Origin of the sequence: Arthrobacter sp. ZBG10, assembly GCF_001238605.1 — a bacterium.
Classification (GTDB): Bacteria; Actinomycetota; Actinomycetes; order Actinomycetales; family Micrococcaceae; genus Arthrobacter.
This window is the reverse complement of record NZ_LFQH01000056.1, coordinates 1-56,423: the sequence shown is the minus strand read 5'-3', so window position 1 is coordinate 56,423 and position 56,423 is coordinate 1. Positions and strand designations below refer to the sequence as shown.

Below are 56,423 nucleotides of genomic sequence, written 5' to 3'. Positions count from 1 at the left end.
GTGCCTATCACTCTGAGCAAGGATGGAGTAGTCACCGCTGGGATCACTCTTCCTTTTGCCGATAGCACGACGGACGCAACTATCCTCGAGGGCGGACGTCAGGTCTTCGACCACAACAACGACGCCTCCTCTGTGCCGGTTGTCAAGGAGGACGGATCGGTACAGATCACGACGCTCATTTCCACGAATGAGGCTCCATCTCGTTATTCCTACGAAACTTCCGTCCCAGGCGCGGCGTCGATCGAGTCGATTGACAGTGGCGCACTCATCTTCCGCAACGCCGACGGCAACTACCTCGCCGGGATTGCCCCCGCGTGGGCTAAAGATTCTTCCGGGACCCCAGTACCCACTCACTATGAGGTCGACGGGCTAACCATTACACAGGTCATCGATCACTCCCTCCTGGCTCCATCCGCCTACCCGGTGGTGGCAGATCCCTGGATGGGTAAAGATCTGTTCTCGAATACCTGGAACGGCTCAATGAATAGCCAGCTGACCGTCAATGCGACCAAGTCGACTTACGGGCATAGCATCCACACGCCCGGTGTCGGGATAACGATCTTCCTCAATGAAGGATGGTGGGAGCTTCAGGCAAAGAAACCTGGCGTCAATCTCAAGGCTTCATTTCGTCAGCAGTACGAGTGCCACGTTGCAGGCGGCTACTACACCTTTGCCGGCGCCTGGAACCTAGAGCAGTTCCGGCCAGACAGGATCCTCTATTGGGGCAACGGCGTTCATATCCACCGATGCAACTCGGCCCCCGGCGATGGCCCGGGGAGCTTACCGCGGCCGCCGCAAAAAGGTTTCGACTGAAAGGCGAACGGGTTACGCCACAGGACCGCTCTCCGGCGAGTAGAAGGCGGGTTAGGCTCACACTATGAAGCTCCGGAGCGTACTTCTGCTTGCGGCAGGCGCCGTTGTCGCCGCGTTGGCATGTGCTGTCCTGCTCGGCCGTATGCCCTGGGCAAGTCGGGAGTGTCCAGCGGTCGGTGACGCCTATATGGGTGACGTGGAGCTGGCCTTTTCCACCCCGCCGGAGTCAGTAGCGGCTTGTCTTGGGGAGAGTTGCGCTCCTGAGCCGGTAGCGAGAAACGCTGAGGGAAAATGGCTGGTACCGCAGTCACCGCCATACCTAAATTCACTTGTCAGCGTCACCTCGATTTCCGTGGAAGCAATGTCCACTTCAGGGGACCGCGTAGCCCGTGTTTTGCCAATAGAGACGGAATCAACCGGGGAGCATCCCTTCGGACCCGGATGCGGCGGCCCCTTCAGGTTCAAGACGGTGCAAGTAGCTCCTAGCTGAAGCGGATGAAACATCACGCGCGGACGGTGGCGGCGGTGGCCTCGGATGTGGAACGAGGGGCGACTGATTGAGCGCAGGGCCGTCCGAATGGAGGTGAACAGCGTCCGCTTTGTCCGAGCGCAGACTCAGCGCATTCATGACGAATAACGCGTTGGAGACCTACTCGAACCCACAGGATTCAGTTCTTTGTAAATTTCCGGAGGAAAAGTCTGGAACAGTCCTCTCATAGAGAATAGATCCGGCTAATAAATCCTTCCTGTATCCGGTGACAAAGCCCTGGGTGCGGTATATGCTCCGTTCAGTTCACTTTCTAGGGGAGCACAATGAAACGCAATTGGTTGTGGCAGAGCATTGTCCCGTCTTTGTTTCTTGCGCTACTCCTCGCGTCGTGCGGAGACCCCAAAACGGGCGGACCAGGTACTGAAGTACCCGCTCGGAACACGACCAGCTCCCCGCTTTCAGCAACATCCACCACCAGCGCTACAACGCCTACCAGCTCAATGGCTGGCTCAACCAGCACAACCCCGCCCACGGAAATATGCGCTGCCTTCCTGCCCACGGCACCTTGCACTACGTACAGCAGCGTTTCCGGCACATCAGGTAGCGCAGAACTCCCTTGGGTGACGGCGGGCAGCGTCACAACGGCATTGGCTTCCGTCAACGGAGAACTCCAGCTAAGCGTGACCACGCCATGCGGACCCTTGAGCGCCAAAGCAACAATCACGGGAGACACCCTTGCTGCGAAGGACATAGCAACAGGCGCGTCCGGCTGCACGGCTGATAGCGGCGAGCAACAGCTATGGGTGACGGATTTCCTGAAGCGGCCCATCCACATGGCATTAAGCCAGGGCATACTCACCTGGACCAGCGGAACAGACACGCTCAAATTCAAGAGTGACTTACACCCTACTTTTTGATCACCACCCTCAGGGGTGCAAATCAACCATGACTTAATCCACGACTGATCTACCTAACCGAAAACTGGGTGAATAGTGACGTTAGCCACTCACGCCGTCCGCACCGCAACAATTGTCATTGTCATGCTGGCTTTGACAGGAATTGGAGGGGGCGCAGCGGTTGCCAGCCCGGATCCTTCACCAAGCCCAACCGGTCTGAGCGAAATTGACAACTATGCGCAGGCGAAAGGCTCCACGTTCATCGCCAACCAGCAACAACTCTCAGACTTCAAGGGGTGGGTCATTACACTCCCAGGGACCGAAGAAGCCGGATACGTCGAACAGGTGAACGACGCATCCAACCTGGCCACTAAAGTCCTCTGGAAAGGGCCGTCGCCGCTGCGGGACACAGTGGCTGCCGAGGCCAAAGCCCGCGGGATTGCCGTTACCTTCGCGGAAAGACCATATTCGATCCCGCAAATCTATGCCGCAGTCAAGAAGATCGAAGCCAAGACACAGTCCTTCGCTGCGCTAGGGTTCCAGATCGACGGAATAATCGGTGTTCGTGATGATGATGGAGCCATCGCTATCGAAGGCAACGCCATCGGTAAAGCCACACCGGATCTGCCAAACGTGGCAGCAATCGCAAAACAGGCTGCAGGCGTAGAAGTGCGCGTGAAGGACAAACAGAAAACTACTCCCGCAGCGACACGATCCAATGACTACGCTCCGTTCAACGCCGGCGGCTACATGGCCCGCATCGGCGGAGGCACCTGCAGTACCGGGTTTGCCCTACGGGACGCCAACCGCACCTACACGATCACGGCACGGCACTGCCAACAAGGCTCTTGGTACGCCCGGCTCGGTGGGGCCTATTACGGAACAGAGATCCGCGATTCGCCGGACGGCCAAGCATCCCTGATGAGCGGCACCGGCAGCTGGTACATGTTCGACGGCGCCTGGAACAACAGCGCAGGCTATTCAAAAACCGTCTCAGGGTTCCAAGACGTCTCCCTAGGCGACTCCGTTTGCACGAGCGGAGGAAACTCCGGTGTCCATTGCAACATCAAAGTCATCAGCATGCGTCGCTGGCATAACGACGGTTACGGTGGCGCCTGGCAAATCGAAGGCTACCAGCAGACAGCTGGGCAAATTGCGGCAATCCAAGGCGACAGCGGCGGGCCCGTCCTCATGCCCCGCGCCAACGGAACAGTAGGGGCAGTGGGCATGATTCAAGCCGTAATCAACGCTGACACCAACGGCTGCGCACCCGCTCAAGACCTCGGCGCAAACGTGTGCTCCCCCGACGTGCTCTTCACCTCTACTCGCACCATAGCCAATTCCCTCGGCATGAGCCTCGTTATCGGATAGCCAAAATGTTGACTGCATCCGGCAAAGACAACCACGGAAGGCTTCGCCTGTAGCCTGCACGATTCGAATCCATATGAAAGCAAAAGGAGCGCCCTGGCATGGACCAGGGCGCTCCTTTTCTACTGTGTTGTTGGATAGCGGCCAACAAGGCAAGCATGCCATGCGGCGCACAATCTAATCTTTGGTGATGGCATTTCCCCTAAGCCAGGTATCGGTTACGTCGTTTAGAGGGCACCGTTTAGTCTCAGGGAATGGATATTGCCGCGGAGACTGTTCAAGTACAGCTGGTCAACTCGTGGTGGGAACAGATCATCCCGGTTGCAGCACTCTTGATCTCGCTCTTCGCCGTCGGATTGACCCTCTTTTTCCGCTATGCGGACCGCCTAAGACTCAAAGTCAACACCTCCTGGTCAACAATGATCGGCCATGACGGGGACATCCTGGAGGGGGAAGATCGGGTCACAGTCGAAGTGACAAACAAGAGCCCCAACATAACCACGCAAATAACTGCTCTGACCCTGCAGTTGGCCGGAGGGAACAACTTCGCATACATGGACCCCGGTCCTTGGGATGATCAGCTACCAAAAACCATTGGACCTGGGGAAAGCATGTCTCTCAGCTACCCAGCCCGCGGGTTAGGAATTGCCTTGCAAGGGCAAGCGAACGGGGCCGGATGGGTTCGTGGCCGCGCGGTAAGCGGCCACAAGACAGTAGTCGCCAAGAAACGTCGCGATCTGGTTCGGGAGCTTCGTTCCTACGCGCTCAGGCATCCCCACCGACCCCGCTAACAAAAGAGCTGCCCCTCCACACGAAGAGGAATCCTAGTCCGATCTACAAGCGTTCCGGGCTGCTCGTGGAGCTACGACGCCAGTCATGTCCGTCAATGAGATAGGTCATTTCGACAGTAAACCGATTCATCGCCCTGCCGCTGAGTTCCTCCGAGCGCGCAGGTACATCTTGAATCTCAACCATCTGGCGGAAGTCATCTCCCGACGCTACGTGTACGTCAGCAGGCAGCGGACGCATGGGTTTTAGCCTCTCATCAAGTGTCATGGCGCGTACGGATACCCCGTATTTCGAGCGGTTCTTAATCCTGACGTGAAAGCTCGTCATCATCTGATCCGGTCCTGAACCGTAGGCGGCACCACCCTCCAAGGAAATGGACACACTTTTGGCCTGATTCATCTCGGCCTGTTCGCGCGCGAGCTGCTCATCTCTGGTCTTTTCGTAGTCAGCTTGACGGGCTTTCTCACGCTCGACCTGGTCCGAGCGGAAACTTCGAACGGCCCACAAAAGTGTGAGAACCGTTGCAACGGCACCAAACCACGTGCCTGTCGCTTCAATCCAATTGGGCGTCCAATTGTTCACGACTAACAACGCTAGACACGCGCCCAGAGTGAGCCCGGCTATTCCCCACATGAGGTGAACGATCATTCGTGACGTCATGGCACCACAGTAGCTACAAGTCCCCTCAACCAAGTCTATTCAGGACCCCTAAGCCTCCGCGTAGGACGTTCCATTTCCAAGGAACTGAGACGATCGGCCAGCTACGACTCTCGTACCAGGTGATGTCAGGAAAACCATAGAATTTCGCGTCACATGGCCGTCTCAAAATTTATTCCAAAACACCCGACTCAAAATGCTCTGACACAAAGTGCCTCGGCCCGTTCAGGTGAGAGCTCTTCGCCTGCCTTGCCAGTAGGCTGCTGCACCAGAGACCCCTGGATTTGAGCGCCATAGTGTTGGTTAGCCGTGGGCGAGTACGGTGTCGATGAGTTGGGCCAGCTCGGGTGCGTCGTTCGGGGTGACCGCGGGTCCGACTTTCACTGCTGTGGCCGCCAGGGTGCCTTTGATGCCCGTCATGGTCAACGTTGTCTGGGTTTCCCCCGTGGCAAGGGTTTGTTTGCCGAGGGCGCCGAATGATTGGTCTCCTGTGGTTTTCACGTCTGTTTGTTGGATCTCGGTGGTGATCTTCTGCCCGCCAAGTTCGATCGTGAAGTTGCTGCACGTGGCCACGGCGTTCTTGGACGCTTCGAGCTGATCGGCCATTTCCTGGGCGTTTTTGAGGGCAATGACGGTCACCACGATTGATGTTTTTGCTTCCGCTGACACGGTGGTCCCGGCAGCGTAGGTACTGTCCTCGGGGACCTGGGCGTTGCTGTCGGAAAGGGCCTTGCACTCGGGCGGGGTAAACACGGCGGTCTTCAGCAGTTCCTTGGCTTTGATGATGCCCTGGTCGATCTGCGCCGCGGGAACCACGGTCAGGGGGCGGCCCTGGGCGTCCTTCAGGGTGGCCAGCACAGAGCTGAGGTCTGCATCCGTGTAGGTCTTCGCGGGGCTGGGTTCCGGACTGGATGATGGTTCCGGTGCAGCGGAGGTTGCCGGCGTTGTTCCGGTGCCTGTTCCACACCCTGCAAGGGCAAGGAACGCGGTCAGAGCGAGGGTTGTGACTGTGGTGCGTCTTTGCATGGACTGATCCCCTTCAGTTCGCCGGCCGCCCCGAGATTCGGCGCGCGTCCCGGAACCGTAACCCTGGGGGTTCCTGCCCCAGGCTGATACGGCCGTGCTGCTCACATACGGAAGCGGACGGGCGGGTTTTACCCCTACTACCAACGCTGCCGGACGCGATAGGACCAAACTATGCGGCCACATCTCGAACCGGGCACAGTAATCAGTACCTGCTTGCCGTTCCACTCACTACTCCCCCGACTCTGGGATGGCGACAGATTCGCGGCGTGGAGAGCATCCTGGACACTGTGACAGAAGTTGTCAGCATCCTTACTGTTTTTTGTCGCGGGGGTTTATCTATTCAACGCAGGTTTCGCCCCGTACCGTGAGCGTCATCACACTTTCCGAGTCGGAAGCAAAAATGCTTATTGGGGGCCGGCGCAAAGCGCCACGGAACCATTCACGTCAGCAAGCCGGTGGCCATGTGCCGCCGGCTTCGTTGTACCGTGGCGCAGTCGCCGGGGCCTCGGGGATGGCGTTGCTGCTCGCCACGGCCGGCCCGGGCCTGGCCGCTATCCCGGCAGCAAGTACCGGGGCGCAATCCACCATTGGGAAGCTCGGCAGCAGGCCCGGGGCGACCCGGTTGCCGTTGCCGATCAATGACCAGGTCAGCGGCTCGGTTGATGTCGGCACAGGAAACCTGATGCTTTCCATCACCGGGCTCTCCCTCCCCGGCATCAACAGCGAAATTCCGGTGGGTGTCGTGTTCAACTCCCAATCCACTGACACAACCAACAGCGCCGGGCCGCGGTGGACCCTCGCCGCAGGCGCTGCAGGAACACTCTCGTCCACCTCGTCCGGGGTCCTCTACACCGCCGGGGACGGATACTCCGCCCTCTTTACCCCCGTATCCGGATCCACGACCGCGTTCACACCCCCCGCCGGGGTGAAAGCCGACCTGCTGAAGACCGCCACTGGCTACACGCTGACTTCACGGACCTCCGCTTTGGTAATCACGTTTGACAGTAACGGGCAAACCGATCTGGCGGAGGAGGGGCTAGACGGGCCGGAGCGGACACGTACAATCCGAAGGACAGCAGCCAAAACGTCGTAGACAGAACAGGGCCAGGGGGTCCGGAGCTCTGCGACGGCACGCCCTGGCCCAACAGCCGGCCGCGCCAGCGGACGCCCTTTTCCTGGTGAGCCGTGCGAAACCTCCATCAGCACCCGGGTCTGCTTTCGGGGTCCCTGACTTCGTCGGCCGCGCGCCCCCGGTAGTCGGCACTGAGTGTGTGAATGGCGGTCCGCCGCTCAGAACCACAGCGCAAGCCGGCCACGATGGCGGACCGCCCGAGTGACCGCCCGGGTAACGGGACGGCCACCTGAAAGGACTACCCTGCGAGGAGCTCGGCCAGTTCGGCCGCCTCGGACACCAGCACCGCCCGGCTTAGGTGTACTCAGTCAGTAGGTTGGTTGCACCTGCTGACTGAGTACACCTAGGGCGCAGGCTGATCGAGGGCACAGGAGCGGCGGCCGAAAGCTTCTCCCTAACGGGTGGGCAGGGCCTCGAGCAGGAACCGGGCGGCGTCATCCAGGGCCTTTCGTCCTTCGGGGAGCTGGTCCTGGTGCATGTGCCAGACATGGAACATCTCTGGCCAGACGTCGAGGCTGACTCGTACGCGGTTCTCGGCCAGGTGCGCGGCGAGGCGGACTGCGTCGCTGAGCATGAGTTCGTTCTCGCCTATTGTCACCAGGATTGGTGGCAGGCCCCGTACGTCGGCGAAGACCGGGGATGCGTCCGGGTCGTTGGGCAGTGCCCCGCCCAGGAACGAGCGGGCCAACAGGTCAAGGACCGCTTTGCTGTTCAGGGGGTCAAGGCCTTCCCGGTTGGTCATCGACGCGCCTGTGTGTTCCAGGTTCGCCCATGGTGACAGGGCAACCCCGGCCGCCGGAAGCGGCAACCCCTGGTTCCGGGCCTTGATCATGACTGTGACTGTCATTGCTCCGCCGGCGGAATCGCCGGCGACCATGAGGCGCTCGGGGTCTTGTCCCTGATCCAGCAGCCAGCGGTAGGCGTCGACGACATCGTTGATGGGCGTAGGGAAGGGGTGTTCCGGAGCGAGCCGGTAATGGGGCAGGAATACCCGGGCCTTCAGGCGCAGCGCGAAGTTTCCGGCGAGCCCGTGGTAGCCCGCGGGGCTGCCGACGATGTAAGCACCTCCGTGGATGTAGAAGAGTGCGCGGTCCTCATCCACGGTCTCGGGCGTTACCACGATCCCTGGCACCCCTCCCATGTCCACCTCCTTGATGGAGACCCCTTCCGGGGTGGGATGGGCGGCCAGCATCTCGTCGTATGAGGTGCGCAATTCATCGAGGGTTGTGTCCGACGGTTCCCCCCGCAGCAGGGGAGGAAGTGCGGCCAGGCTGGAGCTCCAGTTCTGGACGGCGGCGGAAACTTCTGTGGTGATGGGCATGATCGTTCCTTTCAAAGGGGAGGGTTTAATTTTTAGCATGCATATCGGTAAATTGCGATATAACGATATTGCGGTAATCTTATGGAGTGACTACTCATGAGGAATCCGGGATCCAACTCCAGCAGGATGAGCTGCTTGCGGCCCTGCGCGCACTCTCCAATCCGCACCGCCTGGCGATCCTGCAGTGGCTTAGGGACCCCGTGGCGAACTTTGAAGAACAAAAAGTCGATGCCACTCGTTACGGTGTGTGCGTCTCGAGCATCCGGAAGCGTTGCGAGGTGTCACAGTCCACTGCCTCGCAGTTCATGGCCACCCTCTCAGACGCCGGCCTCGTGCAGACCACGCGCATCGGACAGTGGACCTACTTCGCCCGTGATGAGGACGCCATCGCCCGTTTTCGGTCCTCTGTGGCCACCGACCTTTAAGCCTCCCTACACCTTTCGCCACAACTCCTTAGGAGCACCATGCCGGCGCCCATCCAGACAGCAGACCTCTCGCCCCTCTTCACGCCATTCGACCTCGGCCCGCTGAAACTCCGCAACCGCTTCGTCATGGCCCCCATGACCCGTGAATTCTCACTCAACGGAGTTCCGGGACCCGACGTCGCGGCCTACTATTCCCGCCGGGCCGCTGCCGGAGTGGGACTGATCATCACCGAGGGCACCTACATCGACCATCCTGCCGCGGGCGACTCCATTGACGTACCGCAGATCTTCGGCGATACGGCCCTTGATGGCTGGCGAGCGGTCGTGGACGGCGTCCACGCTGCAGGCGGGGCAATCATCCCGCAGCTCTGGCACCGGGGCGGACGGCGCGCACCTGGAACCGGGCCAAAGCCGGAGGTGCCCAGCATTTCGCCGTCCGGCGTCTCCTACGACAAGATCCCCGCCGCCCGCGCGGCATCCCTGGCCGACATCGAGGAGATCGTTGCCTCCTACGCCCGCGCCGCCGGGACTGCCCAAAATCTGGATTTTGACGGAATCGAGCTGCACGGCGCGCACGGCTACCTCATCGACCAGTTCCTCTGGGAACGCACCAATCAGCGCACCGACGCCTACGGCGGGGACCCCGCCGGTCGTGCACGTTTTGCCGTGGAAGTCATTACGGCCTGCCGGGAAGCCACCAGTCCGGACTTCCCCATTAGCTTCCGCCTCTCCAACTGGAAAGCCGGCGACTACAACGCCGCACTCGCCCCGACCGCCGAACAACTCGCAGCCCTCCTGCACCCCATCGCAGAGGCGGGCGTAGACATCTTCCACGTCTCCACCCGCCGATTCTTCGAACCAGCCTTTGAGGGTTCGCCGCTGACACTCGCCGGGTGGGTCCGAAAGCTGACAGGGCTCCCGACCATAGCTGTCGGCTCCGTCGGACTGGACGGTGACCTCTGGACGGCATACACAGACGGTGGTCGGGCGAAAACTACAAGCATGGACGGAATCATCGACCGGTTCCGCGGCAATGAGTTCGACCTCGTCGCAGTCGGACGCGCCCTGCTGTCCGATCCACAGTGGGTAGCCAAAATCGAACGCGGCGCCTTCGACGAACTCCACTCCTTCGCCGCCGAAGACCGCCACATCCTGCATTGAGCTGACTGTGATCTCGCAGCCCGGCATGCTCAAGCGCTGCTCCTATTCCGGTAAGGGCCTACCCCGGCAACGTAGGATCGGGCCGCGCAGTGGCGCAGAGGACATTCAATTGGCGGTAAAGCGTTCGGGCGATGTAGCGCTTGAGGGACCTGCGGATTTCGCGGTAGCTGCGGCCTTCTTGGGTGCGTTTGGTGACGTAGTCCCTTGTTCCGGGGTCATGGGTCATCCGGGTCATCCGGGTCATGATGATGGTGTGCAGGGCCCGGTTGAGACGCCTGTCACCGCCCCGGTTGAGCCTGTGCCGGACAGTGTTGCCGCTTGAGGCGGGCAAGGGATTCACTCCTGCCAGTGAGGCAAGGCGGCTTCGCAGCGAACCCTTCCTGGATGCGACCACGCTGTCAGGACGGTGGCGACTGTGACAGCCCCGGCGCCCACCATCTCCAACAGCGGCGCCGCGGGGCTTTGCTGGATCAGTTCTGTCACGCGCTTCTGGTTCACAGTCAGCTGAGTGGTCACTTCGAGAATGCGGCGCGCCAACCGAGCCCCCGCAAGCCTGCCCGGGTGAGTACATGAGTCGCGCTGCGGCGGGGCTGGAGAGCGGAATGGCCGGCACCCTGTGGGTGCCGGCCATTCCTGTTTTCCCTCAGCAAAAGGAAATCCATGGGGCAGCGTCATCGCTGCGGGGTTTTAGTATTGCTGGTCTTGGTGGTCCCAGGTGAAGTCCGTGGGGCCTGTTGTTTCGTCGTTCCCCAAGATAGCCAGCTCGATGGCTTCTTCGGCCGCGGTAATGCCTTCAGGGGCTTTGTCCTGGTCCGTGAGGATATATCCGTGGCTCATGGGGTTTCCTGCCTGGTTGTCGTATTTCCACTCTAACCCGGCGGGTGTTTGCGTGTTTGCCCGGTGGTGCTGCGCCCGCGCGAGCGTGACAGGCGGCCGGCGGAGCCTGCGGGGGAGGCCGCCCGCCCCCGCTTGAAGGGGACGGACCGTGATGGCCCGCCCCCTCCGTTGGTGTTAGTGCTTGGGTTTGTAGGCGGTGGCGGGGTTCTTCGCGATTTCCGCGACGGTGCCGAGGTTCATCACGCCGGTCAGCAGTTCCGCGAGCCGGAAGCCTGGGCTGTCATTGCTGGCTTGGGTGAAGTGGTTCGATGCTGAGGATGCCCGGCCTTTGAGGAAGTCGGTCCAGCCGATCAAAGTCAGCAACGGGGCGCGGTAGCCGGTGGGTCCTGCATTGATGAGTTCCCGTGCCCGTTCCTGGGCTTTGTCCACGCGGTTCCAGTCCGGGGCGACTTTGCCGATGAGCAGGTCCTCTGCCCCGTCAGCGGTTTTCAGGTCCGGGTCGATGATGGTACACAGCACCATGTCCCGGGCGGTGGGGATCTGCAGTGTTGCCAGCAGCTCGATCCGGTCCTGTTCGGGAATCGGTCCGTTGCTTGTAAGCGCCTTGGCCCACAGGGCTTCGGCGTGTTCGGTCCCGGTGATCATCTGGGTTGCGATGGCCGCGATGATGTTTTCCTCGGTCTCTGCCGGGCCGGTGTAGGGGGTGTAGGTCGCGCCCGGGTCCTGGTTGTAGGTGCTGCCGCGGTAAACCATTTCAGCGTTCAGGGCGCTGTCGGTGATGCTCTCCAGCGGGTAGGCCGGGCAGCAGTCGTCCTGCCCGTCGCACAGGAGGTTCTGCCAGTGGCTGGAGGTCACCAGCCAGCCGTCTTTAAGCGGTGTCCCGGCCTCGTCCAGGACCTCAATGAGGGCTTCGATGTGCTCGTGGAACGGGCGGGCCAGCTCCGGCGCGCCGGTCTGGTCGGTGTAGACCGCCAGCAGCACCGAGGTGGCGGCGGGGTCCGCTGCGAGGTGCCCGGCGACGATCCGGGCGTACATGGCCGGGGTTGCCGCCGCTACAGGAACATCAAGGCGCAGGGTCGCGCCCAGCCGCCCGTTGTTGACGGTGATGAAAACGAAGGATTCCCGGGGAACGGAACCCAGGGCGTGCGGGATGAAGCTGAGAACGTCGGCGGGGCCGGTGGCGCGTACTGAATCAGTCATGGTTTTGGTCCTTTGCTGAGGATGGGGGTGGTGAGGGGACGGCGTCACCGGGCCAGCTGCCCCTCTTTCTCCCCCGTTGTTTTTTGGTTGCTGGCAAGCTTGCTTGCTCGGTGGCCGACGGAGCCCTGTCTACCCGTCAGGGCAAGGGCCGCGGGATCTGCGAAGGAAATAAGCGACGCAGGAGCGCCGCAGCCGATCCTGCGGGCCGCAGGCCCCTGGAGGAACGACAGGGGCTAGACGGGGTGGAGCGGACGCCTAGAATCCGGAGGACAGCAACCAAAAAACGGTAATACTGGAAAAGTCCTTGAGCCGGCGTGACCCAACCAAAAACTGACGTGCCTGGCGGCACTGTCTTTCCGACGATCTGTCCGCCGGCTCAAGGTCCGTTAAAAGGGGTGTCGAGCCAGGCGGACATGACCTCATAGGAGCCTGATACGACCAGTCCCATTACCGTTTTGTCTGCCCACCTGGCCCGCGCCCGATTCAATCAGCATTCGACGCGACTGAGGGGCATTTTCATCTTGGCAAGCGAACCATCAAGAGTCATCGCGGGCATCGACACCCATGCCGACACACACCACGTAGCCGTCATCAACGAACACGGCAAACCCCTCGCGGACAGGGAATTCCTTGCCGTGGGATCCGGATACCGGAAAATAATCGACTTCATCACCAGCTACGGCACAGTCACCGCCATCGGTGTCGAAGGAACAGGCTCCTACGGCGCCGAGCTCGCCAGAACCCTCCGGGGTGAAGGACTGACCGTGCTGGAGGTCAACCGCCCAAACCGGGCCGCCCGCCGACTCAAGGGGAAGTCCGACCCGCTGGATGCCTACCAAGCGGCCAAGTCGGTACTCGAAGGACGGACAAAGGCGATCCCAAAAGCCAAAGACGGCCCCGTCGAATGTCTGCGGATCCTACGTTCCGGGCGCGCATCAGCCATCAAGGCCCGGACCGCGGCCATCAACCAGATTAAGGCCCTCCTCGTATCGTCCCCGGACAATGTCCGGGCGAAATACCGAGCGCTACCCACCTCCGCGCTGATTACTGCCCTGCAGCGCACGAGACCTTCAGGACACCTGGCGGACCCCGAGTACGTAACTCTTCTGACGCTCAAAGCGCTGGCAGCCCGGTGCCAGTCCTTAGGAACAGAAATCGAGGCTGCTGACGCAGCACTCAAGGAAGTCCTCGACAGCTATGCTCCGATGCTCTGTGATCTCCCAGGAGTCGGGACTGAAGTAGCCAGCCAGCTGCTGATCACTGTCGGGGACAACCCGGACCGGCTGGGGAACGAAGCCCAGTTCGCATCACTCGTCGGGGTCGCCCCGGTACCAGCCTCATCCGGCAAAACAACCCGCCACCGGCTCAGCAGAGGCGGCGACCGCAACGCCAACAACGCCCTGCATCAGGTAGTCCTGGTCCGCATGGGCTCGTGTCAACGAACCAAGGATTACGTGCTCAAGCGCACGACCGAAGGAAAGAGCAAACGAGAAATCATGCGCTGCCTGAAACGCTACGCAGCCCGGGAGATCTATCGCCAGATCACCAACCCCCGACCGGCACCAGACAACTCCGACCTCCGCCGCATGAGGACCGACCTCGGGCTCACCATTACAACCGTGGCCGGCGAACTTGGCCAATGGGTGTCCATCATCTCCCGCCTAGAACGCGGACACATCCGCAACGACGAACTGGCGGCGACCTACCGCCAATGGCTCACCCAGCAAACGGCAGCCCATCTACACGTCAGGGAAGCTGGCGCTGAAGTCGGAGGAAGCCTGGTGTCCTGAGGACATTGCCGGACAGCGAGCCTTTGCGCCTCATCTGTTGGCGCGGAGCTTACGCCGAATGAGCAGCATCAACTCCGCAATCCCGAGGACCATTAGCAACGCAGCAGCCTCCGCGGCGAACACGATCGGGACCACGGCGCGTCGGTTCATCCCTTCAGCGAACGACTCTGCTGTTCCTGGTTCCGGATCCGGCGTAAGGATGCCTGGTGCGTAGAAAGGCACAACGCCAACGATGGGAAGCCCGATGAGAAGTACAGCCAAGGTGATCCTGTACTGCTTACGGCCTGTGAGACGCAGACCAATATGGACCAGCAGAGCTGCAGCTGCGCAAAACAGCAGTAACAGAAATGGACCCTCGTAAGGTTTCATGGAATCTCCCGCGCTACTCCGGCGGAAGGGCAGAGCATGTCTTTCAATTTTGCGCGGGCCCTTGCGTACCGGCTCCTGGCTGCTGTTGGTGACAAGCCGAGCAGTTTCCCTGCCTCTCCCACGCCGAACCCGTCCCAAATAATCAGCATCACCAGCTCGCGATCTTTGGGTCGCAGCCTAGAGAGGGCAATGTGTGCGTGGTCATCATCGTCCTCCAGGGCCAAAGGAGTATGGACTAGACCTGCCCTCAGCCGTTCGGCCAGGGCACCGCGACGGATTCTTCCTCTTCGGTAGTTGGCCAGCACGCCTTTGGCTACGCCGTAACTCCAAGCCCTTATGGAGTCGGCGTCCCCAGGCAGCTGATCCCTTTTTCTCCAAAGGATCATCAGCGTTTCAGACAGACAATCCGCAGCGTCCTCTGCAGGTTCTACTCGGCGCAGAAAGTAGCCAAGAAGCGCGGCACTAAGGTCTCTGATGCTGTCCTCAAACAAAGACGTCGCCCCAAGCAGGCTGTTTGTCGTGGTCGTATCCGCCGAGGACGGTCTCACTGATCAAGTCCCCGAAGAAGATCCGAACACGCCCAGACCCCGAAGCCGGTCCGGACCGCTTCAGAATCCCCTAACTCAGCGGCGGCCACCACCGTCGTCATGTGTTCAACCACCCCACCGCCATCGGTGGCGACCGTGGCCGGCCACGATAGAGACTGCCTCAGTACACCGACCGCCTTGGACCGGGCTCCTGCGTCGGCAGCGGAATATCCTTCCGACCACTCTCTTAGCCACAGGCAGCGCACAACACCCTCGTACCTCAGCACCGGTGCAATGTCCTGGGTGATGACGTCAACCCCTTGGCTATTGCGCTGGTAGCTCACAGCTTCACTGTTTGCTACTTCAGTCTTAAGCCGGTCCTCTTCCATCCCGTCGGGGATGGGGAGAGAGCCGTACTTAGTTTTTGCGAACTTGGCGTAATCAGACGCGAGGGGACGTATCAGTTCCGAGCCCGGGACCACCTCCGTTTACGGCGTCGGCAACCCGGCAGCCGAAGAATGCGTCTCCGGCATCTCTCCAGTCCTGGTCAGGAAGCTAAAGAAATCAGCGGCAGCTGGACCAGCAGCTCCCACTCCACCAACAGTCACAGCACCTGCTACAGCAAGAGCAATCCAACCGCGTTTTATTCGATTTCTAGTTCCTGTCGAGACAACATCCGACGCTTCCAGCTCTGTTCCGAGCCCCTTGACAAGATCCGGTTCCAGAAACCACTTCCGGGCAGGATCCACCCGCATCAAAGCCCTATCGAGCTGTTCGTCCTTATCAATTTCCACGATTCCCCCAAACCAACTTAGTTCACGCGGCGCGTGTTCATCCTGTACATGTCCGGAAGGAAGGTAAACGTGGCATCTTCCCCTACTACCGCTTCCCACGCCACCTGCAGCTCAAGACTTCCGCAGCAATTTGACGCCTATAGGAGCATCGTCGAAGACGTGAACAAAGGTGATGACGGGCAGGAGCTCTGCGACGGACCGGCAGCACCCAACAGCCGGCCGCGCCAGCGGACGCCCGTTCACCTGGTTGCACCGCAACCAGGGCGAGCACCAGCGAGCCTGCCTGAACCGGCCCGCGCTTCCCCAGGGAATGGCCGGCCCCCGTGGGTGGTGGTTGTCGGTGCCTGGGTGCATGATGAACCAGTAAGATTTATTCGAAGCTATCTTCGTATAGTTAAGAGTGTCGTTAGTTGAAGTGTTCTAAAGGTGTGGTATGGACCGTGACCAGCTCAAGCGGCTGCAGGCCCGGTACGCCCGGCGGGCCGGCCCGATCGGGCTGACCCCGGAAGAACTTGACCTGGACAACGCCCCGATGCAGGTCGATGTGCATGGGATCCCGGTCAAAGCCTGGATCCGGTTCCAGGACTGCTCCGAGCTCATCGAGGGCCTTGCGCACACGTGGACACAGAAAGCCGTGCAGGTGTCCTGGCAGGACGGGCCGCTGCGCCGCTCGACATGGGTGTGGGCCTCGGCCGTCACCCGCACCACCACACTTGAACGAACTTTGGGAGAGAGAACACAACGTGACAGCAGTACAGACTGAAGCCCCCCTCGCGGCCGCGGTGGACGTCCGCTTCACCCTCGACGGCACCCCTTTGGCCGTCAGGTACGACGGGCATATCTGGGCCGTGGCCGCGGACCCGGTCCGCTGGTTCGAGCGTGAATCGTGGTGGGAAACCCAAGCCCGCGTCCCGGTCGGGGCGGCCGTGGTTGACACGACCATCTGGCAGGTCCAGGTCAGGATCAATTCGGCTTCCCCGCTGCGGACCATGCAGCTGCGACAGCCGGCGATGACCGATCACTGGATCCTGACCTCCATCGATGACGCCACCTAACCCCGCCACAGCCCAGGGGCTCGTATATGGGGAGACGATCCCGCCGGCGGTATGGGAGGGCATCCGTACGGAGTACGGCCTTCCCACCCTCGCCCAGGTACGGGTCCGGCTCGCCTCGATGCACGCGGATCCCGAACCCGTCATGCGTCAGCTCGTGAGGATCTTCCTCGGGGAAGAAACTTTGTGTCCTGGCTACCAGTTCACTGACACCCTGGAAGTGAAGCCGGCAGTTCTGGCCCTGTTTGCCAGGGCGATGGAGCTGCGGATCGCGCACAACTACTTCAGCGCCTGGATGGCTACCCCGTGCCCGGACCTGGAAGGCCGGCGCCCGGTGGACCTGCTCCATCACTCCACTCCCCCGCTCCTGCACGCTTTGGAGCGATTTGGCGCATCAAAGAAACCAGCCACGAAGCTAAGGTGAGGACGTGGAATTAACAGGCACCATTGAAGCTCCGGACGGGTCCCACGATCACGTCACAGCCGCCGGCGACACGTATGACGCGGCCCTCTCAACACTGCGCGAACGGGTCCCGGAGGGACACCGGCTCATCGTGATCCGCACGAACTGACATGACCTCCACGGAAAACCCTGAGTTCACTCCGGTCCCAGAATCCCTCCTGCCCACAGGGTTCCCCTCCCCCGCACAGGACTATTTCTCCGGACGGATCGATCTGAACAAAGCCCTGATACCCAACCCGGCCAGCACCGTCCTGATGAGAGTCCGCGATAACGCCATGAACCTTGACGCGATCTGCGCCGGAGATGAAATCCTGATCGACCGCACCGGCACACCACACCACGGCTCCGTCGTGGCCGCCACCGTCGACGGCGGCGAAACCCTCATCCGCCGACTCCGCCAAACCAACGACCGCTCCTGGCTCGAAGCCTCAAACCCCGATACGCCACCCACTGAAATCTCAGACGACACGAACCTGCAAGTCCTCGGCGTCGTTACCCGCACCCTCCACAAAATCCTGTAACGAATCACAGCGAAGGGAGTACGTGGGCATGGACCCACGCACTCCCTTCTTCTGTGTTGTTGGATAGCGGCCAACGACATCAGTATGTAGCAGAAGATAGGCGACTCATCGGCCGGCCACTTCGTTGCCCGCCTTCAGGTACTGGTACAACTCACGATGACCAGAGAGCCCGCGTTCCTCATCCAGATTGACAGGCCCGTTGGCCAGTGTTCGAGCGCTAGGTCAGGGGGTGGACGGCGGTTCGTTCTTGCCGTTCAGGCCGGAGCTGAGGACTTGTCCATTGCCGACAAAGATTCCTGCGCCGCACGTTCTCATTGGCACTTGCTCAATATACCCCTGGGGGGTATATTGAGGGTGTTGTCAGTGAAGTGGTATGTCCCGGCCGGTGCCCGCACCGTCTTTCACAGCCGTTCAATCCCAGCGCCCATCGATCCTTCATCTTCAAGGAATGGAAACTGACATGTGTGAAACTGAAAACCGTACCGAGCTGCCCCTCGCTTCAGCCGCTGGAGGTTGCAGCTGCTGCTCAACGGAAGCCTCTTCGGTATCCTCCAAGACCACCGGCGTAAGTGCTGGCGAATTCGCTGTGGAGGGTCTGACCTGTGGGCATTGTGTGCAGACCGTCGAGAAGGCCGTCTCCGCCCTTGAGGGTGTGGAGTTCGCCTCTGTTGACCTCGTTCCGGGCGGCCGTTCCCGGTTAATTGTCGGCGGCGCAGCCGACAGTTCCGCTGTGCGTGAGGCTGTTACCTCCGCCGGCTACACACTCATCAGCAACTGACCTCTCCAGCCTCCCCTGGCAGCGAGTCTGCCGGGGAGTAGTGTGGAGTCTCCTCTTTAAGGAGGAACCATGGAAGACCACACCAAGCACCACGGCGACGGCCCCGCAGGCCACCACGCCGGGCACGCGCCCGTCACCGAGTCCAACAGCGTTTCCCCTTCATCGGCCACCGCCGTCGCGCTTACCGAGCACAGCCACGGCCACCACGAGGTCCATGGCGGCCAGGATGATCACGCCGTCCACACCCATGGCCAGCACGCCGGGCACAGCACGGCAATGTTCAAGAACAGGTTTTGGCTTACCCTGGCCCTGTCCGTCCCGGTCGTCTATTTCAGCCCGATGATCGGGCACATCCTGGGCTACATGGCGCCGGTATTTCCCGGGTCCGCCTGGATCCCGTCCGCCCTCGGCACCGTGATCTTTTTCTATGGCGGGCTGCCGTTCCTGAAGGGCGGATGGCAGGAGCTGAAGAGCCGCCGGCCAGGCATGATGCTGCTGATTGCGATGGCCATCACGGTCGCGTTCGCCGCGTCCTGGGTCACCAGCCTTGGCATTGGCGGGTTCGATCTGGACTTCTGGTGGGAACTGGCCCTGCTGGTGGCGATCATGCTGCTGGGCCACTGGATCGAAATGCGCGCCCTCGGCTCGGCGCAGGGCGCACTTGATGCCCTCGCCGCGCTGCTGCCGGACGAGGCCGAGCGGGTCACTGACGTCGGCACCGAAACCGTCCCGGTCTCGGAACTCCGGGAAGGCGACACCGTCCTGGTCCGCTCCGGCGCCCGGATGCCCGCCGACGGCAAAGTAGTTGACGGGCAAGCCGAATTCGACGAGTCGATGATCACCGGTGAATCCAAAACGGTCCCCCGGGGACCGGGAGACGCTGTCGTGGCGGGAACCGTCGCTACGGATAACAGCGTCAGGGTCCAGGTCACAGCCATCGGGGACAACACTGCACTGGCGGGCATCCAACGGCTTGTTGCCGAAGCGCAGGCATCCTCCTCCAAGGCCCAGGCCCTCGCGGACCGGGCCGCGGCCTTCCTGTTCTACTTCGCCGCCGGCGCAGGCGTCATCACGTTCATCATCTGGACGCTGCTCGGCAGCGTCCCGGAAGCGGTCACCCGCACCGTCACCGTCCTGGTGATCGCCTGCCCGCACGCCCTGGGCCTGGCCATCCCACTGGTCATCGCCATCTCCACCGAACAGGCAGCCCGCGCCGGGGTGCTGATCAAGAACCGGATGGCGCTCGAACGGATGCGCACCATCGACGTCGTCCTGTTCGATAAGACCGGCACTCTCACCACCGGCGAGCCGGACCTGAAAGACATCGCGGCCGTCCCCGGTCAGAACGCTGATGCGCTGTTGGCCCTTGCCGCCGCCGTGGAGTCCGACAGCGAGCACCCCGTGGCGCGAGCCATCGTCCGGGCGGCCAGGGAACGGAACCTGAGCATCCCCCAAACTGCTGACTTCAGTTCGCTGACCGGGCGGGGCGTGCGCGCCACCGTGGCTGGCCGTACCGTCCATGTCGGCGGCCCGGCGCTGCTGCGCGAACTCGGCGCCACCGAACCGGCAGACCTGGCCGAATCCACCAGCGCCTGGATGAGCCGCGGAGCAGCAGTACTGCACGTCATCGACGGACACCGGATTCTCGGGGCGGTCAGCCTGGAGGACAGCATCCGCCCCGAATCCCGTCAGGCCGTCGCAGCGTTGCAGAACCGCGGCGTGAAGGTCGCCATGATCACCGGCGACGCCCGCCAGGTCGCCCAGGCAGTGGCCGAAGACCTGCGTATTGATGAAGTGTTCGCCGAAGTCCTGCCCGCTGACAAGGACAAGAAAGTCGCCGAGCTCCAGGCCCGCGGCCTGAAGGTCGCGATGGTCGGCGATGGGGTGAACGACTCCCCGGCACTGGCCCGCGCCGAAGTCGGCATCGCGATCGGCGCCGGCACGGATGTGGCCATGGAATCCGCCGGAGTAGTGCTGGCCGGCAACGATCCCCGGGCCGTGCTGTCGATGGTGGATCTGTCCCGGGCCAGCTACCGGAAAATGTGGCAGAACCTCATCTGGGCCACCGGCTACAACGTCCTGTCCGTGCCGTTGGCAGCCGGTGTCCTGGCCTTCGCCGGGGTCGTGCTGTCCCCGGCAGCCGGGGCTGTACTGATGTCGGTGTCCACGATTGTGGTGGCCCTGAACGCCCAGCTGCTGCGGAGGGTGAAACTCAATCCCTCCCAGGTGCGTTGAACAAGAGGCTATGACCGGCAGGAAAAACTACTGCCGGTAGGCTCAAGACCCTGAACAACCTGCACGGAAGGGAGGAACCGTTGTGATCGCACCATCCCGTGCTCCCCTCACCACGTTCCTCCTTCGTGCAGGCTTCCTGACGGCGGCCCTTGCCATCATTGCCGGTATTTTCGGCATGCACATCATGACCGGGGCGCACCACGTGGGCGCCGCGCACACCATGCCGGCAGCAGCCGGCCCCACGGTGCACTTGGAAAGCCTTCCCTCCAGCCACTCCCATGAAATGGGCGCGTCACCGAACGGACTGACCGTCACCCAGGCAGTCACTGGGTCGTCGTCTTCCTGCGCCACTTCAGGTTCCTGCCCGGAGATGTCTGCCGGGGGTAATGCCTGCGTGCTGGCCCCGGGAAACACAACACTGACCGCCCCTGCTCCCGGAACAGCGCCCTACGCGCTTCCGGACTTCGGGCTGGCTGCTGCAGCGCCCATCAACTACTCCTACTCGCCGGACAGCCCCTCACCCGGTGAGCTCTGTATCAGCCGGACGTAAACCAGCACTGACGCCCGCCGTGCCCTGCCCGGCCCACCGTCCAGCCACTTCCGAACGCATAAGACGAGCCCTACGGGGCCGTCACCACATGCAGTCCAAAGGCGCGCCCATGCGCCGCTGATACTTTTGAGGACACTGATTTCCATGAAAAAGACCCTGACCATTTCCGCTGCCGCCATCGCCGCAGCCATCGCCCTCGCCGGCTGCTCCGCCGGCTCTGATGCCGGAAGTTCGGCAACCAGCATGCCCGGCATGAACCACGGCGGTTCGGCAATGCCATCACCTTCCGGCCCGACAACATCAGCCGCGGCAGGGTTCAATGATGCCGACACGATGTTCGCCCAGATGATGATCCCTCACCACGCCCAGGCCGTGGCCATGAGCGACATCATGCTCAAGAAGGAAGGTATTCCTTCCGCGGTGACCGACCTGGCCACCAAGATCAAAGCAGCCCAGGGGCCGGAGATCGAGAAGATGACCGGCTGGCTGACAAGCTGGGGACAGCCCACCCAGATGCCCACCGACATGCCCTCGGCTCACAGCATGGAGGGCATGATGGGCGATGACGACATGGCAAAGCTTGAGACCGCTCAAGGCGGGGAGGCCGCGAAGCTGTTCCTGACCCAGATGATCGCCCACCATGAAGGCGCCGTCATGATGGCCAAGACCGAAACCACCGATGGTGAGAACGCTGACGCTGTCCAACTCAGCAAGGACATCGTCAGCTCCCAGGAAGCCGAAATCCAGGAAATGAAGGACCTGCTGGCCACCCTGTAGCCAGCACACCAGCACGGTGCCGGCCCCACCCCTGGGGCCGGCACCCCCACACATTTCCCGGACCACCTTTGGAGTTCTCCGTGTCCCTGCACCTGTTGAACCGAGGACGTTCCGCCGCTGGACTCTCCGCGGCGACCGCCCTCCTGCTCACCCTGTCCGCTTGTACCTCCGGCACACCAACCGCCACCACACCCACTACTGCCGCGGCCGGCCTGCCCAGCTCGCACGTCCACGGCCTGAGCGTGAATCCCGAAACAGACCGGGTCCTGTTGGCTACCCACGATGGTCTTTTTGACGTCGCCAAGTCTCCGGCCACCAAAATAGGTGACACCAAAGACCTGATGGGCTTCACGGCAGCAGCTGACGAGGGCGTGTTCTATGCTTCCGGGCACCCGGGCCCCGGCTCAGATCTACCCAACCCCATGGGCCTGATCCGATCTGTGGACGGCGGAAAGACCTGGCAGCAGCTCTCCCGCCAAGGCGAATCGGACTTCCACGCCCTCGCCGCAGGCAGGTCCGGAATCGTCGCCTACGACGGGTCACTGCTGACCAGCCCGGACGGGAAAACCTGGTCCGCGGCCACTGCCGGATTTGTGCCAGCCGTTCTCGCCGGAAACCCGGAAACCGACACTGTTCTGGCCACTACCGAAGATGGGTTACAGCGCTCTACCGACGGCGGGAAAACCTGGAAATTGATTACTACAGCCCCCGTCATCCGATTCGTTGCGTTCGCCAGCGGCAGCGAAGTCGTCGGCATCGAACCCGACGGTTCGGTCCAGTACTCATCAGACGCCGGAAGCACCTGGACCCAGTCAGGCCACATCGACGGGCAAATTCAAGCGATCACCGCCGTAAAAAGACCAGACGCAAAACCATCGATCTGGGCTGCCACCACTGAAGGGCTCGTTGTATCCCACGACGGCGGTGAAGTGTTCCAGGCCCCTGCCGCTAGCCAGTGACCACGGCCGACGCCTGCACCTGATGATCAGGGCAATATGGGCTACCCACTGAGGAAGCATCAGAAGAGAATCTGGTTCGTGGATCAGCTGACGCTGCGTGATGTGGTGGACTGGAACGCGCTGGAGGCCCGGCTGCAAGGCTGCCCCGGCCTGGAACGCCGGGTTTGTCCGTTCTGGAAGGCAGCAAGGAACCGCTCAACGAAGCAGAACAACTGCCCCAAGATTAGGAGAATGAAATCATGAGACTCGAACTTCTGCACATCGATGGATGCCCCAACTCGAACCGAGCACACGAACGCCTGAACGAAGCGCTGGTCCTCCTGGGACGGAGCGAAGTCAAGGTGGACATGCGGCTACTGACCACGCCCTCGGACATCGCGGGCAGCGGATTTGCCGGCTCACCGACCATCACCATCAACGGGGCCGACATATTCCCTGGCGGGGCTGCGGCTGATGAACTCGCCTGCCGGGTCTATCAAACACCCCATGGCCTCTCCGGACTGCCAACCCTGGATCAGCTAATCGAGGCGCTCAGGAACCATGGCCTCTGACAGCCAACACACCTGCACCTGTTGCGGTAGAACCATGAGCCGCAGGAAACTCCACGCCCTCGGCACGACACAGACCTACATTTGTCGGCGATGCGGCCTATGGATAGCCCTCAGGCTTCGGTCCGACCCGCCCTTAGCCGGGTAAACGCCGAAGGAACGCGTCATCCCACCAAGCCGTCTCATTACCAAGGAACTAAGACAGTCAGCCGGCCAACTACTCCCCCACCCGTGATCCCGCGCGAAAGCACGGAAGGTGTGGATGTTTGCGTTAGGTGGCGGCATTTTGGCGGCGCTATATGTCGTGAGATGGGAGAGTGAACCGAGCTTCCTGGAGGGTTCGGTAACTAGCCCAGCCTGGAAGCAGTTTTTCGGAAGTTACCGAGTGGGCAGGGTATGCAAACCTGCGTGGTGTGGGTGACGGGTTCGTGTTTTACTTTCCCTCATGTCTGAGTTGCTGAAGCAGCATCCGAATGAGCCCCACGACGAGAGCATTGCCGCCCGGCTGAACTGGCTGCGGGCCGGTGTCCTCGGCGCAAATGATGGGATCGTCTCCGTCGCTGCAACCGTGGTGGGGGTTGCCGGTGTGACCAATGACGTCACCCCCATTCTGGTGGCCGGTGCCGCAGCAGTGGTAGGTGGTGCAGTTTCCATGGCGCTGGGCGAGTATGTTTCGGTCAGCAGCCAGAGTGACAGCCAGCGCGCCCTGATCGAAAAGGAACGCCGGGAACTCCGGGACGACCCCGACGGCGAGCTTGAAGAGCTCGCCGGGATTTACCGGGCCAAAGGCCTCTCGGTCGAGACTGCCCGGACGGTGGCCCGCGAACTCACGGAGCATGATGCCCTGGGCGCGCACCTCGAAGCTGAACTGAAAATTGACGAGGGAGAAGTGGCCAGTGCCTGGCACGCAGCGCTTGCTTCCGCGATCGCCTTCACCGTTGGTGCGGTGCTGCCGCTGCTGGCGATCCTTCTTCCTCCCGCCGAGGTTCGGATTCCGCTGACGTTCGTGGCCGTGGTGATCGCCCTGGCCATCACCGGGTCGGTCAGTGCGAACATTGGCGGCAGCTCCAAGCGGAAGGCAACCCTGCGGCTGGTTATCGGCGGGGCCCTCGCGATGGCCTTCACTTACGGTGTTGGCCTGCTGCTGGGCACCACCGGGATCGCCTGACTTCGCTGCATTCGCCCTCGCGATCAGCCAACCCGCCATTGCACCCTACTTTTTAGGAGCGTCTTTGATGGAGATCGGCGGCCTTCCGGCCCACATCCTCTTGATCCATGCCGTTGTTGTCCTTGCGCCGATGGCAGGTGTCATGGCGGTGGTTTTCGCGGTGTGGCGGCGTAGCCGGGCCTATCTGGCCTGGCCGTTGGGGGTACTGGCCCTGTTGATGGTGCCGCTGTCCATCCTGACCGCCGAGGCAGGGGAACAGCTGGAAGATGTCCGGCCAACGTCAGAACTGATCAAGGAACATGCCGAGCAGGGCGGCTTCTTCAGGATCGTGACGGTCATTTTCCTGGTCGTCGTAGCCGCACAGGTGCTCGCCGCATTCCCGTCCATGCTGAGCCGGTGGACGGTCCTGCGAGGCGCCGTACAAGCACTGAGCACCCGTTGGCTTGTCCCCGCCACGTCAGTACTCGGAGTACTGGCGGGACTTTTCCTGATCTACGAGTCCGTGGTGACGGGACACTCCGGCTCGGCATCAGTATGGAGCGGAACCTAACGCACCTGACCGGGACGTCGGTGGTCTCCGCTCCTCATCCGCACCGCAACAATAAGACCGGACGCAGCGGTGATTCCGGCGATGGTGGCGATGGCTGTGGGAATCCCGTACAGGTCCGCGAGCAGTCCGGACAGGAGCGCCCCAAGGGCGAAGCCACCGTCACGCCAGAGCCGGTAGACCCCGACGGAGCGGGCCCGCCAGGTGGGGTGGGCGACGTCTCCGATTGCGGCCAGGAGGGCGGGGTAGACCATGGCCGTTCCGAGACCGAGGAGGGCTGCGGCGATGAGCCAGGGGCTGAAGCTGTGGGAGGCTGCGACTATGGCGAGTCCCGCGGCTTGGACGATCATGCCGGCCACGATGAGCCATTTGCGGCCCCAACGGTCTGAAGCAGCCCCGGTGAGGAGCTGCGCGGCTCCCCAGACTGCGGGGTAGGCGGCGGCCAGGATGCCTACCTGGCTGATGTTTAGTCCGGAGCTGACGAAGAGGACCGGGAAGAGGCCCCAGGCTAGGCCGTCATTGAGGTTGTTCACCAGTCCTGCCTGGCTTGCTGCGGAGAGTGAGCGGTCTTTGAAGCTGGTGAGGGTGAAGACCTGGCCGGTGGTGAGGCCGGCCTCTGCACTCCTGTGTGCACTTACGTGCTGGGAGGCTTCCGTCTTGGCGTGGTGGTGGGTCTCGCGCACAGTCAGGACCGATAGGCCTAGCCCGAGGGCGATGTAGGCGGCTCCGAGCAGGAACGGGCCGGGCCGGAGACCGTAGGTGGAGGCGATGTAGCCGGTGGCCAGGGCGGTGACGGCGACGCCGAGGTAGCCGGCTGCTTCGTTCAGGCCCATGGCGAGGCCGCGCTGTTGCGGGCCGGTCAGGTCCATTTTCATGATCACGGCGGTGGACCAGGTCAGGCCTTGGCTGACACCGAGGAATACGTTCGCCGCTACGATCCATTCCCATGACGGACCGAAGATGAGCATGAGCGGGACGGGGATCGCTACCAGCCAGCCCGTGATGAGGACGGGTTTGCGCCCGTACCGGTCAGAGAGCGTTCCCGCGAAGTAGTTCATCGCGGCCTTGGACAGGCCGAAGGCGAGGATGTAAGTCAACGCGCTCGTGTACAGGTCCAGGTGGAAAACCTGCCCTGCCAGCAGCGGAAGCACGGTGCGCTCCTGGCCCAGCGTCCCGCCCACCAGGGCGTTGACTGCCACCAACAGCATGAACTGCGCCAGGTTCTGCCGCAGGCCCAGCACGACACGCGAATCGGCGTTGTTTGTCGCCCAAGTTCTGGCCATTTCGGGGTGCTCGCTTTCGTGCTGAGGCATAAAGCTGCCCGGGCAGGAGGGGGATCCTGCCCGGGCGGTCTTAAGGGTTTACTTCGCTGTGACGGCGTTCTGTCGGGTCTGCTGCAAGGCGTCCCAGGCGGCGTAGCTGCCGTCGAGTTCGACGACGTCGTACCCGGCCCGGCGCAGGGCGCTGGCCGCCACCGAGTTCCGCACACCGGACTGGCAGTACGACACGATGGTGCCGCCAGCAGGGAGCTCATCGAGGTGCCACAGGAGGCGGCCACCGCTGAGCTGGTACGAGCCCGGGACGTGTCCGGCGGTGTGTTCGGTCTTGTTCCGGACATCCAGGATCATGGCGGTCTCGAAACCCTCGAGTTCCTCGGGCTGGATCAGCTTGGGCGTGAAGGCGGGCAGCCCGTCGATGCCGGTGAGGTAACCGGCGACGTTGTCGATGCCGACCCGTACCAGGTGGTCCCACATGTCCATGGCCTGATCCTGGTCCTGGGCCAAAAGGACGAGCGGGTTCTTGTCCGTTTCCGGGTTGACCACCCAGGCACCGTAGCTGGCCACGGACTTGCCCGCGGGAACGTTGAGGGAACGGGCTACGGTGCCTTCGTGGACCTCGCTGTTGGGGCGGGTGTCGATGAAGGTCAGGGTGTCTGCTGCCAGGCCCGCGGCAACGATCCCGGTGGAGAGCTCGGGCAGCGGGGCGCGGTCGCCCATGACGGCGGGGCCCTCACGGTTTTCGCGCTTCATACGGCCGAAGTAGGCGTGGGCGTCGGGCTGGCCGTCAAGCAGTTCATCGATGAAGCCCTGCTCATCGTTCGCGGCGAGGTAGGGACCCCACCAGGAGTAGAGCCGCTCGTAACCGACAGTGGAGGACGGGATGGCGCCCAGGGCCTTGCCGCAGGCGCTGCCGGCACCATGCGCCGGGTGGACCTGGACGTAGTCCGGCAGGGTCAGGAACTTGTCCCGCAGGCTTGCGAAGAGCTGCTTGGCGCCTTCGAAGCGGGTGTCCACGCCGCCGGCTGCCTCATCCAGCAGGTCTGGCCGGCCCAGGTCGCCGGAGAAGACGAAGTCACCGGAGAGCAGGTAACCGGGCTGGTCGCTGAAAGCGCCGTCGGTGACCAGGAAGGACAGGTGCTCGGGGGTGTGGCCCGGGGTGTGCACGGCCTGGAGGCTGATGTTGCCGATGGTGATCTTGTCGCCGTCGTAGAGGCGTTCGCCGTCGAATTCGTACTGCCAGTCCGGTCCGCCTTCGCCGGAGACGTAGATTTTCGCTCCGGTGGCGGCGGCGAGTTCACGCGTGCCGGAGAGGTAGTCCGCGTGGATGTGGGTTTCGGTGACGGCCACGATCTTCATGCCGTTCTTCTCAGCCAGGTCCTGGTACACCGCGATGTCGCGGCGGCCGTCGACAACAACGGCGGTGCCGTTGGCCTGGCAACCGATCAGGTAGCTGGCCTGGGCGAGGTCTTCATCGTAAATGCGCTCGATAAGCATCTGGTGCGCTCCTTCATGGAGAGGTTTTCTGGGGGGATTAGTTCAAGTGTAATACCCCGGGGGGTATCTAGCAATGAGGGTTGTGCACCGGGCTAATGGTGCGTGTACTAGGACTGTTGGCCGGCTGCGTCAGCCCGGAGTTTTCCGACGTCCAGGTTTTTGACGGCCTGGATTACGTCGTCGAGGCCGGTGGCGTTGAGGGCACCGGGCTGGGAGAAGACCAAGGTTTTATCTTTGAAGGCCATCAGGGTGGGGATGGAGGTGATGTTCGCTGCTGCGGCGAGGGTCTGTTCGGCTTCGGTGTCGACCTTGGCGAAGGTGATGTCCGGGTGGCGTTCTGCCGCGGCGGCGTAGGTGGGGGCGAACTGGCGGCAGGGGCCGCACCAGGCTGCCCAGAAGTCAACGAAGACGATCCCGTTGCTCTCCAGGGTTCCGGCGAAGCTTTGTTCGGTGAGGTCGATGGTTGCCATCGTCTTTCGTTCCTTTCGGGGGTGGTCTTGGGGTGTGTCGGCAAGGCGGTGAAGTTTAGGTGGTGGGGAGGCCGGCGCGGGTCCAGGCGGTCATGCCGCCGGCCATGGTGTCCGCGGTGTAGCCGGCTCCGTTGAGGGCGTCGGCGACGGCGGCGCTGCGGTTGCCGCTGCGGCAGACGGCGATGACGGGCACGGCCGGGTCCAGTTCGGAGAGGCGGTCCTGCAGCTGGCCCATGGGGATGTGGAGGGCGCCGGGGATCATGCCTTCGGCGGCCTCGAAGTCCTCGCGGACGTCAAGGATCCGGGCGGTGGAGCGGCGCTGTTCGGCTTCGGTGATGGTGATTTCAGCCATGGGGTTCTCCTTCAAAGTGGTGGTTTTGGGCGGTTTGTAACGGCGGTGCTTTTCTAGCGGACGGGTTCGCCGGCCTGGCGCCAGGCGGCCATGCCGCCGCGCACTGAGTAGGCGTCGTATCCGTTGGCGGCGAGGAGCCTGGCGGCTGAGGCCGAGCGGACGCCGGAGGCGCAGACGGCGATCACGGGACGGGTTTTTTGGAGGCCGGCGGTGCTGGCCTGCAGCTGGTCCAGGGGGACGTGTTTGGCCTGGGGCGCCCGGCCGGTCCGCCATTCCTGGGCTGACCTGACGTCGATGAGCGTAGCCCCGGATCCCAGGAGGTCCTTGGCCTGGGCTACGGAGATGGTCTTGTAGGGCTTGCTGAAGGCCTTCTTGAGGGAATCGAAAAGTCCCACGGTGTTCTCCTCTATGGATGGGTCAGGCGGTGACCGCGCCGGCGGTGACCCACGCCGCGACGGCGAAGATGAGTACCGCGAACGAGATACGGATGTGTTTGTCTTTCAGGTGGCGGGCAAACCGGGCGGCAACTACTGATCCCACGATGGCCGGGATGGCGAAGGCCAGGGTGGTGGCCCAGTCGATGGTGTAGCCGGCAGCGTGTGCGCTGAACCCGGCTGCGGAGTTGATGACGATGATGGCCAGCGAAGTTCCCACGGCCTGTTTCATGCGCAGGCCCAGGAAGATGGTCAGTGCCGGGGTGATGAGGAAGCCGCCCCCTACGCCGAGCAGTCCGGTGAGGAACCCCACGAGCAGGCCCACGCCGACGGCCTTGGGTGCGCAGGACCGGAACGCCCGGTGCGGCCCCGTACTGCAGGACCCCTCAGTTTCGCGGGTCTTCATCAGCATCCTGATGCCCGCGGCCACCATGATCACGGCGAAGGCCAGCATCAGGATGTTCGGATCCAGCAGTTTGCCCACGGCCGCGCCGGCCCAGGCTGCCGGAATCCCGGCAGCCCCGACCAGTGCGATCACAGGCCAGTTCAGTCCCTCCCGGACCCTGGGCAGCAGCGCGGCAAGCGAAGATACGCCCACCACCAGCAGCGACGTGGGAATCGCCTGCGCCGGAGTCATGCCCACCCCGTACACCAGGGCCGGGACGGCGATGATGGACCCGCCGCCACCCACAACACCGAGGACAATGCCGACGACGAGCCCCAGAGCCAGGGCTGGAATCATGCCGCGGCGTCCTCAACGCCCTGCAGGGGAAGCTGCAGGATGGCGCTTTCGCGGGTGGGTTCCTTCGCGGCCCTGTTCCACGGCATGGCAGAGAGGGCCTGGCCCATGGCGCAGGTGTTGGTCGCGGCCGAGAACGTCAGGCCGGTCCCGATGACCCCGGCGAGGGTCCGGATCTTCGGGGAGACGAACCTGCCGCCGGCCAGGCCCAGGACCACGAGGGACCCGGCCACCAGGCGGACCTGCCGCTCAAGGTCCCAGCGGTCCTTGCCCTTGACCACGTCACCGCCGGCGGCGGCGAAACCTGGTGCGCCACCGGTCAGGACGTAGGCGGTGTCGATTCCGGCCTTAGCAAGGCGCTGGCGGGCCTGCTCGGCACGCGCCCCGGATTGGCAGACCAGGACCACGCGGGAGCCCAGGCGGGCGGCGAGCTCGTCGGTGTGCTCTGAGAGAAGCGGCAGCGGCACGCTGTAGGAGCCGCGGATGTGCATGGACTCGAATTCGGCGGCGGAGCGGACATCGATGACCACAAGGTCCTGGTGCTCTGTGAACCAGGACCGGAGGGTCTCAGGGGCGAGTGCGGTAACGGACGGCGCCGTGGAAGGGGAAGTCATGGTTGGCCTCTCGGAAGGGGTCGGGTGGATACCCCACCGAGTATTACAGATACCCCCCGGGGTAAGTCAAAACACCCTAGGGGGTATATGATTGAGCGAAGTCGTCGATAGTTGGAGAAACCCGTGGAACTCAACCCCTCAGAACTGACCCCTGTGATCAACCGCCTCAAGCGGGCCCAGGGTCAGCTGTCCGCTGTTACCCGCATGCTTGAAGAAGGCCGTGACTGCAAGGACGTCGTCACCCAGCTTGCCGCCGTATCGAAGGCGCTGGACCGTGCCGGGTTCGCCATTATCGCCACGGGCCTTGAGCAGTGCATCGTGCAGAAAGACGCAACGATGGATAAGAAGGAGCTTGAGAAGCTCTTCCTTTCACTCGCCTGATCCGACCAGCTGTTGAGCAGCCAAAAGGAGAATCATGACGTACACACTCACCACCACCGTTGACCTTCCGTGGGCCGAAACTCTGGACCGCACCCGGGATGCCTTATCAGCCCAGGGATTCGGAATCCTCACGGAAATCAATATCCGCTCCACTTTTGAAACCAAGCTTGGTGCTGAGGCGGCTGACGCCGTCGGCGACTACGTTATCCTCGGTGCCTGCAACCCGGCACTGGCCAGCCGCGCCCTCGCCGCCGAACCCGAAATCGGGGCTTTGCTGCCGTGCAATGTCGTGGTGCGCCGGACCAAGGATGCAGGCGTGACGACGGTGGAAGCCATCGACCCCCAGACCATGGTCCAGCTCAGCGACGCCCCATCGGTCAAGGAAGTAGCCGACGACGCCGGCACCCGCCTCCGGAAGGCCCTGACTGACCTGGGCAATTCGGCGTCGAAGTAGAGTGTTCCGCAACCACCGGATCCAGAGACTGTGCAGGCTGCACCGGGCCTGTTGACCCCTCTCGGCCGGCCCGCCTGAGCAGGAATCCCTGACCCGGAATCCTGACCAGCCCCGCCCGCCCACTACCGACTGCCGATGGCCCTGAACGATCCCAGCCGCAGGGAAGGAGGAACGTCATGACCGACTCTTACCAGAATCCCGCCGCGGCGTTCCTTAGCCGGGCAGGTCTACTGATCGGCCTGCTGGCCATCATTGCCGGGATCTTCGGAATGCACGTGGTGAACGGAACCCATAGCGGGCATTCCACAGGCGCCGTCGCGACCGCCATCGGTGCGGGCCCGGCAGGCTCGGCGGCCGCCGATAACCACCATGTCCACCCGGAGTCCGGAACGACCGCTGCCCACCAGGTGACCGGTGATCGGGACGCAGCCAACATCAAAGAGACGGCCGGCGCATCTGCACAGATGTGCTCCTCCACCTGCTGCGGCACCGCCGCTCACACGATGGCAGGGTCCTGCATTCCGTCGGTAAAAACCATCTCCCTGGCTCCGCCGGCTCCAGGCAATACTCTCTTCGGTGCCCTGGCCCCGACAGGGACGGCCAGTACAGTCCGTGGGGACTGCCAGCACGTTCCCAGTACTCCTTCACCGGGTGAGTTGTCCATCAGCAGGACATAAAACCAGGCACCGCCGGACCAATACGTTCCGGCGCACCTACCTCCTGACCTGATGGACCCTGAACAGGGCCTCAGGTGCATCGCTGATGCGCACTCTCCCGGCGGCGCACTGCGCCGCCACCAATTCTCCGAAGGACCGATTTTCCATGAACACGAAACTTCTGACCCTTTCCGCCGCTGCCCTCGCCGCAACGGTCGCCCTTGCCGGATGCTCAACCGGCTCCGCAGGACCGACCGTCACGCCCAGCAGCTCCACCAGCCCAAAGGACTCCATGCACGGCATGGACCACGGCTCGTCAATGATGCCCAGCAGCTCCCCAGCCGCAGCTGCAGAGCACAACGCCGCGGACACCATGTTCGCCCAGATGATGATCCCGCACCACGAACAGGCCGTGGAAATGAGCGACATGATGCTCAAGAAACAGGACATCCCGGCCCAGGTGACTTCTCTGGCGAGCAAGATCAAAGCCGCCCAGGGCCCGGAAATCGAGAAAATGACGGGCTGGCTCACCAACTGGAACGAACCGGCCATGGCGCCCTCCGGTCACGCCATGGGCGGCGGCATGGACGGCATGATGGGTGATGACGACATGAAGGAACTCGCCGCCGCCCAAGGCGCCGACGCCGCGAAGCTCTTCCTCACCCAAATGATCGCCCATCACGAGGGCGCCGTGACGATGGCCAAAACCGAAACCACCGCCGGGAAAAACCCCGAAGCAGTCCAGCTCAGCAGGGACATCACCACCTCACAGGAAGCAGAGATCCAGGAAATGAAGGACCTGCTGGCCGCCCTCTGACACGAACTCCCCCACACCGGCCCCTGGCTGCAACCGGACCATCACGACGGGACTTTCCTGGCCGCGTTCGGCCGGCAGGCAGGCGCGTCCATGACCAGAGGAAATTAATGCAAAGTTGCGGATATTTGAGAGCGGATTCTGAGAAGCCACATGAAGGATGGGTCCACAACCTGATGTCGGCAGTCACCGCACAGCATCGGAGTTTCGACGGTTGGGAGGAACGATACTCATGGATTTAGTCCCGGAAGAAAAGGGACACCTTGGAGCCCGCATGACCGTCGGCATCCAGGGCTCGTTCGGAACTCTGCACTACGCACTTCTGGCTTTCGCGTCGGCCTCACCCCCATCCCACAGCCAGGAACCCCGTGCCCACCCCGGTTCCTGGCTGACCAAAGATCTGCTCGAACGCGGCTTCAGGCCAGCGTGCAACGCTGACTATGAAGACATGGTGCTCAAAGCGCGGCACTGTGACGGCAGTATCCAATGTCACATATCCACCAACGGCCTCATCTCATTGCACCTGGATGACGAACCCGTGTGGGCCAGGCACTACGACCCCGATAACCTCGAAGCTGCACTCTGGTTCACAGCAGCACGAACCAGGGAAGTGACCGTTATTGGGGGCGATAATCTTCAGATCAGCAACGAAGACATCGACGTCCGAACCGCCGCAAGCCAGGGATCGCTGGTGACCGCCAAAGTTCCGACCATATGGACCAGTTAGCCGAACTGACTTCCAGCTTCGGTCACCATTCGTCGAAGAACGAGCAGTACTGGAAGCAGAAGCAGCTCCATGACCGCAGCGCGCTGTCGCGGCCCATAGATGCACGAGGCGTTCAAACGTCCGCAGCTGGTGATATTGGGGCAGTTACCGGCGTAGCAGTCCTCTGCATGCCATGGATGTCAGGGTTCGTGCTGGCGACGAGAGATTTCCAGACCAACATCGTTATAGCGGCCCAGCAAATCCGCCCCGTCATGAGGTTGTGGGCTGTCAAGTGACGAAAAAAGCCCATCACTGGTCTCAAGCAGCTCTTCATTGGAATATTCCCTCAATGGACGGCCGTGGAGCTTCTCGATCCACATGACAGGGAGACTCGGAAATTCCCCAGCGAACCGGCCTCCGGGGAATAGTTCACGGACGTCGTCGTACTGGGTGAGCGGGGGCAGCGGCTCAGTGAGCTGAGTGCTTGTGAAGAAACTGTCTGCATCAGGCGATAGCCGGAGAGATATCCCAGCACCGTATCCGCCCAACAGCGGGCTGGCGTCCAGCAGATTCAGGTCGTGGCGAAGCCCGGCCAAGGCGAACGATTCCACCAGGGCCGCATGCGAGAGATCAACGCAGATATGGCAGCGAAGGTTCGCCCTCCGGACACGCCGGAAAATGTGGACCAAGTGAGGGCGCGAGCCAAGGTTTAAGATCCCCCGGACAACGATCCTTACGACATCAGAGGAGACATCGAAACTAACAAATTCGTCTAAAACGCGGTCCATAGGCACTCCAAAAAGATCTATGGCCGGCGGCTCAACCTTCACGAGCCTAATCTTCCAGGCAGACTGCGCACAACAACGCTCTACGCTCATTTCAGGCGCTGGGACCAGGAGTACTTGCCTGCGCTCAACAGCCCCTGACTGCCTTGGCAACCGGGGGCGGCCCTAAGTTGAGTTTTCCGGCGTTGTGCGATGTCCTGACAGGTTGGTTCACAGCACCTCAGTGAGACAGTAGCCGCTTGTCCCGACCACACGAGGGGTCCCGGGTTGAAAACAGGGCCGAGAGGTTCAGATCCGGCAGAGACCGTGAGTTGCGGAAGATTCCCAGGTAGTTGAAGCCCATAACAAGCCCGAGCACTCAGCTTTCACTAAGGGCAGTCAAAGTCATGCAGTGCCGGCCAAACAGGGTCGGAGCCGTGCAGCTGCAAAAGCGCACCGTCGTTGTCCCACGTGAATTCATACGTGTCGGAAGCAACCGGCCGGTAGCCATCATCAGAGGTCCAAGAACTAACAGACCTTCCAAAGCCACCGAAACCCACCGCGTACAACTCCCCGCCGCCGGCAAACAAGAATGACTGTTCTCTCACTGCGGCCTGGCAGAAGCCGGGCCCCTGGGGCCGCAGGACAGTATAGGTGGCACCAAGATCGCCTACCCCACTGGTTACGCTGCACACGCCGACCAGAAGTGCGACCCCCACCCACAGTCGAGAACCCCTGCGGGTTGACCCTTGCGCATCCGGGGAAGCCTTACGACGGTGACGCGCACCAATACCAACGACTGCGAGTACGAGCGAAAGCACAAGCAGCGAGGCGCTAAGAACCCACCCTGGCACCACCAGGTCACCCCACACCAAGACGACGCCCAGCATGCCACCCACCATGGCCACAACGGCCAGGACCACGCACAAGCTGGCAGCCTGACCGACGCGACCTGCCCCCATCGCTCGATGTCTGAACGATTGCCACGTTGAACTCATCGAACCATCGTGCCACCTGGACTTGCTCAGACGGATACACCAACGCCTACGCCTTCAGCACAGCCTTCAAAAGGCAGATCGGGGCACTTCCTCCGAGTTCCGCAACCACCGCAAACCGCAACAATTCGCAGGGTAACCGGAGCCCCGTAGCAGGTTACTGTGAGACCCTGCAGCCTCGTCTCTGTACCTATATCCGGCCTGCGGTGAGATCAGGGTCAGCATCAACATCCGCGCCGTCGTCCTTTGGCACAGTCACCGACGATGCCGGCTCTTTCCCGGATGGCCACAACGACCGCCAGATGAGCACCCCGGCCCCGGACAGGACCACCAGCGCGCCAAGCCAACTCCCCCACTTCAGCAACGAGCCCCACCTGGCCCCAGCCGGCGCCGCGACCTCAGCGGCAGTTTTCGGCCCAACCTGCCTTAATCGCTCCTGAACCCGCGGCGTCAGTGTCTCCACACCGCCGGCCATATCGTCAGCCAGACGCCGCAAAAGCACCTGAAGGCGAGGGGAAGCAGTTTCAATACCGGCATCCAGCCCCACCACCGCCCTTTGAAGTGCCGCCTGCACCCCCGGCGTGGCCCACTCCCTGCCCTTGACCACATGGCCCGCGAGGTTTTCCAGCAAACGGTGGAGTTGCTCGGGTTCAGTCAAAGATTCTGCGGTGCGCATGGGTGCCTCCTATATGCGATGGATGCCAACAGCCTACGACCGCAGCACCCCTGTAGACAGACCACATCGCGCCTCGCAAACCTTTCGGCACCCGGCTACACAGGACATAACCCAGGTGCCGCGCCAATCACAGGCAGGGCTTTACCCAAGGATCTTCCCTACAGGGCTGCCGACCTACGCCCTGGACGCAGACATCACCGACGCACAGGGACATTCGGGCCGAGCGACAGGTCTCCCGCGCCTCGGCCACCCCTGTATCCGGTGACAGTACCCTGGAAGGTCTTGAAGAGTTCACATCGTCTGTGGGATCGTGCCGTGCATGGACGACAAAGGCGTCTCCGCGTTCCCACGAACAGGTATCAATGACCACGTCTGGGAAGCGGACCATAAGCATCCAACACCCGAGCAACTCCTGGCCATGGGGCAGCGGCGAAGAACCGCTGAAGAGAAACTTGAACAACTCCTCAAAGAAGCCCGCGACCTCCAAGCCAGGCGACCCCAGATTCAGCCCCACCACCGAACATCGGGCACGAGACGACAAAACCCCTCCAGCGTGGCTGCAAGGGGTCCCGTCGAGCAGTGAAACATCCGCTCACCACCCACACTAGTGGGGGAACAGACCTGTCAATCGTCGAGTTCGAGCTCCAGGTCGTCGTGGTCGGTGAGTTCGCGCCAGGTCGAACCGACCGGTGCGGTGCGGAGGCTGGTGGTGATGGGCATCCGGTCCGCGGCGATTAGTTGGGCCAGGTCCAGGCCGGTCAGGGCTGCGATGTCGCGGATCGGTGTCTGGAATGTCCGGTAGGGTCCCAGCGGCGGGGCCTCATCGAGGGCACCCGGGCGGGGAATCTCAGACAGATCCCCTAGCTGCGGGCTCTGGTCGAGGACGTACCCTGTGGCTGCAAGGGCGTCGTTGTGGATGAAAGCGGCGACTTTGAAAAACCGCAGCGGGATCTCCACTCCCCGGTACACCGGATCCACCTCGGAGAAGATCGGCCCGGTGAAGACCAGAAGCCGGCTGTCATGGTTCGCGGCGTGGTCCAGGAGGTAGGACTCCATCCCAAGCCAGAGCTCCTTGCCCTGGTTGAACTTCGCCGCCTGCGGGGCCGCGTTCGTGTAATGGAAGGTGTCCTCGTTCGCCTGGGCCGCTTCAGCCCGGGTATCTCCCCAGACGGCAGAAGCGCGGCGGACCAGGTGCCCACGGTCAATATCATTCCTCGCGTAAACCCGCTCCCCCGTTTGGAACTCCTCCCCCAGCCGGGGATCCAGGCGCCAGTTGATCCCGGACCGGTCGAGCTCCATCAGCTTCGCCCCGTCAATACCCAGCCCCGTCACCGCAGCCAGGCGCTTATCACCACGCATGAGCACGGATAAATGCGTGTAGGGCAGCAGGACCGTCTCCACCCCCGGAAGAGCAGGTAACGGGACGGGAGTGGTCAGGAAGTTCTCGTCGAACCCGGACCGACCGGCCAGATCCGCGACAGTACCGGTGGGGTTAATCAGCAGTTCATCCATGGCCGGACCCTACCAGCGGCACATGACAACCAAACACGCATCCCCGGCACCGGTGCCGGCTCTTGGCTGACCGGGCAGGTTCAGGAACACTGGGCACAACAACAGAACCCAGGCATTGGTACCCGGTCCACTGCGACAGGGACGAAACAGCGCAGGAGACGGACGGGGTGGTGCCGGTGACGGAGAAGGTTCGACGGGCTCCGTTCCCGGAGTGGGTGCAGATGTACCGGCAAGGCATCCCGGCGAAGAAGATCGCGGGCCTCGTCCACGCCCCGTACTCCACGGTCAGGTACCACCTCGCCCGCGCTGCAGAACTGGAACCTGACCTCAGGGCCACCCACGCGAGCATGGCCAGGCCGGTGCCGAAGGTGACGGCCGCGGGTCGCAGAAACCTCGAAACCATCCTCACCCTGTACGCGGCAACGGGCAAGCTGCCGACCGCCGGGGCAGGAAACCTGGAAGAACGGGCTCTCGGATCCTGGCTCCAGGACCGCCGCCGTCAAGCAGCCGAAGGGACCCTCTCCCCCTACTACGCGGATGGGCTCGCCAAGATCCCTGACTGGACACAGCACACCAGCAAAAAGGACCGGGACGAGTCACGGTGGAACACCAGATTTGCCGAGCTGGTTACCTACCTTGCTGCGGGTAATGACTGGCCGCGACATCAAAAAACCAGCGACCACGCCGAGCAGCGTCTTGGTTTGTGGCTCCATTCCCAACGCATCAGCAAACGCGCCTCAACACTGAGCCCCGACAAAAAAGCCCGGCTCGACACCGAGATGCCAGGGTGGCAGGCCGGCCGCCCACGCACCGGCCGGCGGCCCGCCCACAAAGACCAGCAGCCCACACCCGGACCCGACTGACCTCGGCCAAGCCCAAGGACACAGCCGCAGAACGGCGGTTCCGGCCTCGCCCCCAGCTACAACCCGTTCCTGGGGTTTTCACTAAAAAGTGATTGTCCGGCCGGGCGTGTTTTGGTTCAATGGCCGTAGGTGCCCTTTGGTGCTGTTGTACCCGCCGCGGACGGCGCTCTGGCCGGCCGCCACCTATCGGAGGAATCGATCATGGCAGGTTTGAGTACGAAGTTCGACAAGGCCTACGAAGACAAAAGCATTGATGAGCTCGCGAAAGCCCCCGTGTCCGCGCTGCAAGGTATCTCCGAGGCCGACGCCGAGAAGCTTCAAACCGCTCTGGGCATCAAAACCGTCAAAGACCTAGGCACCAACAAGTTCTTCCTCTGGGCCCAGGCAGTCGCGAAACTCGCCGAATAGCCCCACCCTCACTGCGCCTGACCTCAGGTCAGTCGCTGGCAACCCCGGACCCAGCCAACGGAAGGGTCCGGGGTTTCCTTCGTCCGCGTGGGCGCATCCCGGGCTGGGCCGAGATCCCCTAAATAGAAGGGACGAGGCACGCTGGGCCACCCGCTCCGCGCAACTCGTCACCTATAGAGCCGCGGGCACTGGACCCCACCCAACAAAAACACCAACCCATACGAACGCCAACTCGGCCTCTGGCTCCATAACCAACGGATCACGCACTGGCTGCATCCCGTATGCCCGCCCTTGACCAGCAGGCACAACGCCACACTTACCTGCACGCCCGGGGATAAAGGCAACGCCACACGACGGCGACACCCGGCCGCACCTGTTTCCGGTTCTATTTTGCGGTGAGGTCTTTGCGGCGGAAGGTCCCGGCGATGACCGGCCGGGAGCATCGCGGCTTAGTGCAGCGGGGCGGTCAATTCAATGTTGATGTCGTCCGGGTCCTGGAAGGACAGGATTGCGATGCCTGCATCGGCCAGATCGGTCACCTCGCCGCGTTTGATGCCGGCGGTGTCCAACGCAGCTGCCGCAGACTCGAGCGCGGACCGTGACTCGATAGCGAAACTCACGTGATCCAACCCTGTCACGTCAGGGTTGAAGACCTCGGTACCCACCGGGCGCAGCCCAAACAGGGTGCCCTGAGGCGTCTGGTAGACCACGCCGCCGAAGAACTTTTCCGCCGACTGCCGGACCCCGGGATCGTTGGCCTGCGCAGACTGGTCCACTGCTACCTCCCACCCGAAGAGGCGGTCGTAGAACTCCTTGGATCGTCCGATGTCAGTGACGGTCAGGCGGACGTGAGCGAAACCTGTGCTTGGAATCAGTGTCATGCCCCAGAACTGTACACCTCCACCCAACCAGCCCCTCCCGCGGCAGCCCACCGCCGGCACCTACCCCAGGAATCACGTCCTTCCTCAACGATGCCTGCGGATTCCGCCCCGCATCTTGATCAAGCCCTCTGATTTACGGAGGGGCCAGAAGCTTGAACTGGAGCGGAACCGCACGATCCGAGGACAGCCACAAAAAAGCGTCGAAGACGACAGGTTCGGGGACGTCCGGAGCTCTGCGACGGCCGGCCCCGGACTCAACAGCCGGGAGCGCAGCGGACGTCCGCTAAGTGGTTGGAGCGCAGCGGAAACCAGTACTCCGTGAAGTCGTCAACGTTCCCCGTTACGGTGGGGCAGTCCCGTCTGGTCCCCCGGCCAGGCGGGAGAACTTTCTGAGCAGGAGAATTTGGCCGCGGGTTTTTTGAGCTTTCTTCGCGGCCGCAAGGCGACGCGCAAATTGAGCTCGCCCCAGGCAGGGAGCAACGGTCTGTCGCTTCAGGTTTCCGAACCCTGCTGTTGCAGGCCTTTTACTTTTTCTGGCTGGAACCGTTTACTTCCCTCGGATGCTCGCTGCAGCGATTCACAGCCCGGTGTGAATTTTTCCGTGGAAACTTAGAGACATGTCATCCACAACCTCTGCCCCCACCCTCTTGGACAGTACGGCTTGGGGTCTCCTCTCTAAAGCGCACACCGATTTACACACCAGTGTTTCACCGGCCTATGACGAGGTTCTCCACGAAGTTTCCGAACGGATACGTTTCTCCGGCGACATCGGCAAGGTGGATATCGGCGCCTTGCTGTTTTGGAAGCGGCTTCGCGCCGATACCCGGTGGGTCCGGGATCTCATGGTCATCGACGACAGCGAAGTTCGAAGCATCACTGCGGCCGCAGTCACCGCCGTCAACGACACCTCGCTGGAGCTGCAGGATGCCGCCACCCAAGGACGGGCCGCACTGTCCCCATTACCGGGATTTGTCAGCGGCGATGCACTCGCCTCAGCACTCCTCACTGCGGCCGCTCCCGAGCGCATGGCAGTTTATGATCGCCGTGCCCAAGCAGGGCTGACGAAACTCGGGGTCTTCCTTTCAGCGAAACGAGGACGGTACGGAAGGTACATGGAAATAGTCCAGAATCTGGCAGCAACGGCTCATTATCACGGTAAGTCGTGGACAGCCCGTGATGTGGATCTTGCTCTTTTTTGGCTCGGCGGCCAGGCATGACCACATTTGAGGGCCAGCATCTACGTGTCGATTCTCGATATGGCCACGGGGTCCGGCATCCTTGGAATATTCGAAAGATTCAATAACGAGGCAGTCCGGATCGCGGCAACGACGCCAATGGGGGGACACAGATGGTGACGGACGAAATCTCCGTAAACCTTGGAGAGGCAACTCCAAGACGGTTGCTGGTGAATTGGGCTAATGGGCAAGATGCCTGGGTACGGGTCCTCACTGCTGAGACGATCCTTTCTCGCAAAGAACTGAGCGACGATGCGCTGTCAAAAATCTACTCAGTCTTTCTTGCAGAGAAGGGCCTCTCGGATCTGCCAATGCCGGAAGTTCCCAAACTTGAGCTTGAAGTCGTAGAAGCAACGGATGAAGACAGCCTAGAGCTAACAGAAATCCGCGACGTCAAGGGTGTGAACGCGCTTGCTGCCGACCAGGTGTTGGCGTTGGACTCCGACCTGACTGTCCTGTTCGGACAAAATGGTTCTGGCAAGACTGGATATTCGCGCATCTTGAAGCGCATTTCCGCAGTCCGAACACCTGAAGACATACTTCCCAACGCCCACGCGTCAGATGGCGCTACACCCCCTCCTCCTTCGGCATGTATCGAGTACCGTCAGTCGGGCGAAGAGAAAACGGCGATATGGAAGAACGAACCGGGTCTTGCTCCTTTTACACGCATTAGTGTCTTTGATGCAGAAGCAGTCTCCCTACATATCGACAGTGAACTGGGCTATGTCTTCACACCTGCTGAGCTGGCTTTGTTTTCTTACGTCGCAAAGGGGCTCCAAGGCGTTCAACAACGCATTGCCGCTGAAGTTGCGGCGTTGAAGCCCGGAACAAACTCGCTACTGGCACGATTCGCCCGAGAAACCACGGTGTACCCGCTCATTGAGACTTTGGGGGCAACGACCGATCTAACAGAGCTGTCGATGCTGGCGACCGTCCCTGAGGATGCCGAGACCCTGCGCGAAGGTCTTCAAAGCGAATTGAGCGCCCTCCGCACAAACACCCTCGATGCACTGGTGGCCAACGCCCAACAATCTCAGGGCGATCTTGCTCGGCTACACGGAGTAGTTGTTGCGATCCAAAGCTTTGATGCAGCTAGATATGAAAGTGCGCTAGCAGAACTGGCGGCGGCAGAGCAACGGCGACGTGAGGCACGGGAGCAGCTGTTTTCTCCAACCGAGCTTCTCGGCGATCCGGACGAAGAATGGCAAAAGTTCATTGTTGCCGGCGACGCTTACCGTCGCCACTTGGAGAAAGTCCAATATCCCGAGGACGGTGATCCATGCCTGTACTGCATGCAGGAACTCAGCCCCGCTGCTCTCAGCCTATTGAACCGCTACCGCACTTTTCTCGATGAGACTGTCCTCCAGCAGGTAGTACAAACTCGGAAGGCTCTGCAGGCTGCGGGGCTCACCATCGACGCAACCGAGCTAACCCAGGCGCTGCAATATTCGACAGCTCAGGGTGAAGTTGAGCAGACATCCAAATGGGCCACCGAAGCAGTGTCTCTTCTGACCAATGCCCGAACAACTATCGAGGAGACGGCGAAGGAACGGCCCATTAGCAACCCGACGATGCCCGAGAAAGCGGGGAGCTTGGCCCGTGACGTCGCCTCACTTCTATCGGCCGCGACCGATACCCACACGAAGTTAGCTGACGACAGAGCCAACGCGGAGACTCTCTTGGTGAGGAAACAGAGAGAGCTCGTCGAACTCGAAGCTCGTATGGAACTCCAGAATAGTCTCGACGCCGCCCGAGCCTACGTTCAGCGTGCAAAGAGGGCACAGCAGCTGGAGAAGCTATCCCGTTCGGTATCCAGCGGTGCATCAAAGCAATTGACGGTACAGTCGAAGCTAGCCAGTGAGGACCTGGTAAACAAGAATTTTGAGGCTCTGTTCACTGATGAATGCAGGCGCTTAAGGGCACCGAAAGTTGCCCTAAGTTTTCAAGGCAGAAGCGGTAGGGCCGAGCGAAAGAAAGCTGTCGCTAACTACCGGCCGTCTTCCATACTTTCCGAAGGCGAACAGAAGGTCCTAGCTATCGCTGACTTTCTTGCTGAAAGCCGTATGAGGGGTACGAAGGCGCCCCTTGTGTTCGATGATCCCGTGACCAGTCTCGACTACCGCCGTCTTGATGAAGTTGCAGCCCGGATACAGCAGCTTTCGGAACGTCACCAGGTAATAGTGCTAACTCACAACATCATGTTTGCCTCGGCCCTGATTTCGGAGCGGCAAAACAAGAAGCTTCGGGTCAAGGTTTACGAGGTCAGGGATGGCGGAGCTGCCAAGGGCATTCTCGCTCCCGATGTCGAGCCGCGTTTCGATACGCCTGCGGACCTTGCCAAAAGAGTCAACACAAAACTTCAGACCATTCCTCGGGCGGAACCTGTTTTACAGGACGCCCTAATCAAAGAAACCTACGATCTGATCCGAGCATGGTGCGAGGCCTTCGTGGAGCAAGAGCTCCTCCAAAACGTCACGCAACGCTATCGCGCAAATATCATGATGACTCGTCTAGCAAAAATCGACACCACCCGGTTCGATGCAGCGGTCGAAGTAATCGCTCCTTTGTTTGGGCGCGCTTGTGACCGAATGACCGGACACTCACACGCAGCTGAGTACATGAGCACGAAACCCACAATTACCGACCTGCAGGAAGACTGGGAAGCCGCTAAGGCCGCCCGGGCGGCCTACATAGCCACCTAGCAAGCACCTACGAGGATCTGCTCCAGGCAATACTGAGGGAAAACTTGTTTAACAAAGAAGAACGTCTCCAGGCCGCGTTCTCAGACGCCGAAGCCACAGCGAGAGTCTCCGCTTTTCACATCAGCAAGACGCACCTGACAACCTACAGCGCGGAGTCTCTGGTTGGCAGCATATTCACGGAGTGTGCTTTGGACCTGGTGGAAGTCAAGCTCGACTACATCTGGCATAACTCTGAAGTGTCACCGTCCTACATCACTGAGACCTCCTCCTATTCCGAAATAACACTTCACGCAAAATGCAACGAGTCCAGCACATACATCGGAGATCTAACAAAGACATTCGTTCAGGGAACCTCAAGCCGCACGTCGTCAACGTGGGTAATCAGCAGGATTTACAATTCCCCTTCCGATGCGGATGACATGGTCTTGGTTGCTAGCTGTAAAGCAGATTTTGAGAGGGATATCCGCACGGCCGCCGCTGAGTGCAACATAAAAATCAGTGAACACAGAGACCGCCTCCGCGCTATGGTCACTCAGATCATCACCGATCGGGCGACGAAACTAGAAGGCATCAACAAAGCTGCCTTAGCCGCGAACATACACCTGACGCCGGCTCCCGATCCGATCATAATTCCGATGAAACCTAACGCGATGAACATGGCCACCTTGCAGAGGCGTCAAACTGCAGGCGCCCAAATAGCCATGTTGGCCGCCGAAAGCGCGGACGAACTTGTGAACACGATAAGGTCCTTTGCGTTAGCCCTGGAGCGACAACCCGTTCTCGCCGGGGCATTGGCCACCAAAGATGAAGAAGCGCTTCGAGACATACTTCTCTTCATCTTGAACTCTCAATGGAAGGGTGCGATCACCGGGGAGACCTTTGTGGGCCGCGGGAAAACGGACCTTTGCTTCCGCTGGGAAAACGCCGATGCTTTCATCGGTGAATGCAAAATGTGGAATGGTCCTAAAGCTTTTACTCGCGGCATCAATCAACTGCTGGGATACACCGTCTGGCGGGACACCAGAGCCGGACTAATTCTGTTCGTAAAGAACAAACGCGATGTCACAGCTGCAATCGAGTCTGCTGCGGAGTGCATCAGGAGCCATCCCAACTTCATACGCACCGGCCGCGCTGATCAAGAGTTCATCATCCACTCAGAACACGACGCCGAACGGCACATTCACTTGTCCCTGATTACTGTCCACATTCAGTCCCCCTACGCCGCCGCCTCGGGCGCAGAAAATAGCACTGACTGACGTGGCGCCCTTAGAGTTCCCGACCATGGTCCTACTCACTCTGCTTCGGCTAGACAGAGGTCGATTTGATCCGCTGTGCTTCCCTATCAGGCTAAACAGACCCGGATCGCCAAGCCTGCTGTGATCTGGCCTCCTGGCGGCAGCTGTGGACGGCCAGGTAGTCCCTGAGAAGAGATCATCAAGGCTGACGAGAGGTCCCGCGAGAATTTGCCAGTCCCGATGCAATCTTCCTCGGATCCAACGTCAGATAAGCGGCGGCGTTGCCCTCTGGAGGGCGCGGTAGACCGTCGAGCGGGCGACGCCGAAGAGTTCGGCTATCTCGGTGGTGGTGTGTGCCCCGCCCCGATGAAGGCTCACGAGGTGCGTTTCCTGGGATTTCGAGAGCTTGGGTTGCTTGCCTCGCAGCCGGCCTTTGGCTTTGGCCACGGCCATCCCTTCCCTTGTCCTGGCACGAATGAGGTCCGCTTCGAACTCGGCCACCATTCCCAGGACGTTGAACAGCAGCTTCCCTACCGGATCGTGAGGGTCATAAACACTCCCGCCCAGGTTGAGGGCAACGCCTTTGCGGGTGAGCTCATCCGCGATGTCCCTGGCATCAGGCAACGACCGGGCCAAGCGGTCAAGCTTCGTCACCACAAGGGTGTCCCCCTTACGGCAGGCAGCCAGGGCTTTACCCAGGCCGGGCCGTTCACGTTGAGTGCCTGTGAACCCGTGGTCGACATAGATAGCGTCGGGATCCACTCCAGCGGCCGCGAGAGCATCGCGCTGAGCGGTCAGGTCCTGGGTATTGGTGGAGACGCGGGCGTAACCGATGAGCATGAGATCGAGTGTAGCGTTTAGGGAACCTTCACCGGGCAGTTTTACGGGCGGGTCTTACGGGAATCCAAAAATTCCGCAAAGCCGGCACTTTTGAGTCACGCTAAAAGGGCCTGGCCGGCGGCCGGTGGAGGACCGGCTTGCGGGCATAACGTAATGGCCTGGATAGAGCTGGCGGCGTTCTTGGGTGGTGTTGCCGCTCGGATAGATGTCGCGATTATGCTTCTTGGCATGGGAAGTCGTGGACGGTCACTCTCGATACCCGACGGGCGACGAAGGCCCGCGGCTCGGGCTTCTCAGGTCCACCTAGCAGGCTGTACTGACGTATTTCTCGTATTGTCTAGCTTGGTCGATGACATGTTTCGGTGAACTGGGTGCACGGATAGGGGTATGTCGTGCTCGAGTTGGAGCTTGATTTCGAAGCCTTTGGGGAAGTCTTCTCGACGACCCAGAGCAGTCCATTCACGGTCATTGAAATTGATGTGGAGCAAGCTGCCACGTTGGCGGACCGTCTGGGCGTTCCGGTACGGCGATGCTACATATCTAATCCCATTCTCCGGGTGCGGGTCGCGGAAACCTCGGTGTCTGCTCGCGCGATCGTTGGGTCGAAGCTTCCGGATCGTGGATCGACGATGGCTGGGGACTTCGGTGAGATCCTGACGGCACTGTTCCACGCGGCCAGAGAGCATCCGGGAGTCGTTCTTGATCCTAAGAAGTGGCGGTTGAAGCAGGATCGCACGAAGCCTTCTCCTGGTTCGGATGTCGTACAGATGATCCTTCCGCAGTGGCCGGTGGCGTCGACAGACGATCGGATCATTTGCGCTGAGGTGAAGACGAAGTCCACCCCCGGTGGGTCGACGCCCATCGCGAGTGCGATCGCGGACTCGGAAAAGGACAGTTCACGACGTTTTGTGAAGACGCTCAACTGGTTGAAGGAGCGAGCGATCGACACTGGGTTGTCGACTGTATCGATCGAACAGCTGGACAGATTCATCCATCCGGTAGGTCATCCGAAGGCGATGCGGGAGTTCCGCGCGGTGGCTGTTATCTGCGCGAGCCTTGTCGCAGACGAGTTGGTCGGTGTGATGCCTCCTCCTCCCAATGAGCGGGCATTGATCGTGATCTCGGTCCCCGGCTCAATAAGGCAGCGCCATTTTGGCAGGGACCGTGTTGAGCTTTCGCCCCGGGTGCAACCCGCTTGCGCACGGCGCTCCTCTCGGCGCACGAAGAGTTTACGACGGAGCGGGCATTCGGTACGGTCGACGGACTCAAACACTCGCTCGGTGTCATGTGGTTCAAACCCGAAGTCGCTTCAAGGTCCTTCCCGGCAACAGTCGCCGATGACTCGCTGCTTTCCCTTGTCGCAGAGCTAGCAGCGGATCCAGATCAAAGAGTCCTCGCGATTTTTGACACCTACTCATCTTTTGCCGGCCCCGGCGAATCAGTCGTGAAGAAGAGTCGTCTCCTACGTTCCCTCACGCTGGCTTCTGTGCACGAGCAGCACGAGCTGCCGCTAGAAGACACTTCCTCATGAGTACGGCTGTCCAGGCAGTCGTTACAGCGTTCGAAACGCCTATAAATGCTCATAAGTGGCGCCACCGATAGCGCCCCGGCCGTCGGTGGCTAGCAGTCACACCATCCTTCCTGCGGGCACGCTCAAGAATGGGCTTCAGCCTCTGCCTGGTTACGGAGTGCCTCATAAAGCCCGCCTCACAAGAGAACCTCAGTAAGGTCACCCCATTTTCCTGATTCCAGCAGCACATTGATGGCTTTTTGGTGACCCTCCCCCGCCTCGTAAATGACGTCGTCGATGACATTGGGGATGCTGGGCGACGTACTGAAGTGGTGGGACCGTTGGCCATGGCCTCGGAGGCCGCCGCCCGCGCACTACGGAAACCATTCGTCCGTGCTTCCCCGCTGGTAGCTCGAATCAGAGTGGTGGCGCACACTAGACCTCATGTCCGAGGAACCCATTGCGATAAAACCCGGCAGCACACTGCGCTTCCGGGTGGAGGACCCGCAGCGCGGTGTCGAGTCATCGACGTGGAGCCTCGTCGGTGCCAAGAAGAAGGGAGACCTCTACTTCGGCGGGCGAGAAATAATGGCCGAGCTGAAACTCAGCCTCCACGAATCCGGCATCACGCGGATGGCATGGACCTCGGCGGCAGCAACCGGACGGTTGGAGCCCGGGGCTGACCGGCTGTTGTCCCGCTGGACCGACGTTGAGGACCTCGGCAACGGATGGTCGCTCGTGTTGCTACTGTCAATCCCCGATTCGTCGCTCTCTCAGTTACTTCCGCCCCTGCCCGAGCAACCACCTAAAGCCACTGTCGCTCTTCCCGCTGCGGGGCCTGGACGCACCGTTCAGGTCCGGGTGCTACTGGGGACACCGGACAGTGGGGGCCTGCGTCTCGAGGGGGAGATGCTTGAGGTTGGCATGATGCTTTTGGGTGATGGCAGCAAGGTCTGGGTAACTGCATGGGACCACGAGACGACGGCGAAAGCCGAAGCTCAGCTGGTCGATGTGCGCGCTCACGCCATGGCGCACGGGGCCGGAGACCGACCCGTGCCAAGGGCGTGGGCGTGGGGTCATGACGACGACTCGGGAATCCCCATCATGCTGGATGCGGGCGACCCAAGGCCGGCTGACGCGATTCCTGCCGTCATCCCTCGATACAACGGTCCACTGAACGTTTTCGTCCGCGAAATCGAGGCGGACCCGTAGCGGAGTCCTGTCTGGGGGTGTCCGTCGTACTCGACCTACCGCGCTCCCTGGGCAGGACTTTCTCGAGTTGTAGGATCATCGTTTTCTACGAAACTACTTTTCTACATTTCCACGCGGTTCAAGTCCGGGGCGACCTTGGCGCACCATGTCACGGGCGGTGGGGATCTGAAGTGTTGCCGGCAGCTCGATCCGGTCCTGTCCGGGAATCGGCCCGCTACTTGTGAGGGCGTGGGCCCACAGGGCTTCGGCGTGTTCGGTTCCGGTGATCATCTGGGTCGCGATGGCCGCGATCATGTTTTTCTCGGTCTCTGCCGCGCCGATGTAGGGGGTGTAGATCGCTTGGAGACGATCGCCTCGAAGTATGACGGCGAGGACGCCCAGGCCGCCCGCCTCCTGGAGGACACGTTCGCGCGGCCCTCCTGGCGCCTCCGCCGCTCCGGGAACATTTGCTCTAAGCGCCAGCTAAAGAAGCCCCTGGGCGCGTTTACACGCGATCGCCAACGCCCTGACGGCCTCTCTCCCTGGTGCCGGATCTGCCTCGTCTTACGCCGAGGGCAAGGGATCTCCGCGAGGCGAGATGATCCCTAGCGCCTCCATTCCCTGATAAAGAAGGCCCCTCTTCGCAGCCAGTAAGTCGTTCCAAGCCGCGAGAGGGGCCTTTTGCTTTAATCAGCGCAGCACCATGCCGCCTTTACGCTTCTTCGCGCTCGCTCTCTTCCTGCGGTTGTGGGCCAAACTTACCCCCGGCGTAGGCGTAGACGTTCATGTCGATTATCTGTTGCTTGAATGTGCCGAACTTCCAATCCTCGCCGAAGGCTTTGGTCAAGGTCATACTCGGCTCCATGAGCCGCAGCGCTAACAGCCGCACAACAAGAAGCGCAACCTTTCCGGCGACATAAGTATGATCGGCCGGAGGCATTGGGCCTCGGTTCGCGTGCTTGACGTCGTTGTAGTTGTTCGCGACCGCCCTAGCGAGCGCCATCGGGGACTCTGCTATATCGGACCAATCCAGATTCACGGTAGACAGGCTGCGGAAGACATAGGTGGCAGTTGTGGGCTGAGGCCGCTTCCCCTTCGACCATGAATCTCGCTCTCCCTCGACCTCGCCGAGTATGTGACCTGCTGCCTCCAGACTTACGGAGGCATTCACAATATGATCCTCGACGTAAGACTCCGGCCGCCGCAACGTTCCAGCGCCGGGCTGAATCAAACGCTCCCATTCCTCGAACTCAGCCAACCAACGCTGTAGGCCCTCAATTCCAACCTCCGAAGCAGTCGCTAGTGGATGCTTCAGTTTCCCCGGCAATGGGCGCCAGTAGTCCGAGACGGTATTCTCGGACACCATTTCAAAGAACGGCACGTGGACGACCTTGCCGGTGAGAACTTTGGCATTGAATCGAGAGTCCCTTATCTCATGACGCCTAAATGCTACGGGTTGTCCGTACATAAGAGTCAGAAGCGCGACGATCTTGCGTTGTTCCGCCAAGTGGTCCGCGCACGGTCGCGACGTTGCATACTTCGTCGTCAGGCAAACCCACTCACGGACGCGGAAACCCGGCTCCTCTTGGTCCGTCCTCCAGTCAGTGCTCAACTCGAAAGTCACGTCTCCAAGACTCCAGGTCAAAGCTGGCGGCGACTCCACCTCGACGCTTATCTTCTGAGCGCGGTTTTTCTCGTCAGCAACCACCGAGTACGAAGTGGCTCCCATACTCGTCCACTCCGTGAGCCCGTCCAGTTGTGAGCGAAGTTCAGTGACCTCCAACGCATCTTCAAAGTCTCCGTCACGATCCTTAAAGACGACTTCTTGCGGCGTCACCCTCACTGTCGAGAAACCTTGACCCCCGAAGTTAAGCGATGATCCCGAGGTGCGGCAACCATACAAAGTGAACCGCCCAGTGCCAGTAAGTAACTGTAGGTTTGACGGCGGCCGACCCTCGCGAACCCACCCTCTCACCGCCGCAAACTGAGGAGTGTTATTTAGGAACGGGACTAAAAGACTGATCCCTTTCAGTTCCTCAAAACTCAGCATTCCCGTCACATACGGGGTGTCCTCAACGTTGTCGATGATGAGTCCCGGGACCGTGTCGCCCATTGTGAAACCCTGCTTAGCCATTGCACTCCCCCATATTCGAGCCGATGGGATGGAGTCTATCCGGCGGCACTGCCAGCCCTCCCCCGAATACATCTATTTGTCCTTTCCGCTGCAGGAATCGGTACCAGGTCGGGGCGGAACCTGCCGGGAGCTCGGAAAGGGCGAGGCCGCAAGGCCAGCATTACCGGATGGTAGTCCTGGTCAAGGCCTCCGGCCAACCTCCCTGGCTCTCGGCCAACGCGGCCCGGTGCGCGTGCGCATCGATGCCGTAGGCCAGCCCTGAGATCACGCTAATTCCTCGTTGGGCCAACCCGTATGCCATATCCGCTGTCACCGAGGCGCCGTAGCTGGTGGAGTCCCGGGGTCCGGTAAGGGCCACACACTTCGAAGGCGCCGGGGTGCCGTTGTCGATGTAGCCCCGGTACCAAAGCCCGTACGGGGGCGTCGGGCAGATCGTCCACGCCTTCGGGCCACGGCTCATCTCCTGGGATGAGGAACTCGCCGCCGAGGCATTCGATGGTGGCCAAATCTTTCTCCGGGTCGACCTCCGGAACCCGTGGAGCCCATCGCCCCAACGCTTCTGACAGTTCTTCGACAGTGCTTCCGGAATGGCGTGTATGGGTTGCGGGCCGGTGGCAAGCCTCAACGCGGCGTACGCGCCGAGCCTGCCTACGAGAGCCCGACCGAGACGGTCGCCGGGTTCGAAAAGTCGGGTCAGGGCTGCGCGTGCAATGCGATCGTTCATGGTTTCTCTCGTCCTCTGCTGAGGGTCCGGTGGGTTGGGCGGCTTTGGTGACCGGCCAGCGTCCCCTCTCCCCCGGTCGCATTTTGCCTGCTGGTGGAACATCGCGGAGCTGTGCCCGACGGAACCGGGGCAACCCAAAGGGCAGGCAGAGGATGGGTTGTCTAAGGAGAAAAGCGAAGCGCCGGCACAAGGCATCGACTGCGCAGCCGTCCGCAGGACGGTTGAACCGGCACGTATGATCCACAGGACAGCAGCAAAAATCAGAAAAACGCTTCTACAACCCGAGCGAAGCTAGGACCGATCCCCCTAACCCAAGCACTGATCGCGGCCGTACAACTGACGCCGGTACTGGATGACTCGTTTTCTTCCGGTGTCCCGGCCGGTTGGTTGGCCGGGACACCGGAAGGAGCTTTTTGACCATGCGGCCCGGGTGGGGATTCCGGTCCTGGTCCGGCAGGCCGGCAGCTGTGGCGGGCGGTTCTCAGGGCCGCGAGGCTTGCACTCGGATTCGGCATAGCAAACAGGCGATGCTCTGTACTGGCTTAAACTTCCGGTCTCGGTTCCGTAGCCATAGTAATAGTGGGGGCTTTCAGACTGCCATCACAAATATTGAGGGATATAGAAATGGGTTCCAATCGATTCAGACTTTTTACCGCCGTCGCTGCGGTGGGTCTTTCCGTCGGCTTAGTTGGTCGGGGACGTCGATGCGCCTCCGCAATCACTCCTTAGGTCTTACATGGTGGGACTGCCCCCCTCCTTGGTGAACGGTTTGAGACTTAGATCTGACATAACCCTGCGGTTCTGCATAGCTGGATCTCAGACCAGGGGCCTAGGGGCAACAAAAATGGCCGACTGGCGGACGGCCGGCCCTCCTGTACTGCAGTCCGGCAGCTGGCGCACCAGCCTAAATGCCGAGTTCGCCGCGCCGCGCCTAGGCACTCGCCGCCAGTCCATAAACCGAAAACCTCGAAATCTATCCAAGACGTTCGGATCCAGAACACGGTGGGTGTTGGAGCCGACGATGCCACTGATCATTACTAGGATGCGTGTCCTCAGCCAGCGTTGCGAGGCCAAATAAAGCATCCTCCCATTTGGCATATCGGTTCCTGGTTTCCCAGTCCAGGCCAAGCGCTTCCGCTATCTGCACGGCCGCTTGGGTAACGGGTGTCTGAGGGGTTACCGACCCGACAAATTCCAAGGGATCCAGGTCGCGGCGTGCTGCATAGTCGAGGTACCAGTCCTGGCGTCGCTCGCAAATGTAGATCGCGTCTAGGAGGTCCGCACTGAGATTATCGACGGCTTCGTTGCGTATTGTTCGGAAGTCCGGCAGCGGTAAAGATTCCTGAGTGGGCGCAGGCAGGAGATAGCGTTCCAGCTGGCGCATCGTGGGCTTACTTATGCCGCTTTCCCCTGTAGGCAAACGTGGGAAGTTCTTGCTGAGATCAGCTTAAGACTGGCAGAAACGTCTTTTTGCCACCGCGTGCTAGCGCTCCGAGTTAGCACCGGGCGCCATGCAAGAGACGCACCGCTGAGTACGCGGCTCGCCTCGATGGCAGGAGCGGTGCCGCCGCCCAGCTCTCTTCCTCCACTGACAGGCATCGCTGACCGCGAGTCCTTCCGCTGCAATAGTCAATGCCATCCTCCCCCATGTTCAAACCCCTTTGGTCATGACAACGAGTTCTGATCGTGGGATCCGTCGGTCTATTTGTGGTCGCCAGGCCGTGCAGGCACCATGGCCTCAAACGGTCATTTCCAATCTGCACCCGTCTTACGTAGCGGTAAGCCTATGTAACCTATCGACGGGTGATACTTGAACAATGATTGTCATCATCTTGGACACAAATATCCTCCACAAATCGCCCTTTCTTTCTCGCGATGAGTGGAGGTCACTCTCCACGCACAAGGACGAATGGAAAGTGAAAATCATGGTTCCGGAGGTTGTTGTCATGGAAACAACCAACACAGTTCAGAGGGAGTGGACCAGGCAAAAGAACACCTTCAGCACCGCAAAAGTCGGAGAGTTCGGACTGCAGGAGCACGCAGACGCGATCGTTCACGCCATCGCGGCCCGCATCGATTCTTATGAAGATGACCTGAAGAAAAGGCTGTCCGAGCTAGGGGCTGAAGTGCTGCCCGACCCTACGATTTCGCATACAAAAGTCGCAGAACGCGCATCCAAAGGTAAAGCTCCATATCAAGGGAAAGCCACCAAAGACAACTACCGAGACACCCTTATATGGCTCACCGTAATCGAGGCAGCCAGGAACAACCCGGACGATGAGGTCTGGTTTGTCAGCGACAACCATAAAGACTTCGGCGGCCTCGAAGGTGAAGATGGTGACCAAATACCGAAAGCCTTGCACCAAGAACTTCAGAAAGAACTAGCGAGCCTGGGCCTTCAGAATCAAGTGAAGTACGCCGCAAACCTTGCTGCCCTCGTACAGCACATTTCTGCTCTCTACGGCCCGATCGCAACTGAGGAGCTTGATAGATTGACGGCCGCGGTCAAGTACGACCTACTGGAACAGCTGCTGAACGAGCAGGTCCTCACGATGACGATCCCTGCCAGGGATGTCGCGCTAGAGCCAGCTGCATCCGTCGCTGCGGTAAATGAGATCCTTTCCCCCGAACTGAAGTGGAACTTCTCGGATGAAGCCAAGAGCGGCGAACATGAATGGACGGCCAACTATGTCGTCGATTTGGAAGCGGTAGTGCTCGGTTACTCCAGCGACATGGAAGAAATGCTGACAATCGACAACAAAGTGCTTCGTGCTTCGGGAACGGTATCGTTCACTACGGATGGGAACATTCAGAAGTTTGAGGTTTCCAGGCTGGAGGCACATCCCGATGACCCAAATCATAGACTGTGGGAATTGTTGGATAAAGCGGGGTTTGCGGAGCGAAACTCCCTTGGTAAATATCTAACGGACCGGCTCCAGATCGGCCTCACCCTACCTCCCGAAATCATGGAGGCCATGCGCAGAACCGCCCAACTCGCCAGCGGCCTCACCCTACCTCCCGAAACCATGGAGGCCATGCGCAAAGTCCTGGAGGCAGCGGCAGAGAAGGAGGAGCCGGATGAAAAGATACCTAACGCAGAACCCTCGCCGAAATCATGATCAGAAGGCGCGCTAACGAAGGCCAGAGACTGGTTCTCCTCGGCCGCGGCCGGGTGCCTTGCTCGCAGGGGAAACGGGAACCGTGTCGCCAGCGCATTAGAATCGGTGGTTTTCGAGCATGACCTATTCGTCCTATCAAAACCTTCCTCTGCCCGCTTCCCTGCCGACAAGCCCACTTATGGTCTAGTTATGGCCATGATGAGTATTTTTCTGACCGCCGCAATGGCATTGACTGACGATAGGTTGAAAATCCGAGAAGTCGTCGCGGCTGAGACATCTGCCAACATGGCCACTGCTTCGTTCGTAGTCTCTTTTTTTCTGCTTGCTGGTGCCGTAGCTGCTGCCGTCTATGCCGCGAAGGCAGCATCTGCCGCCGGAGCTGAGGTTGAAAATTCCCGCACTGAGCTCAGAATGGCGAAGCTAGCAGAAGAACAAGCTGAGGCCGGCCGAGTGTCTACATGGCTTACGAAGTCAGGCGCAATGATCTACGTCTACGTCCGCAATGGGAACAGCGGCCCTGTCTACGACGTACGTTGCCGAGTGATGGTGAAGGAAACGCAGCCTCAGTGCCCCGAACCTTGCGTCGAAATCTGGCGAGATAGCTGGATCGCCCTCTCCCCTGCCGTTGCTCAAGTGAATGATGTACAAAAAACGCAGCTATACCCGCAGAATGCGATATTTCGCGACGGTGGTGAGAAACGAAAAGTTCTGAACACCTCCCCAGATGTGAGCCTGAACTGGTCAGAGGATTGGAAGCTTTGGGATGGTTCGACTGCTTCCTCCGGCCTAGCGATCGATCTAACATTCCGGGATTCGGGTGGAACAAACTGGCGCAGAAGTTGGGACGGGAAGCTAGAAAAGATAGGGCGGGCAGCGCCAAAGACGTCCTCGGACAAAGAAACACAGAGGCAATGAATTCAGTGGCATTGTTCATTGCGTCTGTTGACACGGGATCCTGGCCCGATTGGATCGCTGCCATGGGAACCACTGCGGCACTGTTGGTGGCGGCGGGTTCTTACCGGCACAGCCTGACGCTAAGGCGTGAAGCTCAGGCAAGGCTTGTTTACAGCCAAATCTTTGCGGACCAAGAGACAATAGAACCCGACCGGTTTGTTACTTTCCCTGAGGGCGTGGGGTTGCACTGGATAGATGAAGCATCCGTGGAAAGCAGGGAAAAGTACGGGGTCACCACACTGCACGCATCACAACCACTCACGGTCACCACGTTTAGCGTCTTCAATGCAAGTCCAGAGGTGATAGGACCCGTCATAGTTCAGGCCTTACACTCTCGCCGCAGCGACGTTCCGATGTATGCAATCGCCGGCGTAGACGTCATGGGACCAGGCAGCCAAATCAACGTTGGATTCGCATTACCTAGCACTCCCCCGTCAGGTGATATACAAGAGGTAAATGTCATCTTTCGCGATACGGCAGGACGGTGGTGGAGCCGAGTCTCGTCCAGTCCGATTCAAAGTCACCGATCAGCGCCACTCCCCGCTCTCCGAAGCAAATATCCAAGTCGGCGCACGAAACTGATCCGAAGACTCCAACGCTTCTACAGAAAGACGGAAACACAGAAATTTTGAAACAAGGGAAGGTGGTTACACGGAAAACTGTTTTTCCAGTTCTGTCGGTTGGGCGGAACGGAACGCGACGGATAACCGCGCCGTCGTGTCCTTATCCGGCGATCATGTCGTGTCTCTCAATCAGCGGTCGGGTCATCGCGGGGTGGCGGGCGGCCAATCCTTCGAAGCCGTCACACAGATGTCCGGCACAGCAACCGGGACTGCTGAAGGTGTAGTTGACAGCTGAGGTTGATATTTTCTTACGCGGCTGAGGCCGCGTTTTTTTATTGTCTCAAACTCGATGGGGGTAAGCCGTCCGAGGGCGCGTTGGCGGCGTTTTCGGTGGTAGCTGCGCTCGATCCAGGTCGTGATAGCGAGCCGGAGTTCGGACCGGGTTTCCGATCGTTTCCGGTTCAGGACGTTCTTTTGCAGCAGGGAGAAGAACGATTCCATTGCGGCGTTTGAATATGGCAGTTTGATTC

The 56,423-nt window shown here is 61.0% G+C and carries 58 protein-coding genes and 2 pseudogenes (1 of these 60 running past the window's edge); 35 read left to right on the top strand and 25 right to left on the bottom strand.

The genetic code is table 11. The annotated features are described in order from the left end of the window. Positions 1-813, top strand: the 3' portion of a protein-coding gene (locus tag ACU18_RS14180) for a hypothetical protein (protein WP_157407726.1). Its footprint begins 270 nt before the window's first position; only the last 813 of its 1,083 coding nucleotides appear in the window; the start codon falls outside the window, past its left edge; the stop codon is at positions 811-813. An 800-nt stretch (positions 814-1,613) separates the two neighbouring features. Here ACU18_RS14180 and ACU18_RS20265 read toward each other — a convergent pair. Further along, a complete protein-coding gene (locus tag ACU18_RS20265) occupies positions 1,614-2,183 on the bottom strand; it encodes a hypothetical protein (RefSeq protein WP_231686096.1) in 570 nt (189 codons plus the stop codon). 112 nt (positions 2,184-2,295) lie between these two features. Between ACU18_RS20265 and ACU18_RS14175 the strand changes: the two genes are divergently transcribed. Together ACU18_RS14175 and ACU18_RS14170 are read left to right on the top strand one after the other, a co-directional pair. Next, a complete protein-coding gene (locus ACU18_RS14175; RefSeq protein WP_050686536.1) occupies positions 2,296-3,570 on the top strand; it encodes a hypothetical protein in 1,275 nt (424 codons plus the stop codon). A gap of 251 nt (positions 3,571-3,821) precedes the next feature. Continuing rightward, complete coding sequence (locus tag ACU18_RS14170; RefSeq protein WP_050686535.1) at positions 3,822-4,358, top strand: hypothetical protein; 537 nt, start codon at positions 3,822-3,824, stop codon at positions 4,356-4,358. A 43-nt stretch (positions 4,359-4,401) separates the two neighbouring features. On the opposite strand, the gene ACU18_RS14165 is transcribed toward ACU18_RS14170, so the two are convergent. Then, on the bottom strand, positions 4,402-5,016 hold the full coding sequence (locus tag ACU18_RS14165) for a hypothetical protein (protein ID WP_157407722.1): 615 nt from the start codon (positions 5,014-5,016) through the stop codon (positions 4,402-4,404). A gap of 300 nt (positions 5,017-5,316) precedes the next feature. Next, complete coding sequence (locus tag ACU18_RS14160; RefSeq protein ID WP_157407720.1) at positions 5,317-6,039, bottom strand: hypothetical protein; 723 nt, start codon at positions 6,037-6,039, stop codon at positions 5,317-5,319. Between the two features lie 511 nt (positions 6,040-6,550). Here ACU18_RS14160 and ACU18_RS14155 point away from each other — a divergent pair. Beyond that, positions 6,551-7,132 carry a hypothetical protein gene (locus ACU18_RS14155; protein ID WP_050686532.1) on the top strand — a complete coding sequence of 194 codons (582 nt, stop codon included), beginning with the start codon at positions 6,551-6,553 and terminating at the stop codon, positions 7,130-7,132. 433 nt (positions 7,133-7,565) lie between these two features. On the opposite strand, the gene ACU18_RS14150 is transcribed toward ACU18_RS14155, so the two are convergent. Continuing rightward, entirely contained in the window at positions 7,566-8,492 is a 927-nt protein-coding gene (locus ACU18_RS14150; RefSeq protein ID WP_050686531.1) for an alpha/beta hydrolase, read from the bottom strand. Positions 8,493-8,578: 86 nt separating this feature from the next. Here ACU18_RS14150 and ACU18_RS14145 point away from each other — a divergent pair, with 86 nt between their 5' ends. Both ACU18_RS14145 and ACU18_RS14140 read left to right on the top strand, forming a co-directional pair. Next, the gene (locus ACU18_RS14145; RefSeq protein WP_231686095.1) at positions 8,579-8,917 is read left to right on the top strand and encodes an ArsR/SmtB family transcription factor; all 339 of its coding nucleotides are present in this window, start codon (positions 8,579-8,581) and stop codon (positions 8,915-8,917) included. A 39-nt stretch (positions 8,918-8,956) separates the two neighbouring features. Further along, positions 8,957-10,078, top strand: a complete 1,122-nt coding sequence (locus ACU18_RS14140) for an NADH:flavin oxidoreductase (RefSeq protein ID WP_050686530.1) — start codon at positions 8,957-8,959, stop codon at positions 10,076-10,078. Positions 10,079-10,136: 58 nt separating this feature from the next. Here the strand turns inward: ACU18_RS14140 and ACU18_RS14135 are convergent. The 3 genes and pseudogenes from ACU18_RS14135 to ACU18_RS14130 form a co-directional block, all read right to left on the bottom strand. Beyond that, positions 10,137-10,633: pseudogene (locus tag ACU18_RS14135) on the bottom strand (transposase); the annotation flags it as partial. Positions 10,634-10,765: 132 nt separating this feature from the next. After that, positions 10,766-10,915, bottom strand: coding sequence for a hypothetical protein (locus ACU18_RS19700; RefSeq protein WP_157407718.1), 150 nt, complete (start codon positions 10,913-10,915; stop codon positions 10,766-10,768). Between the two features lie 174 nt (positions 10,916-11,089). Then, on the bottom strand, positions 11,090-12,115 hold the full coding sequence (locus ACU18_RS14130) for a DUF4192 family protein (RefSeq protein WP_050686528.1): 1,026 nt from the start codon (positions 12,113-12,115) through the stop codon (positions 11,090-11,092). 455 nt (positions 12,116-12,570) lie between these two features. Between ACU18_RS14130 and ACU18_RS14125 the strand changes: the two genes are divergently transcribed. Continuing rightward, positions 12,571-13,905: an IS110 family transposase gene (locus ACU18_RS14125; protein WP_231686094.1), complete on the top strand. Its 1,335-nt coding sequence runs from the start codon at positions 12,571-12,573 to the stop codon at positions 13,903-13,905. A gap of 30 nt (positions 13,906-13,935) precedes the next feature. On the opposite strand, the gene ACU18_RS19695 is transcribed toward ACU18_RS14125, so the two are convergent. The 3 genes from ACU18_RS19695 to ACU18_RS19690 all read right to left on the bottom strand — a co-directional run bounded on the left by ACU18_RS19695 (position 13,936) and on the right by ACU18_RS19690 (position 15,595). Further along, positions 13,936-14,274 (bottom strand): hypothetical protein, encoded by a 339-nt coding sequence (locus ACU18_RS19695; RefSeq protein ID WP_157407716.1) that lies wholly within the window; start codon positions 14,272-14,274, stop codon positions 13,936-13,938. Then, entirely contained in the window at positions 14,271-14,822 is a 552-nt protein-coding gene (locus tag ACU18_RS20450; protein ID WP_082178341.1) for a sigma-70 family RNA polymerase sigma factor, read from the bottom strand. Before ACU18_RS20450 ends, ACU18_RS19695 begins: the two co-directional genes overlap by 4 nt. Positions 14,823-15,289: 467 nt before the next feature. Beyond that, a complete protein-coding gene (locus ACU18_RS19690; protein ID WP_157407714.1) occupies positions 15,290-15,595 on the bottom strand; it encodes a hypothetical protein in 306 nt (101 codons plus the stop codon). A 433-nt stretch (positions 15,596-16,028) separates the two neighbouring features. On the opposite strand from ACU18_RS19690, the gene ACU18_RS14115 reads away from it, so the two are divergent. The 14 genes from ACU18_RS14115 (at position 16,029) to ACU18_RS14060 (ending at position 25,196) form a co-directional block, all read left to right on the top strand. Continuing rightward, entirely contained in the window at positions 16,029-16,358 is a 330-nt protein-coding gene (locus ACU18_RS14115) for a hypothetical protein (RefSeq protein ID WP_050686523.1), read from the top strand. After that, the gene (locus ACU18_RS14110) at positions 16,339-16,650 is read left to right on the top strand and encodes a hypothetical protein (protein ID WP_231686093.1); all 312 of its coding nucleotides are present in this window, start codon (positions 16,339-16,341) and stop codon (positions 16,648-16,650) included. Before ACU18_RS14115 ends, ACU18_RS14110 begins: the two co-directional genes overlap by 20 nt. Then, positions 16,637-17,071: a hypothetical protein gene (locus ACU18_RS14105; protein ID WP_050686519.1), complete on the top strand. Its 435-nt coding sequence runs from the start codon at positions 16,637-16,639 to the stop codon at positions 17,069-17,071. Before ACU18_RS14110 ends, ACU18_RS14105 begins: the two co-directional genes overlap by 14 nt. 4 nt (positions 17,072-17,075) lie before the next feature. Next, positions 17,076-17,219 (top strand): hypothetical protein, encoded by a 144-nt coding sequence (locus ACU18_RS19955; protein ID WP_197273586.1) that lies wholly within the window; start codon positions 17,076-17,078, stop codon positions 17,217-17,219. A gap of 1 nt (position 17,220) precedes the next feature. Then, positions 17,221-17,631, top strand: coding sequence for a LexA family protein (locus tag ACU18_RS14100; RefSeq protein WP_050686517.1), 411 nt, complete (start codon positions 17,221-17,223; stop codon positions 17,629-17,631). 373 nt (positions 17,632-18,004) lie between these two features. After that, on the top strand, positions 18,005-18,409 hold the full coding sequence (locus ACU18_RS20445) for a heavy-metal-associated domain-containing protein (protein ID WP_082178340.1): 405 nt from the start codon (positions 18,005-18,007) through the stop codon (positions 18,407-18,409). Between the two features lie 69 nt (positions 18,410-18,478). After that, positions 18,479-20,644: a heavy metal translocating P-type ATPase gene (locus tag ACU18_RS14090; protein WP_050686514.1), complete on the top strand. Its 2,166-nt coding sequence runs from the start codon at positions 18,479-18,481 to the stop codon at positions 20,642-20,644. Between the two features lie 82 nt (positions 20,645-20,726). Beyond that, complete coding sequence (locus ACU18_RS14085) at positions 20,727-21,194, top strand: hypothetical protein (protein ID WP_050686512.1); 468 nt, start codon at positions 20,727-20,729, stop codon at positions 21,192-21,194. Between the two features lie 144 nt (positions 21,195-21,338). After that, the gene (locus tag ACU18_RS14080; RefSeq protein WP_050686510.1) at positions 21,339-21,971 is read left to right on the top strand and encodes a DUF305 domain-containing protein; all 633 of its coding nucleotides are present in this window, start codon (positions 21,339-21,341) and stop codon (positions 21,969-21,971) included. A gap of 80 nt (positions 21,972-22,051) precedes the next feature. Next, positions 22,052-22,930 carry a F510_1955 family glycosylhydrolase gene (locus tag ACU18_RS14075; protein WP_050686544.1) on the top strand — a complete coding sequence of 293 codons (879 nt, stop codon included), beginning with the start codon at positions 22,052-22,054 and terminating at the stop codon, positions 22,928-22,930. 78 nt (positions 22,931-23,008) lie between these two features. Continuing rightward, positions 23,009-23,173: a hypothetical protein gene (locus ACU18_RS19685; RefSeq protein ID WP_157371034.1), complete on the top strand. Its 165-nt coding sequence runs from the start codon at positions 23,009-23,011 to the stop codon at positions 23,171-23,173. Further along, positions 23,170-23,481 (top strand): alkylmercury lyase, encoded by a 312-nt coding sequence (locus ACU18_RS14070; RefSeq protein ID WP_050686508.1) that lies wholly within the window; start codon positions 23,170-23,172, stop codon positions 23,479-23,481. The genes ACU18_RS19685 and ACU18_RS14070 overlap by 4 nt, the downstream gene beginning before the upstream one ends. A 442-nt stretch (positions 23,482-23,923) precedes the next feature. Then, positions 23,924-24,646 (top strand): VIT1/CCC1 transporter family protein, encoded by a 723-nt coding sequence (locus ACU18_RS14065; protein ID WP_050686506.1) that lies wholly within the window; start codon positions 23,924-23,926, stop codon positions 24,644-24,646. Positions 24,647-24,713: 67 nt separating this feature from the next. Continuing rightward, positions 24,714-25,196, top strand: a complete 483-nt coding sequence (locus ACU18_RS14060; protein ID WP_331456843.1) for a hypothetical protein — start codon at positions 24,714-24,716, stop codon at positions 25,194-25,196. Here the strand turns inward: ACU18_RS14060 and ACU18_RS14055 are convergent. The 7 genes from ACU18_RS14055 to ACU18_RS14025 all read right to left on the bottom strand — a co-directional run bounded on the left by ACU18_RS14055 (position 25,193) and on the right by ACU18_RS14025 (position 30,576). After that, positions 25,193-26,476, bottom strand: a complete 1,284-nt coding sequence (locus ACU18_RS14055) for an MFS transporter (protein WP_050686542.1) — start codon at positions 26,474-26,476, stop codon at positions 25,193-25,195. The two genes, ACU18_RS14060 and ACU18_RS14055, sit on opposite strands and share 4 nt — an antisense overlap. A gap of 78 nt (positions 26,477-26,554) precedes the next feature. After that, positions 26,555-27,967, bottom strand: a complete 1,413-nt coding sequence (locus tag ACU18_RS14050; RefSeq protein ID WP_050686502.1) for an MBL fold metallo-hydrolase — start codon at positions 27,965-27,967, stop codon at positions 26,555-26,557. 107 nt (positions 27,968-28,074) lie between these two features. Further along, on the bottom strand, positions 28,075-28,437 hold the full coding sequence (locus tag ACU18_RS14045) for a thioredoxin family protein (protein ID WP_050686500.1): 363 nt from the start codon (positions 28,435-28,437) through the stop codon (positions 28,075-28,077). A gap of 55 nt (positions 28,438-28,492) precedes the next feature. Then, positions 28,493-28,789, bottom strand: coding sequence for a rhodanese-like domain-containing protein (locus tag ACU18_RS14040; RefSeq protein ID WP_050686498.1), 297 nt, complete (start codon positions 28,787-28,789; stop codon positions 28,493-28,495). 53 nt (positions 28,790-28,842) lie between these two features. Then, positions 28,843-29,184 carry a rhodanese-like domain-containing protein gene (locus tag ACU18_RS14035; protein ID WP_050686496.1) on the bottom strand — a complete coding sequence of 114 codons (342 nt, stop codon included), beginning with the start codon at positions 29,182-29,184 and terminating at the stop codon, positions 28,843-28,845. Between the two features lie 22 nt (positions 29,185-29,206). Then, complete coding sequence (locus ACU18_RS14030; protein ID WP_050686494.1) at positions 29,207-29,965, bottom strand: sulfite exporter TauE/SafE family protein; 759 nt, start codon at positions 29,963-29,965, stop codon at positions 29,207-29,209. Continuing rightward, positions 29,962-30,576 carry a rhodanese-like domain-containing protein gene (locus tag ACU18_RS14025; protein WP_050686492.1) on the bottom strand — a complete coding sequence of 205 codons (615 nt, stop codon included), beginning with the start codon at positions 30,574-30,576 and terminating at the stop codon, positions 29,962-29,964. Before ACU18_RS14025 ends, ACU18_RS14030 begins: the two co-directional genes overlap by 4 nt. Before the next feature lie 123 nt (positions 30,577-30,699). Here ACU18_RS14025 and ACU18_RS14020 point away from each other — a divergent pair, with 123 nt between their 5' ends. From ACU18_RS14020 to ACU18_RS14000, 5 genes are all read left to right on the top strand, one after another. Next, positions 30,700-30,957, top strand: a complete 258-nt coding sequence (locus ACU18_RS14020) for a metal-sensitive transcriptional regulator (RefSeq protein WP_050686490.1) — start codon at positions 30,700-30,702, stop codon at positions 30,955-30,957. Between the two features lie 34 nt (positions 30,958-30,991). Continuing rightward, positions 30,992-31,411, top strand: a complete 420-nt coding sequence (locus ACU18_RS14015) for a DUF302 domain-containing protein (protein ID WP_050686488.1) — start codon at positions 30,992-30,994, stop codon at positions 31,409-31,411. A gap of 176 nt (positions 31,412-31,587) precedes the next feature. After that, on the top strand, positions 31,588-32,088 hold the full coding sequence (locus tag ACU18_RS14010; protein ID WP_050686486.1) for a hypothetical protein: 501 nt from the start codon (positions 31,588-31,590) through the stop codon (positions 32,086-32,088). A gap of 145 nt (positions 32,089-32,233) precedes the next feature. Beyond that, positions 32,234-32,884, top strand: coding sequence for a DUF305 domain-containing protein (locus ACU18_RS14005; RefSeq protein ID WP_050686484.1), 651 nt, complete (start codon positions 32,234-32,236; stop codon positions 32,882-32,884). A 271-nt stretch (positions 32,885-33,155) separates the two neighbouring features. After that, positions 33,156-33,608 (top strand): hypothetical protein, encoded by a 453-nt coding sequence (locus ACU18_RS14000; RefSeq protein WP_050686483.1) that lies wholly within the window; start codon positions 33,156-33,158, stop codon positions 33,606-33,608. A gap of 179 nt (positions 33,609-33,787) precedes the next feature. On the opposite strand, the gene ACU18_RS13995 is transcribed toward ACU18_RS14000, so the two are convergent. The 3 genes from ACU18_RS13995 to ACU18_RS13980 all read right to left on the bottom strand — a co-directional run bounded on the left by ACU18_RS13995 (position 33,788) and on the right by ACU18_RS13980 (position 37,534). Beyond that, complete coding sequence (locus tag ACU18_RS13995) at positions 33,788-34,417, bottom strand: hypothetical protein (protein ID WP_231686092.1); 630 nt, start codon at positions 34,415-34,417, stop codon at positions 33,788-33,790. Between the two features lie 1,119 nt (positions 34,418-35,536). After that, positions 35,537-36,022, bottom strand: coding sequence for a hypothetical protein (locus ACU18_RS13985; protein ID WP_050686476.1), 486 nt, complete (start codon positions 36,020-36,022; stop codon positions 35,537-35,539). Positions 36,023-36,646: 624 nt separating this feature from the next. Then, entirely contained in the window at positions 36,647-37,534 is an 888-nt protein-coding gene (locus tag ACU18_RS13980; protein ID WP_050686474.1) for a DNA/RNA non-specific endonuclease, read from the bottom strand. A gap of 176 nt (positions 37,535-37,710) precedes the next feature. Between ACU18_RS13980 and ACU18_RS13975 the strand changes: the two genes are divergently transcribed. Together ACU18_RS13975 and ACU18_RS13970 are read left to right on the top strand one after the other, a co-directional pair. Next, on the top strand, positions 37,711-38,397 hold the full coding sequence (locus ACU18_RS13975) for a helicase associated domain-containing protein (RefSeq protein ID WP_231686091.1): 687 nt from the start codon (positions 37,711-37,713) through the stop codon (positions 38,395-38,397). 201 nt (positions 38,398-38,598) lie between these two features. Further along, complete coding sequence (locus ACU18_RS13970; protein ID WP_050686470.1) at positions 38,599-38,805, top strand: hypothetical protein; 207 nt, start codon at positions 38,599-38,601, stop codon at positions 38,803-38,805. 449 nt (positions 38,806-39,254) lie between these two features. Here the strand turns inward: ACU18_RS13970 and ACU18_RS13965 are convergent, their stop codons facing one another. Then, positions 39,255-39,686 (bottom strand): VOC family protein, encoded by a 432-nt coding sequence (locus tag ACU18_RS13965; protein WP_050686468.1) that lies wholly within the window; start codon positions 39,684-39,686, stop codon positions 39,255-39,257. Between the two features lie 617 nt (positions 39,687-40,303). Between ACU18_RS13965 and ACU18_RS13960 the strand changes: the two genes are divergently transcribed. The 3 genes from ACU18_RS13960 (at position 40,304) to ACU18_RS13950 (ending at position 44,879) form a co-directional block, all read left to right on the top strand. Beyond that, positions 40,304-40,903 (top strand): hypothetical protein, encoded by a 600-nt coding sequence (locus tag ACU18_RS13960; RefSeq protein WP_231686090.1) that lies wholly within the window; start codon positions 40,304-40,306, stop codon positions 40,901-40,903. A gap of 131 nt (positions 40,904-41,034) precedes the next feature. Further along, positions 41,035-43,623: an AAA family ATPase gene (locus ACU18_RS13955; RefSeq protein ID WP_082178339.1), complete on the top strand. Its 2,589-nt coding sequence runs from the start codon at positions 41,035-41,037 to the stop codon at positions 43,621-43,623. 44 nt (positions 43,624-43,667) lie between these two features. Then, a complete protein-coding gene (locus ACU18_RS13950) occupies positions 43,668-44,879 on the top strand; it encodes a hypothetical protein (protein WP_050686465.1) in 1,212 nt (403 codons plus the stop codon). A gap of 243 nt (positions 44,880-45,122) precedes the next feature. Here ACU18_RS13950 and ACU18_RS13945 read toward each other — a convergent pair whose 3' ends face one another. Further along, the gene (locus tag ACU18_RS13945) at positions 45,123-45,698 is read right to left on the bottom strand and encodes a recombinase family protein (RefSeq protein ID WP_050686463.1); all 576 of its coding nucleotides are present in this window, start codon (positions 45,696-45,698) and stop codon (positions 45,123-45,125) included. Between the two features lie 392 nt (positions 45,699-46,090). Here ACU18_RS13945 and ACU18_RS13940 point away from each other — a divergent pair, with 392 nt between their 5' ends. Next, on the top strand, positions 46,091-47,068 hold the full coding sequence (locus ACU18_RS13940) for a Hachiman antiphage defense system protein HamA (protein ID WP_050686461.1): 978 nt from the start codon (positions 46,091-46,093) through the stop codon (positions 47,066-47,068). 584 nt (positions 47,069-47,652) lie between these two features. Beyond that, a complete protein-coding gene (locus ACU18_RS13935) occupies positions 47,653-48,420 on the top strand; it encodes a hypothetical protein (protein ID WP_050686459.1) in 768 nt (255 codons plus the stop codon). A 691-nt stretch (positions 48,421-49,111) separates the two neighbouring features. On the opposite strand, the gene ACU18_RS13930 is transcribed toward ACU18_RS13935, so the two are convergent. Together ACU18_RS13930 and ACU18_RS20440 are read right to left on the bottom strand one after the other, a co-directional pair. Then, positions 49,112-50,533: a hypothetical protein gene (locus ACU18_RS13930; RefSeq protein ID WP_050686457.1), complete on the bottom strand. Its 1,422-nt coding sequence runs from the start codon at positions 50,531-50,533 to the stop codon at positions 49,112-49,114. A 160-nt stretch (positions 50,534-50,693) separates the two neighbouring features. Beyond that, positions 50,694-50,993 carry a DNA-processing protein DprA gene (locus tag ACU18_RS20440; protein WP_231686089.1) on the bottom strand — a complete coding sequence of 100 codons (300 nt, stop codon included), beginning with the start codon at positions 50,991-50,993 and terminating at the stop codon, positions 50,694-50,696. 2,081 nt (positions 50,994-53,074) lie between these two features. Between ACU18_RS20440 and ACU18_RS13920 the strand changes: the two genes are divergently transcribed. Together ACU18_RS13920 and ACU18_RS19680 are read left to right on the top strand one after the other, a co-directional pair. Then, positions 53,075-54,376, top strand: a complete 1,302-nt coding sequence (locus ACU18_RS13920; RefSeq protein ID WP_050686455.1) for a PIN domain-containing protein — start codon at positions 53,075-53,077, stop codon at positions 54,374-54,376. A gap of 189 nt (positions 54,377-54,565) precedes the next feature. Beyond that, the gene (locus ACU18_RS19680) at positions 54,566-55,291 is read left to right on the top strand and encodes a hypothetical protein (protein ID WP_157407712.1); all 726 of its coding nucleotides are present in this window, start codon (positions 54,566-54,568) and stop codon (positions 55,289-55,291) included. A 935-nt stretch (positions 55,292-56,226) separates the two neighbouring features. Here the strand turns inward: ACU18_RS19680 and ACU18_RS19340 are convergent. After that, positions 56,227-56,423, bottom strand: a pseudogene (locus tag ACU18_RS19340) (integrase core domain-containing protein); the annotation flags it as partial.

Coding starts and splice junctions, on each gene's coding strand:
- ACU18_RS20440 (WP_231686089.1), bottom strand. CDS start 50,993: ATGAGCCGTGGCCCGAAGGCGTGGACGATCTGCCCGACGCCCCCGTAC.
- ACU18_RS14000 (WP_050686483.1), top strand. CDS start 33,156: ATGACCGTCGGCATCCAGGGCTCGTTCGGAACTCTGCACTACGCACTT.
- ACU18_RS14130 (WP_050686528.1), bottom strand. CDS start 12,115: ATGACTGATTCAGTACGCGCCACCGGCCCCGCCGACGTTCTCAGCTTC.
- ACU18_RS14105 (WP_050686519.1), top strand. CDS start 16,637: ATGACGCCACCTAACCCCGCCACAGCCCAGGGGCTCGTATATGGGGAG.
- ACU18_RS14070 (WP_050686508.1), top strand. CDS start 23,170: ATGAGACTCGAACTTCTGCACATCGATGGATGCCCCAACTCGAACCGA.
- ACU18_RS14065 (WP_050686506.1), top strand. CDS start 23,924: ATGTCTGAGTTGCTGAAGCAGCATCCGAATGAGCCCCACGACGAGAGC.
- ACU18_RS14050 (WP_050686502.1), bottom strand. CDS start 27,967: ATGCTTATCGAGCGCATTTACGATGAAGACCTCGCCCAGGCCAGCTAC.
- ACU18_RS19700 (WP_157407718.1), bottom strand. CDS start 10,915: ATGAGCCACGGATATATCCTCACGGACCAGGACAAAGCCCCTGAAGGC.
- ACU18_RS14025 (WP_050686492.1), bottom strand. CDS start 30,576: ATGACTTCCCCTTCCACGGCGCCGTCCGTTACCGCACTCGCCCCTGAG.
- ACU18_RS13970 (WP_050686470.1), top strand. CDS start 38,599: ATGGCAGGTTTGAGTACGAAGTTCGACAAGGCCTACGAAGACAAAAGC.
- ACU18_RS14090 (WP_050686514.1), top strand. CDS start 18,479: ATGGAAGACCACACCAAGCACCACGGCGACGGCCCCGCAGGCCACCAC.
- ACU18_RS14165 (WP_157407722.1), bottom strand. CDS start 5,016: ATGACGTCACGAATGATCGTTCACCTCATGTGGGGAATAGCCGGGCTC.
- ACU18_RS14100 (WP_050686517.1), top strand. CDS start 17,221: ATGACCTCCACGGAAAACCCTGAGTTCACTCCGGTCCCAGAATCCCTC.
- ACU18_RS13965 (WP_050686468.1), bottom strand. CDS start 39,686: ATGACACTGATTCCAAGCACAGGTTTCGCTCACGTCCGCCTGACCGTC.
- ACU18_RS13980 (WP_050686474.1), bottom strand. CDS start 37,534: ATGGATGAACTGCTGATTAACCCCACCGGTACTGTCGCGGATCTGGCC.
- ACU18_RS13985 (WP_050686476.1), bottom strand. CDS start 36,022: ATGCGCACCGCAGAATCTTTGACTGAACCCGAGCAACTCCACCGTTTG.
- ACU18_RS14115 (WP_050686523.1), top strand. CDS start 16,029: ATGGACCGTGACCAGCTCAAGCGGCTGCAGGCCCGGTACGCCCGGCGG.
- ACU18_RS13960 (WP_231686090.1), top strand. CDS start 40,304: ATGTCATCCACAACCTCTGCCCCCACCCTCTTGGACAGTACGGCTTGG.
- ACU18_RS13920 (WP_050686455.1), top strand. CDS start 53,075: ATGATTGTCATCATCTTGGACACAAATATCCTCCACAAATCGCCCTTT.
- ACU18_RS14030 (WP_050686494.1), bottom strand. CDS start 29,965: ATGATTCCAGCCCTGGCTCTGGGGCTCGTCGTCGGCATTGTCCTCGGT.
- ACU18_RS14155 (WP_050686532.1), top strand. CDS start 6,551: ATGGCGTTGCTGCTCGCCACGGCCGGCCCGGGCCTGGCCGCTATCCCG.
- ACU18_RS13955 (WP_082178339.1), top strand. CDS start 41,035: ATGGTGACGGACGAAATCTCCGTAAACCTTGGAGAGGCAACTCCAAGA.
- ACU18_RS14040 (WP_050686498.1), bottom strand. CDS start 28,789: ATGGCTGAAATCACCATCACCGAAGCCGAACAGCGCCGCTCCACCGCC.
- ACU18_RS14150 (WP_050686531.1), bottom strand. CDS start 8,492: ATGCCCATCACCACAGAAGTTTCCGCCGCCGTCCAGAACTGGAGCTCC.
- ACU18_RS14015 (WP_050686488.1), top strand. CDS start 30,992: ATGACGTACACACTCACCACCACCGTTGACCTTCCGTGGGCCGAAACT.
- ACU18_RS19695 (WP_157407716.1), bottom strand. CDS start 14,274: ATGAAACCTTACGAGGGTCCATTTCTGTTACTGCTGTTTTGCGCAGCT.
- ACU18_RS13930 (WP_050686457.1), bottom strand. CDS start 50,533: ATGGCTAAGCAGGGTTTCACAATGGGCGACACGGTCCCGGGACTCATC.
- ACU18_RS14045 (WP_050686500.1), bottom strand. CDS start 28,437: ATGGCAACCATCGACCTCACCGAACAAAGCTTCGCCGGAACCCTGGAG.
- ACU18_RS14010 (WP_050686486.1), top strand. CDS start 31,588: ATGACCGACTCTTACCAGAATCCCGCCGCGGCGTTCCTTAGCCGGGCA.
- ACU18_RS20445 (WP_082178340.1), top strand. CDS start 18,005: ATGTCCCGGCCGGTGCCCGCACCGTCTTTCACAGCCGTTCAATCCCAG.
- ACU18_RS14140 (WP_050686530.1), top strand. CDS start 8,957: ATGCCGGCGCCCATCCAGACAGCAGACCTCTCGCCCCTCTTCACGCCA.
- ACU18_RS14160 (WP_157407720.1), bottom strand. CDS start 6,039: ATGCAAAGACGCACCACAGTCACAACCCTCGCTCTGACCGCGTTCCTT.
- ACU18_RS13945 (WP_050686463.1), bottom strand. CDS start 45,698: ATGCTCATCGGTTACGCCCGCGTCTCCACCAATACCCAGGACCTGACC.
- ACU18_RS14055 (WP_050686542.1), bottom strand. CDS start 26,476: ATGGCCAGAACTTGGGCGACAAACAACGCCGATTCGCGTGTCGTGCTG.
- ACU18_RS19680 (WP_157407712.1), top strand. CDS start 54,566: ATGGCCATGATGAGTATTTTTCTGACCGCCGCAATGGCATTGACTGAC.
- ACU18_RS13935 (WP_050686459.1), top strand. CDS start 47,653: ATGTCCGAGGAACCCATTGCGATAAAACCCGGCAGCACACTGCGCTTC.
- ACU18_RS14080 (WP_050686510.1), top strand. CDS start 21,339: ATGAAAAAGACCCTGACCATTTCCGCTGCCGCCATCGCCGCAGCCATC.
- ACU18_RS14170 (WP_050686535.1), top strand. CDS start 3,822: ATGGATATTGCCGCGGAGACTGTTCAAGTACAGCTGGTCAACTCGTGG.
- ACU18_RS14060 (WP_331456843.1), top strand. CDS start 24,714: ATGGAGATCGGCGGCCTTCCGGCCCACATCCTCTTGATCCATGCCGTT.
- ACU18_RS14005 (WP_050686484.1), top strand. CDS start 32,234: ATGAACACGAAACTTCTGACCCTTTCCGCCGCTGCCCTCGCCGCAACG.